Origin of the sequence: Pseudomonas sp. NPDC089547 (genome assembly GCF_050280665.1) — a bacterium.
Taxonomy (GTDB): Bacteria; Pseudomonadota; Gammaproteobacteria; order Pseudomonadales; family Pseudomonadaceae; genus Aquipseudomonas.
Map to the genome: position 1 here is coordinate 57,672 of NZ_JBNNVS010000013.1, position 54,731 is coordinate 112,402.

A 54,731-nucleotide genomic window follows, 5' to 3' on the forward strand; every position below is an offset into this window, starting at 1 on the left:
AGGGTTCAAGTAAGCCGGGGCTGCTACGCAGCCCATCGCGACACAAGGCCGCTCCTACAGGGGTACGCGATCTCCTGTAGGAGCGGCCTTGTGTCGCGATGGGCCGCAAAGCGGCCCCAAATTCTCAAAGCTCAAACCCGAGCATCACCGCACACACCACCAGGAAGACACAGAACATCGCCCGCAACACTTTCTCGGGCAACGCATGGGCCAGCTTCACCCCCCAACTGATGCTAAGCAGCCCACCGACAGCCAGCGGAATCCCCACCCCCCAGTCAACACTGTGGTGCACCCCATACGTCACCAACGTCACCAAGGTACTTGGCGCCGCCAGCGCCAGCGACAACCCCTGCGCTACCACCTGGGTCGTGCCGAACACACTGGTCAGGATCGGTGTGGCCACCACCGCGCCGCCCACCCCGAACAACCCGCCCATGGTGCCGGCAAAGCTGCCCAGCACGCCCAGCCACGGCCAGGCATAACGCAGCTCGGCAGTGGGCGGCGACACCTTCATGAACATCCGCGCCACGTTCCACACCGCCAGGGCCACCAGAAAGCCGACAAAACCCAGGCGCATGGAATGCGCATCAAGCCCCACCGCCCAGATCGAACCCAACCAGGCGAACAGGAAGCTGCACGCCGACAGCGGTAGCGCATGGCGCAACTCGATACGGTTGCGCTGGTGATAACGCCACAAGGCCAGCAGCACATTCGGCACCACCATCACCAGCGCCGTGCCCTGCGCCAGTTGCTGGTCCAGACCAAACAACACACCCAACGCCGGAATCGCAATCAGCCCGCCACCAATACCGAACAAGCCCCCCATGGTGCCCAGGGCGGCACCCAGCACGATATACAACAACCACTCGATCATCAGGGCCTCATCCGCCTATTTGCATAATGCGAGCATGCTAACGATTGCAGGCTGGCAGGGAAACGCACAGCAGCGCACAATGGCTATGCGTTTTTCGCAAAAGCAAGGCAGCCATGAGCCCCGATACCCTTACCGACCAACTGAGCCTGTTCCTCGATGTGCTGGAGACCGGCAGCTTTTCTGCCGCCGCCCGTCGCCACCCACTGACCCCGTCCGCCGTAGCCCGGCGCATCGACAACCTGGAAAACGCCGTCGGCAGCCGCCTGTTCACCCGCAGCACCCACGCGGTGCGCGCCACTCCAGCGGGCAATGCGTTTGCCGAACGGGCCAGGCGCATCATCGAGGAACTGCGCCTGGCCCGGGCCGAGGCAGTATCGCTGAGCAACGCACCGGAAGGGCTGATTCGCATCGACGCCCCGGCCGCGTTCGGCCGTCGCCACCTGGCCCCGGCCATCGCCGACTTCCTGGTGGCCTACCCAGGCCTGGACGTGCAGTTGCGCCTGATCGACAGTTTCGTCGACCTGCATGGCAGCCACCTGGGCGAGGTCGACCTGGTGCTGCGCGCCGGCCCCTTGGCCGACACTCGCCTGGTCGCCACACCGCTGGCCTACATGGTGCGCATCGCCTGTGCCAGCCCCGCCTACCTGGCCAGCCGCGGCATGCCCACCTGCCCCAGCGAACTGCCCGGGCACGACGGCCTGGACTGGGACGGCCTGGCACCGCCGTTCGCCTGGCGCTTCAATGTGGCCGGGCAAACCCGCCTGTACCGCCCCGCGCGCATGCGCATGGCCGCCAACAATGCCGAAACCCTGCTGTTCGGCGCCCTCGCCGGCTTAGGGGTTGCCCACCTGCCCACCTGGCTGATCAGCGAATACCTGTTGCGCGGCGAACTGGTACCGTTGTTTTGCGACGGCGGCCTGCCCGCAGCCGAGTCCAGCGGCATTTACGCGTTACGCCTGGAACATGAAACGAACTCTCGCAGCCGTTTGCTGCTCGAATTCCTCAAGAGCCGCTTCAGCCCGGTGCCACCCTGGGACCTGGCCTTGCGCAGTGAACTGCGCGAGTAATGCGCGCACTAATGATCAGCGAGCCAGAATTATCCATTACTACCTTCAAGGACCTGCATGAACGCCGACACCCAAGCCTCCTGTGACGAGCTGCTGCTGGACAACCAGGTCTGCTTCGCCCTGCACTCCACCTCGTTGCTGATGACCAAGGTCTACAAGCCGCTGCTACAAGCGTTAGGCCTGACCTACCCGCAGTATCTGGCCATGCTCGTGCTGTGGGAGCGCGACGGCCTGACCGTGGGCGAAATCAGCCAGCACCTGCTCACCGACCCCGGCTCGCTGACCCCGCTGCTAAAGCGCCTGGAAAGCGAAGGCCTGCTGCAACGCAACCGCAGCCGCGAAGACGAACGCGTGGTGATGGTACAGCTGACCGACAAAGGCCGCGCCCTGCAGCAGCAAGCCAAAAAGGTGCCACAGTGCATTCTCAAGGCCAGCGGGCGAAGCCTTGAGCAGTTGCAGCAACTGCAGGCCGAGCTGCTGAACCTGCGCGAGAGCCTGCAAAAAAACCTCTGACAGCTATGCTGTGCCATGGCCGTTCGGATGAGCGGCGAAGATTTATCTTGCGCGCAAACTAATTGCGCGCTAATTTAAATCCCACACCAACCCGCGCCGTCCCAAACAGGAAGCGCACAGCACATTAGCGAGGCTCAAGATGCAAAAGGTCACTCCGCTGTACATCGCAGAAGCTACCTCCACCGGTGGGCGCGACGGCAAATCCAAATCCAGCGACGGCAAGCTGGTTGTCAGCCTGAGCACGCCTAAAGAACTGGGCGGCGCTGGCGGTGACGGCACCAACCCTGAGCAGATGTTCGCCGCCGGTTACTCGGCCTGCTTCATCGGCGCACTCAAATTTGTAGCCGGGCAAGAGAAGAAAGCCCTGCCGGCAGATGCCTCGATCACCGCGAAGGTGGGCATCGGCCAGATCCCGGGCGGTTTTGGCCTGGACATCGACTTGCACATCAACCTGCCGGGCCTGGCCCAGGCCGATGCCGAAGGGCTGGTGGAAAAAGCGCACAAGGTGTGCCCGTACTCCAACGCCACCCGCGGCAATGTGGATGTACGCCTGCACGTGACGGTGTAAATCACAGGCACAAAAAAACCCGGCCAAGGCCGGGTTTTCGCGTTTCACAAGAAGGATTACTTCTTGGAGCGGCCTTTGAAGCTGTTGTCGCGAGTGTCGATGTCGATCCACTCGTCGATCTGGATGAAGTCGGCAACCTGGATCTCGGTACCGTTCTTCAGTTTGGCAGGCTTCATGACCTTGCCCGAGGTGTCGCCGCGAGCAGCGTTCTCGGTGTAGACAACCTGACGGCTGATGGTGGTCGGCAGTTCAACCGATACCAGGCGGCCTTCGAAGAACACGGCTTCGCAGATGTCTTCCATGCCTTCTTCGATGTACGGCAGAACGGCGTCGATGTCTTCGGCGTTCAGTTCGTACATGGTGTAGTCGGTGGTGTCCATGAAGGTGTACGAGTCACCGCTGATGAACGACAGGGTCGCTTCTTTGCGATCCAGGATCACGTCGTCCAGCTTGTCGTCCGCACCGTATACGGTTTCGGTCTTGTAGCCGGTCAGCAGGTTCTTCAGCTTGGTCTTCATGATCGCGCTGTTACGGCCCGACTTGGTGAACTCAGCTTTTTGAACCAGCCACGGGTCGTTGTCGATGCGCAGTACGGTACCGGGTTTCAGTTCTTTACCAGTTTTCATTACGAAGTATCCGAATCTGGATGGATTTATAAAAATCGAGGCCGCGTATCATAGCGAATTTCGGCAAAAGTGTACTAGCGCTGTGGCAAGGTCCGGCTGAGCGGCCTGTCGCGCCGCCCAAAGCCGGGCATGCTGCTGCAGTTCTGGCCAATGCCGGCGGGCCGCCTGCCAGGCCTGCCCCATGTCGCGATTCATGTTCCAGGCACGCCACAGCCCGAGCAGGGCGGCATCGGCATCGTCTGACAGGCCGCGTCGATAATGCGCGAGAAACGCTTCGAGCTTTTCCCAGTGGGCGTTCTCGTCCTGCACATAGATGTGCCACAGCATCGGCTGCCCTGCCCACTGCGCACGCACGAACGAGTCTTCGCCACGCACCGCGTTGAAATCGCAACTCCACAGCAACCGGTCGTAGTCGTCCTGGCTGACGAAAGGTAATACCTGCACGGTCAGCGCCCCTCGCTTGCGCACGCTGCCCACTGGCAGCGTTGTCTCGCCCAGCCATTGGCTGAGCCCCGCCACGACGCGCCCCTGCGGCACCAGCAGGTGGCAAGGTTGCTCGCCCGTGGCCAGGGCATCAAGCCAATTGCCCAACTGCGGGTTTTCGTAAGCGAACAGCGAAACCAGCAACGCCCCCGCTTCGGGGTTTACGCCAAGCTGCTGCAAGAAGGCCTGCCGTGCCCCCTGCTGAAATGCGTCACGCCGTGCCAACAGCGAGCCCTCACGCAGCAGGCCACCGGTCTTTTCGGTAAAGCCGGGGAAGAAAAACACCTTGCGCAGGCCACCGGGCTGCGGCGAAGGCAAACCATGGCAGCCCTCCACCCAGTCCTCGGCACTGAGGTATTCGAGGTTCAGCCAGCGCGGCGGCGTGGCGCAGGCACGCATGGCTTCTACGTACGGTGCCGGCAACTGGCAGGCGAATGCGCCAATCACCACTTCGGCCGGCGCTACCGGCAACCAGGTCGCCGGCCACTGGCGCACTTCCACGCCCTGCTGCCACTGCTGCGCCAAGGTGGCATCAGCCTCTGGGCACAGGGGCGTGAATGCATTGAGGTCATCCACCCACAGGCGCACCGCCAGGCCATGCTCGGCCACCAACTGCCGGGCCAGGCGCCAGGTCACGCCGATATCACCGTAGTTATCGACGACACTGCAGAAGATGTCCCAGGTGGCTTTCATGTGCCCCTCCTGTGCGGGTGCAAAAACCGCGAATTCTGCGCACAAATTGTCGCAGACAAAAGCACCTGCGCGGAAAAATGCCCAGGCGCGTGCGACAATGCACCCTGACCGACCCTGCCAGGAGGCTGCCATGCCCCGCCACCGTGAACTGAAGATCACCCTCAAGCCGTTGCCGTTGATCCTGTGCGTAGCCTTTGGCCTGTGGCTGGGCGCGGTGGCCATTGTGGCGAGTGCCTGGCTGGCGCTGTTGTTCTGGCCGCAGCAGGTGCAGCCGCTGGCCCAGGCCCTGCCCCCCGGCGTCTATCAGCCAGCACCGGCGCAGGCAGCAGCCCCGGCCAGGGATGCTCAAGCCGAGATGTTCGACCGCTACAAGGCCATCCTGCACAAGCAAGAACAGCAACAGGCCGCCGAAGCAGCCCAGGGCAACCCGCGCAACCTCAACAGCCCCAAGTGCCAGTTCTGGCTGCAGCAGAACCGCACGGCGCCCACCGATAAAAGCCAGGCCAACGTGCTGGAGTTCTGTTACTGACCATGGACAAGCCCCACTTGCTGGCGCAGATCGTCGCCACCCTTGCGCATGACCTGGACGTGCTGACCCGCGCGGCGCAAACCGCCTACGAGGCCGCTACCGCCGAAGAAAACATTGCCGAGAACAAGTACGACACCCTGGGCCTGGAAGCCTCGTACCTGGCCACCGGCCAGGCCCGTCGTAGTGCAGAGATCCGCCAGGCGTTGCTGATTTACCAGCAACTGCTGCTGCGTGATTATGACCCGGCGCGCGGGGTGCAGATCAGCAATCTGGTTTGCCTGGAAGATCAGGACGGCGGCCAGCGCCGGCTGTTTCTTGGGCCGGAAGCGGCAGGCCTGAAGATTGGCGAGGGCGACGGGTTGGTGACCGTGATTACCCCGCGCTCACCATTGGGGCAGCAACTGATGGGCAAGAAAATTGATGATGAGGTGAGCCTGGGCGCACAGGCGTTGTTCGTTGTTGATGTTGTCTGAACTGGCCTCCTCTGCGCCTGATCAGCTAGCGCGGGCGTTGTAGGAGCGGCCTTGTGTCGCGAAAGGGCTGCGCAGCAGCCCCAGCCATTTATGCACCAGCGCTAAAATCCCGGGGCTGCTGTGCAGCCCTTTCGCGACACAAGGCCGCTCCTACAGCGACCGCATCAAGCCTGGGGACAGTGTTGCTACCTCGAGAGTGCGCAAGGCATCGAACCACCCCGCCAACCCCTGCTCCGCGAACTTTTCCACCACAAAATCGATAAACGCCCGGGTCTTGCCCGGCATCAGCTTGTGCTCGGCGAAGTACAGGCTGATATGCCCATCATCCACATACCAGTCCGGCAGAACCCGCTGCAGCCGCCCGTTTTGCAGGTACGGCACGGCAAACGGCAGGCTCACCAGCGCAATCCCCAAGCCTTGCTCAGCCACCACACAGGCCGCGTCCGAGTCGCTCATGGTCATCGCCTGGCGCAGCTGTAACGGCTGCTGCGCCTGCCCGCGGCTGGTCAAAGGCCACGAACGCACCCGCCCCGTCTGCGGTGAGCGGATCAGGATGCCGTCGTGGCGTTGCAGCACCTCTGGGTCGGCAATCGGCGCGTGCCGCTGTAGATAGGCTGGCGCCGCCACCAGTACCCGGTGCGCCGGGGTCAGCTTGCGCGCCACCACGCCAGGCGGCAGTTCAAAACCACCGCCAATCGCGGCGTCGAAGCCTTGGCCGATCAGGTCCACCTGGCGGTTGTCAAAATGCCAGTCCGGGGTAATGGCTGGGTATCGGCGCAAGAATTCGCCCAGCAACGGCAACACGTACAACCGCCCGAACACCGTGCCCATGCTCACCCGCAACAAACCCGCCGGCTGGCCCTCGGCACTGGCCAGGTTGGCCACCGCGTACTGGATGGTGCGGAAACTGTCGCTGACTTCACCCAGAAAACGCTGCCCCGCCTCGGTCAAGGTCAGCTTGCGGGTACTACGCTGGAACAACCGCACACCCAGGCGCGCCTCCAGCTGGGCAACGTGCTTGCCTACGGCGGCCGGGGTAATGCTCAGGCGCCTGGCGGCCTCGGCAAAGCTGCCGACCTCGGCACTGCGGATGAAGCACTCCAACGCGTTGAACGATTCCATCGCCATGATCAGCAACCAAAGGTTTACTCTGCAGATAGTGATTGCCATCTTATCAGCAGGTAATCAGGCGCCGATACTGCGCCCATCCAAGGCATTTCGGCCTGGCTTCCAGCAGGAGATCAGCATGTCCAAGCAACTTACACTCGAAGGCAAAGTAGCCCTGGTTCAGGGCGGTTCCCGCGGCATCGGTGCAGCCATCGTGCGGCGCCTGGCCCGCGAAGGTGCACAGGTGGCCTTCACCTATGTCAGCTCCGCCGGCCCCGCAGAAGAACTGGCCCGGGAAATTACCGAAAACGGCGGCAAGGCCCTGGCCCTGCGGGCTGACAGTGCCGATGCAGCGGCCGTGCAACTGGCGGTGGACGACGCCGCCAAAGCCTTCGGCAGGCTGGATATCCTGGTCAACAACGCCGGGGTACTGGCGGTGGCACCGGTAACCGAGTTCGACCTGGCCGCCTTTGACCGCATGCTGGCGGTGAACGTGCGCAGCGTGTTCGTTGCCAGCCAGGCCGCAGCGCGCTACATGGGCCAGGGCGGGCGCATCATCAACATTGGCAGCACCAACGCCGAGCGCATGCCGTTTGCCGGTGGCGCGCCCTATGCCATGAGCAAGTCGGCGCTGGTTGGCCTGACCCGCGGCATGGCGCGTGACCTGGGGCCGCAGGGCATTACCGTGAACAACGTGCAGCCGGGGCCGGTGGACACCGACATGAACCCGGCCAGCGGCGAATTTGCCGAAAGCCTGATCCCGATGATGGCGATTGGGCGGTATGGCGAGGCGGATGAGATTGCCAGCTTCGTGGCGTATCTGGCAGGGCCGGAGGCTGGGTACATCACCGGGGCCAGCTTGACTGTGGATGGTGGGTTTGCTGCCTGATTGAAAGGTTGCATGTGCCGGCCTCTTCGCGGGCTTGCCCGCTCCCACAGGGACTGCACTGCGCTCAAGCTGGGTGCGGTCGTTGTGGGAGCGGGTTTACCCGCGAAGAGGCCGGCACAGGCTTACCCATTGTCAGCCCCCAGACGCTGCTCCATCACCTCCAGAAATGCCCGCGCAGCCGGTGTCGGGCTGGAGGACCACACGGCATACAGGTGCCGCACCGGCGCATCCACCAGCCGCGCCACCGCCACACCTCCGATGCCCTGCGCCACCCGCTCTGGCACAAGGCCCACCGCCATGCCCCGTTGCACGAACTTTTCAACCAGCCGCACATGCCCGATTTCAAACTGCACCCGACGCTGCAACCCCACCGCCTGAAACGCCTCATCCGTCTGGCGCCGTGCCCCGGTACCTTCGGGAAAGTCCACCAGCACTTCGTCCGCTAGGTCGGCCAACGCCAACTGCGTCCGGCCGGCAAGCCGATGATCAACCGGCAACAACGCCACCAGTTCCTCCCTGGCCAGCAAGCGATGCTCCACGCCCTGCACCACCTCGCCCTGCCACAGGCCAATGAAGCCAACGTCAAGGCGCCGCTCGACCACATCGGCAATCAGCAATTCGCTCTTGGCCGTGATCCAGCGCACATCCACATCCGGGAAACGACCGTGGAACACTGCCAGCAGGTCGACCAGGTCCAACGCCGTGAGCGAGCTGATTTCACCAATGGCCAGTCGCCCGCGCACCTGCCCGCAAGCCGCCGCCACGTCATCGGCAATACGCCGGGCCGCTTCCACCGCCGGCCGGGCGCTGAGCACAAAAGCCTCGCCGGCAGGGGTCAGGCGAACCCGTCGCGAACTGCGCTCGAACAGGCTGACGCCCAGCTGCGTCTCCAGCCGCGCCACCTGATGGCTAAGCGCCGACTGCACCACATGGCAGCGCTCGGCCGCGCGGGTGAAACTACCGGTATCGGCAACGGCAAGGGCGTATTCGAGCTGCTTCAGGTTCATGCATCTATCTGCTTTCAAGATGGACAAGTTGAAAACTATACATTGGTGTCATGCCAGACACTTCCTGATAATCCTCCCACTTACTACTGCCCGCCACGAGAACCGCATGAACGCCCCCACCCTCAGCCGCGCCCTGATCCTGCTGATGGCTACCGCCACCGGCCTGGCCGTGGCCAGCAACTACTACGCCCAACCGTTGCTGCACAGCATCGCTGAACAGTTCGGCTTGAGCACTGCCAGCGCCGGCAGCATCGTCATCGCTGCGCAACTCAGTTATGGCGCCGGCCTGTTGCTGCTGGCACCGCTGGGGGATCTGTTCGAGCAGCGCCGGCTGATCACCGTGATGACCGCCATTGCCACCCTGGGCCTGGTCATCAGTGCCTGCGCGCCAAGCCTGCCCTGGCTGATCCTCGGCACGGCGCTTACCGGGCTGTTCTCGGTGGTGGCGCAGATCCTCGTGCCCATGGCCGCGTCCCTCAGTGAGCCGCATATGCGTGGCCGTGCGGTTGGCACGCTGATGAGCGGCCTGTTGCTGGGTATCCTGCTGGCACGTACCGCAGCGGGCTTCATGGCCGAGTTGGGCGGCTGGCGCGCCATCTATGTGCTGGCCGCCGTGTTGATGGCGATCACCGCCGTGGCGCTGTCCCGCAGCCTGCCGCAACACCACAGCCATGCCGGGCTGAAGTACCCGGCACTGATCGGCTCGGTGTTCCGCCTGTTCCTTGAAGAGCCGGTGCTGCGCCTGCGTTCGCTGCTCGGCCTGTTGGCATTCAGCCTGTTCGCCCTGTTCTGGACACCCCTGGCCTTCCTGCTGTCCAGCGGCCCGTATCACTATTCCGATGCAGTCATCGGCCTGTTCGGCCTCGCCGGGGCGGCCGGCGCGCTGTCGGCCAACTGGGCCGGGCGCCTGGCCGACCGTGGCAAGGGCTCACTGGGCACTACCGTAGGCCTGGTGGTGGTGTTGCTGTCGTGGGTACCGCTGGGGTTTGCCCAGCAGTCGCTGCTTGCCCTGCTGCTGGGCGTGCTCATGCTCGACCTGGCGGTGCAACTGGTGCACGTGAGCAACCAGAATGCAGTGATTGCCCTGCGGCCCGAGGCCCGCACGCGGCTGAATGCCGGTTACATCACCTGCTATTTCATGGGTGGGGCGCTGGGGTCGTTGCTTGGTACGCAGTTGTTCCAGCACCAGGGCTGGATGGGCATCGTGGTGGCAGGGCTGGTGATTGGCGGGCTGGCGTTACTGGCCTGGGCGCTCGCCAACCGCAAGGTGGCCTGACCGGCGCCAGCGCGACATCGGACCACACTACCCTCCGTCGCATGGTCGTTGACTTGCCTGCCCGGTCAGCGCTCAGTAGGCGCTGGACAATGCCCTTTCCTGACAGGATGACTTTATGACAAGACTCACGGTGCAATCCGGCGATTTCTTGCAAGGTGAAGGCGAGTATCGCAACGGATCGCTCACACTCAAGACCCCGCGCAGCCCCTCCCCGGGCGAGCGCATTTCCCTGGCGCGTATCAGCGACCTCAGGCTGGCCAGCCTGGAATCCAGTCGCAGCCTGGGCACCGCCCTGGGCTGGGGCGTGGCTGGCGCCCTGGTGGCTGGCCCGGTGGGGTTGCTGGCGGGGCTGTGGCTGGGTGGCAAGGAGGAAGAAGCCACCTTCCTCGCCACGTTCAAGGATGGGCGCAAGCTCATGGCCATTACCGACGGCAAGACCTGGTCGAAGATCGATGACAGTTGGCGGCAGCACAAGCGGCCCGCCAACCAGGACTGAATATCGCGGGGCCCGGATCGTTTTATGCTGAAGGCGGCTGTTAAGATGCCGCCTTTTTCATGGCCTGTGCCGGCCTCTTCGCGGGTAAACCCGCTCCCACAGGAACAGCGCTGCCCTTGAGTGTGGCGCGGTCCCTGTGGGAGCGGGCACGCCCGCGAAGAGGCCGGCACAGGTATGTGCATCCAGGAGCCCCACCGCATGCCTCCGTGTCACCCCCGCCTGCCCCTGAGCCTGCTCAGCCTGGGCCTGGCCCTGCATTGCCCGAACCTGCTTGCCGAAGACAGCGTGCTATTGACCCCGTTGCAGGTGTCCGACACCTACACCCACGACGGCTACCAGGCACGCCAGGCCGCAGTGGGCGGTTTCCAGCCTGCGCCCTTGCTCGACACCCCCGCCTCGGTCAGCGTGTTCAGCCAGCAACTGCTGGAAGACCGCCAGGTACGCAAGCTCAGCGAAGTGCTGCAAAGCGACGCTTCGGTCGGCGAAAGCTATGCCCCTATCGGCTACTACGAAAACTTCAATGTACGCGGCTTCGAACTGAATTCCGCCAGCAGCTACCGCATCAACGGCCAGACCATCGCCGGCGAGCAGAACGTGGCCCTGGAGAACAAGCAACAGGTGGAACTGCTCAAGGGCCTGTCCGGCTTGCAGAGCGGCGTGTCGGAGCCGGGCGGCCTGATCAACTACGTGACCAAGCGCGCCGAGGATGTGCGCAGCGTCACGGTGTCGACCAACGAACAAGGCGAACGCTACCTGGCCACCGACCTGGGCGGCTGGTTCGGCAGCGAAAAACAGTTCGGCCTGCGCGCCAACCTGGCCCATGAAGACATCCGCTCTTACGTCGACCACGCCGACGGCAAGCGCGACTTTGCCTCGCTGGCCTTCGACTGGCAGATCAGCCCGGATGCCACCCTGCAACTGGATGCCGAATACCAGCACCGCGAACAGCGCTCGGTACCGGGTTATCAGCTATTGGGCGGTACCGAGGTGCCTCACGGCATCGACCCGGATGACCGCCTGGCCTACCAGCACTGGGCCAAGCCGGTGCAGAACGACTCGCTGAACCTGGGTGGGCGCTTTGAGTACCGCTTCAATGAGGCCTGGACCGGCACCTTGAGCGCGTCGCGCAGCAAGGTGGTGATCGACGACTACAGCGCGTTCGCCTGGGGTTCGAGCGAAGGCGCGTTCTTCGGCAGCAATGGCGACTACGACATCTACGATTTCCGCAGCCCCGACGACACCCGCCGCACCGATGAGGCACAGGCCATGCTCAACGGGCGTTTCGATGCGCTGGGCGTGGGGCATGAGCTGACCGTGGGCACCAGTGCCCAGCGGCGCACGCTGGATCAGCGCCCGTACTACAACGAGTGGCTGGGTACCGGCAACATCTACACCGGCGCCCCTGCCTTCGACCCGTCCGACAAGCCCGTCGGCGCCAGCGAACGCCGGCTGGACAGCCGTCAGTACGGCCTGTTCGTCAACGACCGCATCAGCTTCAACGAGCAATGGCAGACCGTGCTGGGCGCGCGCGCAGTGCGCCTGGATGAAAAGACCTGGGACGAAACCGGTGTTGCCGGGCGCCATACCCGTCAATACGAGTTGCTGCCCAATGCGGCGCTTATCTACAAGCCGCAGCCGGACACCACCGTTTACGCCAGCTACGCCAAGGGCCTGTCTGCCGGCGGCACGGCCCCCTGGTTTGCCAGCAACGCCGCCGAGATCCTTGCGCCTACCACCTCCCACCAGTTGGAGCTGGGCGTCAAGCACGACTGGCAAGGCCTGAGCTTGAGCGCTGCGCTGTTCCAGATCCGCCAGGCCTACCAATACGCCCGCCCGGACGGGGCCGGCAACTTTACCTACGTGCAGCAAGGCCAGCAGAAGAACACCGGCCTTGAGTTGGGTGCCAGCGGCTGGGTGACTTCGAAGCTGCAAGTGCAAGCCAGTGCTGCGGCCATTCGGGCACGGGTGCAGAACAGTGGCACCGATGATTATGAAGGCCACCAGGCGATCAACGTGCCCAGGTTCCGGGCGGCCCTACACGCAGAGTACACGCTTCCGGTGCCGGGCCTGGCACTACTGGGCGGTGCGCGCTACAGCGCCAGCAAGTATGCAAGCCAGGCGGGGAACGTGGAGGTTGGCGGGTATACCGTGTTCGATGTGGGGAGCCGGTACCGTACGCGCATTGGCGGGTATGACACGGTGCTGCGGCTGACCGTGGACAACGTGTTCGACAAGCGCTACTGGCGCGATGTGGGGGATTACCTGGGGGATAACTACCTGTTCCAGGGCGCGCCGCGTACCGCTCGGCTGTCGGCTTCGGTCAGCTTCTAAACTTATTGCGGGCCCCTGTGGGAGCGGGCTTGCCCGCGAAGAAAGCGACGCGGTGTATGGCACCGGCTCTGCCGGCGTTCGCGGGCACGCCCGCTCCCACAAGGATCGCGGCAGCCTTTGGGCATTGCGGCAATGGCCCAAATACAAAAAGCCCCCGGCTTTTCAGCGCGGGGGCCCTTCGCAGAATGTGGCGGTGAAGAAGGGATTTGAACCCTTGATACGATTTCTCGTATACACACTTTCCAGGCGTGCTCCTTCGACCACTCGGACACTTCACCGTTTCTCTTCAAGCCGTGCGGCCCGTCGAGGTGCGCTAATTTAGTGAAAGCGCTTTCCTTTGGCAAGCATTTTTTTCAGTTTTTTCATGTATTTGCATTTGAGCCCCGGTGAACGCTGACCGACCAGTCAGCCTTGCTGCTTTACCTGGCCTCTGGCGCTGGGTAACGTCGTCGCCACGCCAACAAAAGGACTCTGCCATGAGCGAGCTGATTACCTACCACGCCGAAGACGGCATCGTCACCCTGACCCTGAACAACGGCAAGGTGAACGCCATCTCGCCGGACGTCATCACTGCCTTCAACGCCGCGCTCGACCGCGCCACTGAAGAGCGTGCCGTGGTGATCATTACCGGGCAGCCGGGCATTCTGTCTGGCGGTTACGACCTCAAGGTGATGACCAGCGGCCCGAAAGAGGCCATCGGCCTGGTCACGGCCGGCTCCACCCTCGCCCGCCGCCTGCTGTCGCACCCGTTCCCGGTCGTGGTCGCCTGCCCGGGCAATGCCGTGGCCAAGGGTGCGTTCCTGCTGCTGTCGGCCGATTACCGCATTGGCGTTGAAGGGCCGTACAAGGTGTGCCTGAACGAAGTGCAGATCGGCATGACCATGCACCATGCCGGCATCGAACTGGCGCGTGATCGCCTGCGTCGCTCGGCTTTCCACCGTTCGGTGATCAATGCCGAGGTATTTGACCCGGTTGCGGCCGTGGATGCCGGTTTCCTCGACAAGGTGGTGCCGGCAGAGCAGTTGCAGGACGCAGCGCTGGCGGCGGCGCGGGAGTTGAAGAAGCTGAACATGCTGGCGCACAAGAATACCAAGCTGAAGGTGCGTAAAGCATTGCTGGAGGCGCTGGACAAGGCGATCGAGCTGGACCAGCACCATATGGGCTGACCCGCACCGGCCCTTTCGCGGGCTCGCCCGCTCCCACAGGTACAGCGCGATCCCTGTGGGAGCGGGCGAGCCCGCGAAGAGGCCAGCACAGGCTCACAACGAGGTTTGCCCCAACCAGTGCACACCCGTACACTGCCCGGCGACTGTCTGGTGTGAGTCGTACCATGCTTTATTCGTTGCGCATGCTTCTGCTGGCGCTGCACTTTCTTGTCGTTGGCGCCGTGGGCCTGGTCATTGGCCTGTGCCGCCCCTTCAACCCCGACAACAGCCGCCTGTTCGCCCACCTCTACAGCCGGCCGGCCACCTGGCTGATGCGCATCAAGGTCAAGGCCGAGGTCGGGCCGCTGTGGGACCAGCCGCCCGGTTGCGTGATCATTGCCAACCACCAGTCCAACTACGACCTGTTCGTGATCGGCCAGGTGGTGCCGCAGCGTACCGTGGCCATCGGCAAGAAAAGCCTGCGCTGGGTGCCGCTGTTCGGCCAGCTGTTCTGGCTGGGCGGCAACGTGCTGATCGACCGCAACAACGCTTACCAGGCGCGCAAGGCGCTGCACAAGACCACCCAGGTGTTGCAAGACGACACCTCGATCTGGATTTTCCCTGAAGGCACGCGAAACGCTGGCGAACAGTTGCTGGCCTTCAAGAAAGGCGCGTTTCACATGGCCATCGAGGCCGGGGTGCCGATCGTGCCGGTGTGCGTCAGCCGCTATGCCAGGCGCATGAGCCTGAACAGCTGGCGCCAGCGCACGGTTGTCGTACGCTCGCTGCCGCCGATTGCCACCGCCGGCATGACCCAACAGGACATTCCCGTGCTGATCGAACAGTGCCGGGAGCAGATGCAGCAGTGCATCGACCGCATGGAACACGAGCTGGCCTGATGCGGGTTGCTCTTGGGCCGGGTACGGCCCAAGCTGTAACCCGTGTTCAACCGGAATAAGCGGGCAACCATGGGGCGAGTCGTGGCATCGGCGGTGTACAGCGCCGGCAGAAAGGTCACCAACATCAGTATCGACGAAGGCAGCGAGTGGGCGCGCAAGCCGGGGCACTTCGTGTGGATCGGCCTGGAGGAGCCCAACGCCGAGGAACTGGCCAACCTGCAATGCCAGTTCAACCTGCACGAACTGGCCATCGAAGACGCCCTGGAAAAGCACAGCCGGCCAAAGCTGGAAACGTTCGGCGACGCGCTGTTCATCGTCACCTACTCGCCGGTGCGTCACGAGGGCAAGCTGGAGTTCATCGAAACCCATATCTTCGCTGGCAACGGCTACATCATCACCTGCCGCAACGGCCACTCCAAGTCCTACGCCCTGGTGCGCCAGCGCTGCGAGGCGCGGCCTTTGCTGCTGGAGCACGGTGAGGACTTCGTGCTGTACGCCCTGCTCGACTTCGTGACCGAGAACTACCAGCCGGTCAGCGAGGCCATTCATGGCGAGATCGAAGAACTGGAGCAAAGCGTGCTCGGCGGCTCGCTCCAGGAAGACGACATCCGCCGCCTGCACAGCCTGCGCCGCGACATCCTGCGCCTGCGCCGCTATGTGGCACCCATGGTGGAAGTGAGCGAAGAGCTGCAGCGCCTGAGCTTCCCGTTCATCGACAAGAACATGCGCCCGTATTTCAGGGATGTGCAGATCCACGTGACCCGGCAGATGGAGGACCTGGCCAGCATCCGCGACATCGCCAGCCAGACTATCGAGATCGGCATGCTGCTGGAGTCATCACGCCAGAGCATCGTGCAGCGCAAGTTCGCAGCTTGGGCGGCGATCCTGGCGTTCCCCACGGCCATTGCCGGGGTTTACGGGATGAACTTCCAGAATATGCCGGAGCTGAGCTGGCATTACGGGTACTTCGGGGTGCTGGGGGTGATTGCGGCGGGGTGTGCGGGGTTGTATGCCAGCTTCAAGAAGTCGGGCTGGCTTTAAGGGCCTCTTCGCGGGCACGCCCGCTCCCACAGGGTCACCACAATGCCGAAAATTGTGGAGTACCTGTGGGAGCGGGCGTGCCCGCGAATGGCTGCGACTCTTTATGCTGCGCTGTCACTGGCCTTTGATGGCTGCTGGATAAAGCGCAGCATCCATTCCCCCACCAGGTCGCCCTGATGCTCGGTGGCCAAACTGGCCACGGCCTTGTGATACACCTCATCCCCCAGGTACTCCTGGCGCGCATCGAGCAGCGCACGGGAATAGTCGTGCACGAACTCCGGGTGGCCCTGGAAGCACAGCACCTGGTCACGAATGTGGTACGCCGCATTCGGGCAGAAATCGCTGGAAGCAATCACCGTGGCCCCCTCCGGCAATTCGGTCACCTGGTCCTGATGGCTGATCAGCAACGTCAGCTCCGACACTTCCGGGTCCATCCACGGTGCATGGGCCGCCAGCGAGTAGCGATGGATGCCCACGCCCCAGCCCTTGTCGGCACGCTCAGCCTTGCCGCCCAGGGTCAACGCCAGCAACTGATGGCCAAAACACACACCCAGCAGCTTCTCGCCCCGCTCGTACAGTTTCAGCAGGTAGGCCTTGAGTGTCTGGATCCAGGCATCGGTACCAAACGAGTCGGCCTTGCTGCCCGTGACCAGATAGGCATCGAACACTTCATTGTCGGCGGGGTAATCGCCGTGCATCACGTTGTACACACAAAACTCGGCAGCGATCGGCTGACGCGAGAAGAGCTGCTCGAACATCCTGCCGTAGCCCTGGTACTGCGCGGTCAACTCCGGTCGCAGGACATCGGTTTCAAGGATGCAGATGCGTAACGACATAGGGATAGTCCTGAACGACATGGGTGGGAATCTGCTGTAGAGACTGACGCGAAAGGCACGTACAAGCAAGTAGGCTGCACTGACGAACGGTCACATTTCGTCGCCTGCCGCCTGGCACTTGCGCCACTGTCTAGACAGAGCATGCCAGCCGGCTGGCACATGGCCTCATAGCAAAACGAAATCATCTACCCAACCAATTAGAACAAAGGGTTCTGAAACATGGATGACGCACACCCTACTGTTGGTTGTATATCCACTTTCAAGAGGCAGGCAGTTCAGGCACCGCACCGTGCCACTGCGATCGACCCGAAGCGCGACAAGGAAGCCAACGGGTATTCAGGAATAACAACAAGAAGGCGGTCCGCCATGTTCAGACAATCGAAAATTCGCCAAGCTGGGCTCATTCTCTTCGCTACGACTTTACTGCTGATCTTGCCGAACCTGACACGTTTGTTCGGCTGACAGTGGCGGTGGCGCCAACGGGCAGTGCACAGGTAACCTGCCAGCCTTGATGGTTGGAGTTTGCCCATGCGCCACTGCCTGGCCCTGTTAGCGTTGTTCCTCAGCCTGCCGCTGTCGGCGGCGCAACTGCACCTGGAGCTGGGCGCCGGCACGCGCCAGTGGAGCAGCGCCGAACTGCTCGGCCATCCGCAGGCCCGGGATATCAGCATCGACCAGGACGTTTCCTACAAGCGCCCCATGCATTATCGGGCAGTGCCGCTGGCCACGCTGCTGGCCGGTGTGAGTGCCAGCGACCACTTGCAGGCTGTGGCGCTGGATGGCTTTGCCGCCGAAATGCCTGCTGCGCCACTGCTGCAACAAGGGCCGGCACAGGCCTGGCTGGCCGTGGAAGACCCGGACAAGCCGTGGCCGCCGCTGGCCCAGGGCAAGCCAAGTGCGGGGCCGTTCTACCTGGTATGGACTGCACCGCAGGCCAGCGGCATTCGCCCGGAGCAGTGGCCGTTCCAGATTTCCACCCTGCGCAAGCTGGCACCGGTTGAGCAGCGTTTTCCGGCGCTGCTACCCGACCCGAAGTTGCCGGCCGACAGCCCGGTGAGGCAGGGTTTTGTCTTGTTCCAGCAAAACTGCCTGGCGTGCCACCGGCTCAACGGCGCGGGGGATGCGCAAGTGGGGCCGGATTTGAATGTGCCGCATAACCCGACCGAATACTTCCAGCCGGCGTTTCTGCGCAAGCTGATTCGCGACCCGCAGAGCCTGCGGCAGTGGCCACAGGCGAAGATGCCGGGGTTTGCTGAAAGTGTGTTGAGCGAGCAGGAGCTGGATGCGGTGTTGGCCTATCTGGGGCATATGGCCAAGCGTAAGCCTTGAGGGCCTCTTCGCGGGCTCGCCCGCTCCCACATTATGGACTGCACAGGTTTTGAAGCCTGTGCAGTCCTCTGTGGGAGCGGGCGAGCCCGCGAAGAAGAAAACACATGACTTTCAGGCTATAGGTCGCTCGTGCTTGACCCCCCACCCTTCCACCTCGCCACCATACGGTGTCACCAGTTGCTCGAAGGCATCTTCAAAGTCGCCAATGCCCCCATACGTGGCATACATGACCTTGCTCAATTCCAGATGCCAGGCACCGTCGCCTAGCTCCGTCACCTGGGCATTGAGCGATTCACCACGAAACTGCCCGGCCGCACGGCGGGCCCCTGCTTCGTCGGGGAATACGGCATAGAACTCGATGGGGTGGATCTGGGTGAAGTCGAAACCGCCTGCTTTCATCTGGCGCAGGACGCTGCTGCTGATATCGTCGTTCTGGCTGCTCATGAAACGTCCTCCTGAATAAAGCAATGGATAGACTTTCCGTGCACTACGCACCTGCCGGCAGTCATTGGCCGGGCAGTTCGAGCTGATGCAAGACGCGAATTGAAGCGGTGCCAACCCGCAGAATAGGCAGGCACCTTCCACCAGCGTAGTGCCTGCAAAGGCACCATGCAAACGTGTGGGTCAGTGTGCTTCGTGAATGCTGGTGATGGTCACCCCGCTATGCTCCTTGAGCCAGCGGGCAGTAGGGGAAATGGTGCGGTCCTGGAAGTCGTTGAGGTCCAGCTCGTCCATCACCGGGAACAGGTGCGAACGGATGGCCCGCGCGGCGTCCTCTTCGCTGGGGCAGTGCTCGGCCCGCAACGTCATGGTGGACGGTTCGCCTTTCTGATCGGCAAAGATGACTTCCCACTCTTTCATTGAACGAGCCCTCTCAATTCAAGAACACCAGTTGGGTGATGCCTGAATAACTGACCTTGGGGTTGGGAGAATGTTCAGTCCGTGAGGGCCTGCGAGTCACAAACCTTGCCCCGCCCAGTGCCACCCCTCACAATGCAGGCCTTCATGGCTTCAACCCGCAGGAACCTGCATGAAACTCGACAAACCCGCCGCCATCGCCCGGCGCAACGAAGCACTGGCTCGCCCGGTGCTCACCAGCAGCAACACGCTGTTCGCCATCCTGGACAACAAACGCAACCTGTGGTGGTTCGAAGTGCCTGTGGCGCTGCTGGGCAAGGGCCAGGCCGACTGGGTCAACCTGCTGCTGCACACGCCAGAGAGCGATGAGTTGCAGCACCTGAAGGTGCCCACCAACTTCCTCAAGGCTCACCTAGAGCAGATGGAAGTGCGCAAGCCCGGCAAGCGCCGTTCCACCATCAGCCTGGCCCTCAGTGCCGACCGCGACTCGCTGCTGCGCGACACCCGTCCGGGTGGCGAGCAGCTGGATTTCCGCAACTTCGTGCAGGCCTGATCAGGCCTTTTCGATCCGGTCGTCATGGATGACGATCAGGCCCTGCTTGAACAACCCGCCAATGGCCTTCTTGAAGTTGCCCTTGCTGACGTTGAACAGCTTGCTGATCAGCGCCGGGTCGCTCTTGTCGCACACACCCAGCACTCCACCTTCAGCTTCCAGACGCGCCATGATCTGCTCTTGCAGGCTGTCGGCCAGCGCCGCCCCCACCGGTTGCAGGCTCAGGGCGATCTTGCCGTCGTGGCGCACTTCCTTGATAAAGCCCTTTTCGTGCATGCCCGAACGCAGGAACTTGAACACCTCGTTCTTGTGAATCAGGCCCCAGTGGCGGTTGTTGATGATGGCCTTGAAGCCCATCGGCGTTTCGCCGGCCACCAGCAACTCCACCGGTTGCCCGGCTTTGTAGTCGGCCGGGGTAACGTCGAGGTAGCGGTCCAGGCGTGAGGTGGCGGTGATGCGGCGGGTGCGCTTGTCCAGGTAGACGTGCACCACGCAGTAATCGCCGATCTTCAGCTGCCGCGCTTCTTCCGAGTACGGCATCATCAGGTCCTTGGACAGGCCCCAGTCGAGGAAGATGCCCGCCCCGTTGATGTCCTTGACCTTGAGGCTGGCAAACTCGCCCACCTGCACCTTGGGCTTCTCGGTGGTGGCGATCAGTTGGTCTTCGCTGTCCAGGTAGATGAACACGTTCAGCCAGTCATCCACCTCGGTCTCGGCGTTTTTCGGGATGTAGCGCCCGGGCAGCAAGATCTCGCCGTCGGCACCGCCGTCGAGGTACAGGCCGAAGTCCACGTGCTTCACGATTTGCAAACTGTTGTAACGCCCAAGCAGAGCCATTTCTGATGTTCCTCAAGACAAGGGGGCTATTTTCCAGACAGACACGGGGTGGTGTCAAAGCTTCCGGACGGTTGCCCCTTTGTGATTGAGCTTGTGGGGCGCTGGATCAGAAATCGTAGCGCAGGTTCAGTGTCGCGTTTCTCGGCGCACCATAGTGGCCGTAGTTGCCGGCCAGGCCTGCGTAGTATTTCTTGTCGAAGATATTGTCCACGTTCAGTGTGGCAGCCAGGTTTTCGCTGATCTTGTAGCGGGCCATCAAGCTGGTCACAGCGTAGTCTTCCTGGGTGATACGGGTCTTGTAACTGGTGACCATGGATTGCTTGGAGTTCCAGTTCACACCACCGCCTACGGTCAGGCGGTCCCACTCACCAGGCATGCGGTAGGTGGTCCACAGGCGGAAGGTGTCCAGAGGCAGTTGAGGGGTCTGACGAGTGCCGCTGGAATCCTCTGTGCGCGAATGGCTGTAGCCAGTATGCACCTCAAGCCCTGGTGCCACTTCACCGGACAGTTCAAGGTCGATCCCTTTGGTCTCGGCACCACTCACCGCCTTGTAGGCCGACCAGGTTTCTCCTTCCGGTGCTACGAAATCAGTGTCGAGCACGGCAAGGTTGTCACGCTTGATCAAGTAGATCGCCGCGTTGGCATTCAGGCGACCATTGTAGAATTCGCCTTTCCAGCCCATTTCATAGTTCTGGCCAATTACCGGGTCGAGGGTCTTGCGGTTGCGGTCGACGTTGGTCTGCGGCTTGAAGATATCGGTGTAACTGACGTAGACCGATTGCTCATCGTTCAGGTCGTAGATCAGGCCAGCATAGGGCGTTACCTCACCGCGTTCCTGCAGGTTCGATACATAAGGCGTGTTGGTGGTAAGTACGACTTGCTCGGAGTCGGAGCGGTAGCTTGTGGTACGAGCTCCCAAGATCAGGTGCAGATCGTCGGTGAAATTGAGACGGGTGGCAATGAAGTAGCCTGTCTGGCGGATGTTCAGGTCGTAGTCCAGCAGGGGTGAGTAGCTACCAGGTTGTGGAACACGGTTGCCCCAGGTGTAAAAGTTGAAGTCGGTGGCGCCGGCCGTTCCGGTGAAGTGGTTGTTCCTGTAGTCCATGTAGTCGAAGCCGGTAACCAGTTCGTGGGTTTGACCGAACAGTTGGAAAGGACCTTGCAGTGTAATATTCGCGCCGCGCTGAACCTGATGGGCATCGACTTGCAGCAAGTCGAGCTTGGCATTGCCGGTAGCCTGATCGAGGGTGGATAGCCCGGCACCGGTGCGGTAGAACGCTGACAGTGAGTCGCGATCCACATCCATGTAGTTGCCGGCCACTTTCAACTGCCAGCCATTGCCCAGTTCCTGGTCCAGGCCGAAGGAATAGTTCTTGGTGGTGTAGTCTTCATACATCCAGCGTGGGCCGGAACTGGTCGAGCGGGAGAAATTGGTGGGCTGGCCGTTGCTGAAGAACAGCGGCACACCTGGCGCCCCATTGGCGTCGTAGGTCTGGTAGTCCATGCCGAAGCGCACGGTGGTGGTATCGGTCAGGTCCGCTTCGAGCACGCCGTACACAAGATCACGGTCCTGGCTGTACCAGTCCATGTAGCTCTGGTTGCTCTGTTTGGCGGCCACCAGGCGGCCACGCAACTTGCCGCTTTCGATCAGCGGGCCAGAAACGTCGGCCTCGGCGCGGTAGTAGTCCCATGAGCCGACACCGGCCTGTATGTAGGACTGGAACTCACGAGTGGGGCGCTTGCGTACCATGTTGACTACGCCGTTGGGTTCGCCGGCACCGGTCATCAGGCCCGTGGCACCGCGTACGAGTTCGATGCGGTCGAACATGGCCATGTCCATCAAGGTGTTGGGCATGTTGCGTGTCAGGTAATCCTGAGTGGTGTTCACACCATCAAGCTGGTAGGTACTGATTTCCGAACCGCGCGAGTAGATGTGAAACCGCTCGCCGCCGTCCTGGGACATGGTGATGCCCGGGTTCTGTTTCAGCACGTCGGTGATGCTTGCCAAGTGCTGATCGTCCATCTGTTGGCGGGTAATGACGCTGATGCTTTGCGGCGTTTCCCTGATCGACAGATTCATCTTGGTCGCCGTACTGGTCGACCCGGTCGTATAAGACCCAGTGCCTTCCGTGGTAGCCCCCAAACCCGATGCATTGATGCTGGTCGCGCCCAGTTCAAGCGCTCCATCCTTCGAGCGAGGCAGCAGCACGTAGTTGCCATTGCTCGCGGCCATCACCTGCAGATCACTCCCCGCCAGCAACCGTGCGAAACCTTGCTCGACACTGTACGTCCCCTGCAACCCCGGGCTGCGCTTGCCTTGGGTCAATTCGGCCTCGAACGACAACACCACCCCGGCATCGCTGGCAAAGCGGCTGAGCACTGCACCCAGTGGCCCTGCGGCGATGGTGTAGCTGCGTGTGGCCTCTGCTGCGCTGGCCTGCCCGACAGCACTCAGGGGGACAATCACACCGGCTTGCACCAGCAAGGCAGCACTGAACATGGCAACAACGAGGGGTTTAATGGGATAGCTGTGGGGGGTAACGCGGCGATGCATGGTGGGCTCCTTCAAAGGCCTGTGTTGGCGGTTTGCAGGAGGGGTCGTGTGAAACTGGAAAACCGACAATGCAAACGAGAAATATTTTTAGAAACTTCATGTCTGGGCACGGTCCCGCTTTGTGTAGGAGCGGCCTTGTGTCGCGAAAGGGCTGCGCAGCGGCCCCAGACTTCCAGCTTCGCCGCAGATATTGCCGGGGCCGCTTTGCGGCCCTTTCGCGACACAAGGCCGCTCCTACAAGGGACCGCGATCCCCTGTAGGAGCGGCCTTGTGTCGCGACAGGGCCGCAAAGCGGCCCCCAATTACATCAAAGCATCGGTGAAACGCTAGGCTCCTGCCGCGGCCAGGCATCCAGCACGGCCTTGATCAAGGTCGCCAGCGGGATGGCAAAGAAGATCCCCCAGAACCCCCACAGCCCGCCAAACAGCAGCACCGCACAGATTATCGCCACAGGGTGCAGGCTAACCGCCTCGGAGAACAGCAGCGGCACCAGCACGTTGCCGTCCAGCGCCTGAATGATCGCGTACACCGTCATCAGGTAGATGAACTGGTCGCCCCAACCCCACTGGAACAGCGCAATCAGCGTCACCGGCACCGTCACCACCACCGCGCCCACATACGGCACCACCACCGACAGCCCCACCAGTAGCGCCAGCAGCGCGGCGTAGTTGAGCCCCAGGCTGATGAAGGCGATGTAGGTGGCAATGCCGCAGATCAGGATTTCGATGCCCTTGCCGCGAATGTAGTTGGCGATCTGCCGGTTCATCTCGCTGCCCACCCGGTTCAGCAAGGCACGCTGGCTGGGCAGGTAACCACTGACCCAGCGGCCGATCAGCTCGCGGTCCTTGAGGAAGAAGAACACCAGAATCGGCACCAGCACCAGGTAGATCATGGCGTTGACCAGCAACGGCAGGCTCGACAGCGAAAAGGTCAGCGCCCACTGGCCAAACTTGCCGATCTCCCCGCGCACCGACTCGATGGCATGCAGCACCTGCTCGTCCGAGACCAGGTGCGGGTAGCGCTCGGGCAACAGCAGCAGCAACGACTGCCACTTGCCCAGCATGCCCGGCAGCTCGTTGAAGAGGGTAATGAGCTGGTGCCACAGCAGCGGCACCAACACCAGCATGAACACTGCCAGCGCGCCCATGAACAGGGCGAACACCAGCATCACCGCCAGCCGGGTCGGTACCCGCACCCGCTCCAGGGCGTTGACCAGGCCCTGCATCAGGAACGCCAGTACCATGCCCGCCAGCACTGGCGCCAGCATGCCGCCCAGGGTCAGTACCGCGGTAAAAGCCAGAAACAACAGGACCGCCAGCACCACCGCTTCTTCATCGGAGAAGTAGCGCTGCATCCAGTCGCGAAGCACTTTGAACATTGACGATCCTTGGGAAAGACTCAGGCCTTGCGCAGCCAGTAAGTGTAGGTGCCGGCCTCGGCCGTTTCCTGCAGCAGGGTATGACCGGCCAACCGGGCGAAAGTGCGGAAGTCACGCTGCGACCCGGCATCCGTGGCGATTACCTTGAGCACCGCGCCGCTGGCCAGGCGGTTGAGTTCCATCTTGGCCTTGAGCAGCGGCAAAGGGCAATTCAGCCCGCTGGCGTCCAGTTCGGCGTCGCAGGTCAGGGTGTCACTCATTGCAGGGTCTCCAAAGGCGTTGTCAGACTGCTGGCTGGCAGGGTCGGCTAGGATAGCGCCACTGGTCGCCAACGTGTGAGCCCGCTACAGTAGGTATCTTTGACCGACGCGAGCTTCATGCATGAATCTACTGCGCCCTACCCTGCTGACGCTGGCCTGCCTGTTGGCCCTACCCGGCCACGCTGACGACCTGCCATCGCTGGGTGACGCCAGTTCTGCGATCGTTTCACCGCAGCAGGAACACCAACTGGGCCGTGCCTGGCTGAGCCTGCTGCGCGGCCAGGTCAACCAGCTGAACGATCCGCAGCTCAAGGACTACGTCGAAAGCAGCGTGTACAAGCTGGCCGAGACCAGCCAACTGCAGGACCGGCGCCTGGAGTTCATCCTCATCGACAGCCGTGAGCTGAACGCCTTCGCCGCACCAGGTGGCATTGTCGGGGTCAACGGCGGCTTGTTCCTCAACGCCCAAACCGAAGGCGAGTACGCCTCGGTACTGGCACACGAACTGGCGCACTTGTCACAACGCCACTTCGCCCGCGGCGTAGAGGCCCAGCAGCGCATGCAACTGCCAATGATGGCGGCGTTGCTGGCCGGTATCGTGCTGGCAGCGGGTGGTGCCGGCGATGCCGGTATCGGCATGATTGCCGGTACCCAGGCAGCGGCCATTCAAGAACAACGGCGTTTCTCGCGGCAGAACGAACAGGAAGCCGACCGAATCGGTATTCAAAACCTGGAAAAGGCCGGTTACGACCCTCGCAACATGCCGAGCATGTTTGAACGCCTGGCGCAGCAGTACCGCTACGGCGCCAAGCCGCCGGAATTTCTACTGACTCACCCGGTGACAGAATCACGTATCGCCGACACCCGCAACCGTGCCGAACAGGCGCCCAAAGGCGGCATTGAGGACAGCCAGCGCTACCAGCTGATTCGCGCTCGCGTGGCCCTGATCTACGAAGAAACCCCAGGCCTTGCGGCCAAGCGTTTCCGCACCCAGCTCGATGACGACCCGAAACTGGACGCCGCCCGCTATGGTCTGGCCCTGGCGCAGGTCAAGGGAGGCCAGCTGAACGAAGCGCGTGAAAACCTGAAGCCGCTGCTGGCCAAGGCGCCCAACGACATCACCTATAACCTGGCGCAAATTGACCTGGACATCACCAACAACCGCCTGGCCGACGCGCAACAGCGCGCTGAGCGGATGCAGGGGCTGTACCCGGGCAACTACCCGCTGAAACAGGTGCGGGCCGATTTGCTGGTGAAACAGAACAAGCCTGCCGAGGCGGAGAAGGTGTTGAACGAGCTGGTCAAGAGCCGGCCGGACGACCCGGACGTGTGGTACGACATGGCTGAAGTGCGGGGCTTGTCGGGCAATACCATTGGCTTGCACCGGGCGCGGGCCGAATACTTCACTTTGGTGGGGGATTTTGATCAGGCGATCCAGCAGTTGGACTACGCCAAGCGCCGGGCGGGGGGGAATTTCCCGCTGGCATCGCAGATCGACCAACGCCAGCGCGAGATCATGGAGCAGCAGCGGATGGTTCGGGAAATGATGGGGCGCTGAGGGCCCTTTCGCGGGCATGCCCGCTCCCACAGGGACCACACGCTCGCAAGCGTTGCGCTGTACCTGTGGGAGCGGGCATGCCCGCGAAGAAGGCGACGCGGTCTGGCGTCAGGCGTTACCGGACAGCTTCAACCGCGCCGCCTGAGTAAAGTCCAGCATCCGGTTCAGCGGTTTGATCGCCTTGGGCACCAGCGCCGGGTCAACAAAGATTTCGTCGCCGCCATTGCGCAGGCAATGCAGTACCCGCTCCAGGGTATTCATCGCCATCCACGGGCAATGCGCGCAGCTACGGCACGCCGCGCCATTACCGGCAGTCGGCGCCTCGACGAACTCCTTGTCCGGGCACAACTGCTGCATCTTGTAGAAGATGCCGCGGTCGGTCGCAACGATGAAGGTCTTGTTCGGCAGGGTTTGCGCCGCCTTGATCAACTGACTGGTGGAGCCCACCGCGTCCGCCAGCTCGATCACTGCTTCCGGCGACTCGGGGTGCACCAGGATCGCTGCGTCCGGGTACAGCGCCTTCATGTCGGCCAGCTGGCGCGACTTGAACTCTTCGTGAACGATGCAGGCGCCGTCCCACAACAGCATATCGGCACCGGTTTGCTTCTGGATGTAACGACCCAGGTGCTGGTCCGGCCCCCAGATGATCGTCTCGCCGTTATCCATCAGGCTTTCGACGATTTCCAGCGCGCAGCTGGACGTTACCACCCAGTCGGCACGGGCTTTTACCGCAGCGGACGTGTTGGCGTACACCACCACGGTGCGCTCAGGGTGCTTGTCGCAGAAGGCCGAGAAGTCCTCCACCGGGCAGCCCAGGTCGAGCGAGCACGTGGCCTCCAGCGTGGGCATCAGCACGCGCTTTTCCGGCGTGAGGATTTTCGCCGTTTCGCCCATGAAACGCACACCGGCCACGATCACCGTTTCGGCCGGGTGGTTCTTGCCAAAGCGGGCCATTTCCAGCGAGTCGGACACACAGCCGCCGGTTTCTTCAGCCAGCGCCTGGATGACCGGGTCGCAGTAGTAGTGGGCGACCAGCACGGCATTCTGGGCCTTGAGTTCGGCAGCGATGGCCGCACGGTATTCGGCCTCCTGCTCGGCTGTCAGCGGGTTGGGCTGCTTGGCATCGAGGTGAGCCTGAACCAACAGGCGTTCGGAAATCTGGGTCATGATCGCTGGACCTGCAGGCGCGTGTGCGCATCAAATCGAGTGTATCACCCGGCCCTGGCAGATCGGCTAAGGGTGCCGGACGGCACGCAGGCCGCCACGGCCCTCTGCGGGCGCGGATTATTATCGGAGGCCGAAGGCTACAGAGAATCCAGCGAATTCTAAAGTGGTTTTTGTGTTGGCTGCACTGGCCTCTTCGCGGGCATGCCCGCTCCCACAGGTACGGCGCTGCCCTCAGGAGCAATGAGTAACCTGTGGGAGCGGGCGTGCCCGCGAAGAGGCCGGTACAGGTTCAATCAATCAACCCTGCGGCGACAATGCTGCCAGGTGTGCGGCCATGAGCATGGCGAACTCTTCCACGGTCATTTTCCTGCCGTTGAAGTCGACCATGCCATCGGCATAGCGCAGGCTGCTCACCACATCGTTGCCTTCGACCGTAGCCAGGCCACTCTGCAGCGCCATCATGCCGACCATTTCCCCGGCCTGGCTCGACTGCATGGCAATCGCCTGGGCGTCGGTCTGGCCATCCAGCAGCGCCTGCAACGTCGCAAGGTCACCCATCATCGGCTTGGACAACGACAGCTTGCTCTTCACTTCGGTGATCAGCTGCTTGCTCAACTGGTCCGGCGGCAGGTCGAAGCTGGCCGGGGCAGCGAAATCCATCGACAGGTTGAAGCGGCTCTCGCCATTGGCGGTCTTGAACGACAGGTTTTCTATTGCCACCTTGGGCTTGGCGGCCAGCAGCTTCTGCAAGTCACCCTGGAACACTGCCTTCTCTGCGTCGCTCATCTGGATCTGCGGCACCGGCTGGCCGGCTGCAGCTGCGGCCTCGAACTCCGGCAAATGCGCCTGGTACCACTTCGACAACGCCTGCAACGCCGGTGCGTTGACCGAAGCAATACTTATCGCCATCTGCGCCTTGCCCACCGCGCGGCCATCCCAGGTGATGTCGCCGACCTTGTAGTCCACGCGACCGCCTACGGTATCCGGGCCATCAAGGGTTTGCAGCGCATTCTGCTCAAGGCCCTTGATCAGCAACACCTGCTGCTTCGGCCCCAGGGTGACCTTGGTTTCGGCCAGATACAGGTCGACGTTACCCACATAGATGGCGTCGTGTGCAGTGGCCGCCAGCTTGCCACCCACCTTCAGGCCGGTCAGCTCGAACGTTGCTGGCGGCTGGTCGTCACGCACAAGCTTCATCACGAAACGGTCGGCCTGGCCGTGGAATTTCGAAGCCTTGCCTTCCTTGTCGCCACTGACCTCCAGCTGCATGCCCGAGAAATCGAGGCTGTTGCCCTCCGCCTCGTCAAGCTTGACCGGCGCCAACCGGACCTGGCTGACCACGTTGCCGTCGTAACCCAGGCTGGTCTGTGCGCTGACCGGCGCCTGCTCGCCTGCGGCGGCAAACCATGCCTCAGTGGCATCGTCCTTTTGCAGGGTGCTGTTGCTGACTGCCATGACCGGCAGCAGCTTCAACGCCTTGACCCGTGACCAGGGGAACGGGCCGTGCTCGATCTGGTCAGTCACGCCCACGTCGAAACTCACCACCTCACCTTCACCCACGTTGATGTCGCGGGCCTTGAGCCGGTACTGGGCAGTACTGCTGAAGAAATGCTGCTCCAGCGACACCCGCTCGATGCTCATGCTGCCGCCGGTGGTCACCAGGGCCTTCTTGAGCTCCGCGTTGCTGCGCTCGAGGGCATGGTCCAGCTCGGCAGGCAGCTGCTTGCCGGTGTACCAGGCGCCAGCGGTGGTTACGACGGCAATGGCGATAGCCAGGCCGGAAAGGATGCCTACTGATTTCTTCATGAATAGAACCGTTAGTCCGTAAGGGCTTCCTGGGCAGCAAAAGGCTACGCAGAAAGCGAAGAGTACCACCGCGACAGTAGACGAAGGTCAGCCCGAAACGCGAAAAAACACTTTTTCGGAAGCGTCTGACACCCTGTAGACGAGTGACTATTTGTTAATTTTTACGAACATTTAAATTGATCATAACCGCAAAAAAACGCGCAAAAACCGAACATATCTCCGTTTAAATCGATAAATATTTCAATTCAGCAACATCTTGTCATGTTTAACTTGACACCAACCTACCCATCGCTTTTTATTTTCACCACTTTGCGCGTCCCCCCACGCGCCTTCCGCCGCTCCTACAAAAAAGGTGAACAACATGGAGCCCACCCGCTCGCCCTTGCCGCATGCGCAATACACCGTGCCCGACGTTTACGCCCAGCCGCAGGAGCCATGCCAGCATGCAGCCTGACCACAGCGCAACCGGCAACGGCCAACTCCGTAAAACCCTGCGCCTCTGGCATGTGATCATCATCGGCCTGGCTTACCTGACCCCGATGACCGTGTTCGATACCTTCGGCATCGTCAGCGGGATCACTGCCGGCCATGTGCCCAGCGCCTACATCCTGGCGCTGGTCGGTATCCTGTTCACCGCCGTGAGCTACGGCACCCTGGTAAAACGCTTCCCGCAGTCGGGCTCGGCGTACACCTATACCCAACGTGCGATCAACCCGCACGTTGGCTTCCTGGTTGGCTGGTCATCGTTGCTGGACTACCTGCTGCTGCCAATGGTCAACGCGTTGCTGGCCAAGCTGTACCTCTCGGCCATGTTCCCCGAAGTACCGGAGTGGATCTGGGTGGTCGGTTTCGTCACACTGATCAGCCTGATCAACATGCGCAGCGTAAACCTGGTGGCGCATTTCAACTTGCTGTTCGTGGGCGTGCAGGTGGCGATCATCGCTGTGTTCATCTATCTGTGCGTACGCGGCCTGGGCCAGGGTGAAGGGCTGCGCACTACCTGGAGCCTGCTGCCGTTCGCCGATAGCCAGACCCAGTTCAGCGCGCTGGCCGCCGGGGCAACCATCCTGTGCTTCTCGTTCCTGGGCTTTGACGCGGTTACCTGCCTGTCCGAAGAAACCCGCGACCCGGCCAAGACCATCCCCAAGGCGATCTTCCTGACCGCGCTGATCGGTGGCGTGGTGTTCATCACCGTGTCGTACTTCATCCAGGCCTACTTCCCGACCATGGCGCGCTTCCATGACCAAGAAGCGGCCCTGCCGGAAATTGCCCTGTACGTAGGCGGCAAGCTGTTCCAGTCAATCTTCATCGCCTGCACCGTGATCAATACCATCGCCTCGGGCCTGGCCTCGCAAACCAGCGTGTCGCGCCTGCTGTACGTGATGGGCCGCGACAACGTGATCCCGGCCGGCGTCTTCGCCCGCCTGCATTCGCGCTACAAGACACCGGTACTGAACATTGCGGTAGTTGGGCTGATCTCGCTGTCGGCGATCTTCTTCGACCTGGTGACCGCCACTTCAATCATCAACTTCGGCGCCCTGGTCGCCTTCAGCTTCGTCAACCTGTCGGTGATCAACCACTGCTACCTGCGCGAAGGCAACCGCAAAGGCCTGGCCAACAAGCTGAAGTACCTGGTGCTGCCTACCATCGGCTTCTGCATCATTGTCTCGCTGTGGCTTGACCTGAACGCGCACTCGCTGATGTTTGGCGGCATCTGGGCTGCGCTCGGGTTGGTCTACCTTGGCTGGCTGACCAAAGCCTTCCGGGCAGCACCACCCAACTACGTCGCCGAATGACCCTCGCCGCCGACAACGCCCGCGCCTGACCGCGGGCGTTGTACTTGTTCGAAAAGGAATGCCCCCATGCCGCTGCGTCGCCTCTCCATCCAGTGGAAGATTACCCTGCTCGCCGGCCTGTGCCTGCTGGCCATCGTCGCCTTGCTGGTGGCCACATCGTTGACCCAGGCGCAGCGCAGCGCTGCCCTGGTCAACCAGGCCAACACCGCCATGCTCGACACCAGCGCACGCCATCGCCTGCAGGCCCACGCCGAAACCCAGGCCCTGCGAATCCAGCGTTACTTCATGGACGCCTACCAGTACGGCAATGGCTTTGCCCGCCTGGTGCAAGTGCTCAAGGCCCGTGGCGGCAGCGACCTGCGCGCCGAACTGACCCGCCAGGCCCGTGCCAGCCTGGCCGGCAACCCGGACGTGATCGGCTTGTACCTGGTGTTCCAGCCCAACGCACTGGACCAGCAGGACAGCCAGTTCATCGGCCAGGATGCTGCTGGCAGCAACGAAAGCGGGCGCTTCTCGCTGTATTGGTCGCAGCCTGGCCCCGGCACACTGGAGCTTGAGGCCATGCCGGAATCGATGCTTGGTGACGCCAGCATCGGCAGCAACGGCGCGGCGAAAAACCGCTGGCTGACCTGCCCGCAGGACACGGCCAGGGTGTGCATGCTCGAACCGTACCTGGACGAGGTCAACGGTCGCCAGGTGCTGATGACCAGCATTGCCCTGCCGCTGCTCGAGCACGGCAAGGTAGTGGGCGTTGTTGGCCTGGACATCGGCCTGGCCAACCTGCAGCAACTGAGCATGGACGGCCGCCGTGAGCTGTTTGATGGCCAGGACCAGGTGAGTATTGCCAGCGCCGCCGGCCTGCTGGCTGGCAACAGCCGCGACGCGGGCACCCTCGGCAAACCGATGGACAAGGCGGTAGCCGACGGCCTGTTGCGAGTGTCCCACCCTTTTGCACCAATCCCGGACGCGGCGCCCTGGCAGGTGTTACTGGAGTTGCCTGAAAGCGTGCTGCAGGCACCGGCCGTCACCCTCAACCAGCGCCTGGACGCGCACAACCAACAAGCCAATCTCACCAGTTTGCTGATCGGCCTGGGCGCCGCAGTGGTGGGTTTGTTGCTCGTGTGGCTGACCGCACGTGGTGTTACCCGCCCCATCCTGGCCGTGGCCGCACGCCTTGAAGACATCGCCAGCGGTGAAGGCGACCTTACCCGCCGCCTGGACTACGCCCGCGAGGACGAACTGGGCCAGCTCACGGGGTGGTTCAACCGCTTCCTCGACAAGCTGCAGCCGATCATTGCCCAAGTCAAAGGCTCGCTGCAGGAAGCCCGCAGCACTGCCGACCAGTCAGCCGCCATCGCCAGCCAGACCAGCAGTGGCATGCAGCAGCAGCACCGCGAAATCGAGCAAGTAGCCACGGCGGCCAACGAAATGAGCGCCACCGCGCTGGATGTTGCCCACAACGCCTCGCAGGCCGCCCAGGCCGCGCGTGCCGCTGACCAGGCCAGCCGCGAGGGCCTGCAACTGATCGACAGCACCCGCCAGGGCATCGACCGCCTGGCAGCCGGCATGAACACCGCCATGGACGAGGCGCGTGCGCTGGAAGGACGCAGCGGGCAGATCGGCTCGGTGCTGGAAGTGATTCGTACCATCGCCGAGCAGACCAACCTGCTGGCGCTGAATGCCGCCATCGAAGCCGCCCGCGCTGGCGAGGCCGGGCGCGGTTTTGCCGTGGTCGCCGATGAAGTACGTGGGCTGGCGCAGCGCACGCAGGTGTCGGTGGAGGAAATCCGCCAGGTCATCGAAGGCCTGCAGCAAGGTACCCAGGATGTGGTGGGCGCGATGCACGAAGGCCAGCGCCAGGCTCAGGACAGCGCGTCACGTATGGAACAGGCGCTGCCAGCCCTGCAGCGGATTGGCGAAGCGGTGACCGTGATCAGCGACATGAACCTGCAGATTGCCTCGGCGGCGGAAGAACAGAGCGCGGTGGCCGAGGAAGTGAATCGCAATGTGGCAGGAATTCGTGATGTCACCGAGTCGCTGGCGGGCCAGGCGGATGAGTCGGCACGCATCAGCCTGGCCTTGAACCGGCTGGCCAACCAGCAGCAGGCGCTGATGGAGCAGTTTCGCGTGTAGGAGCGGCCTTGTGTCGCGATCGGGCTGCGAAGCAGCCCCGGCAATTTGGGCGACACTGCTAAAACCTGGGGCTGCTTCGCAGCCCGATCGCGACACAAGGCCGCTCCTACAATAATTGCGCAGACCTGAAGATAGTTACTTCGTTACGACTGAGCTCATTTCATGGATCCCCAAAACAAACAATCGTTCTTCGACATCACCAGCGAACAAGGCCTCTTACGCACCTCGATCGCCGTCACCCTGTTCATCGCCACCATCGGCATCGCCTTTGGCATCGCCTCTGGCTCGTTTTCCATCATGTTCGACGGCGTGTACTCCCTGGTCGACGCCAGCATGAGCGGGCTGTCGCTGGTGGTGGTCAAGCTGATTACCTCGCACACCACCAGCGTGCATATGTCACGCAAACTACGTGAGCGTTTCACCATGGGTTTCTGGCACCTGGAGCCCATGGTACTGGCACTCAATGGCATCCTGCTCAGCGGCGTGGCCCTCTATGCGCTGATCAACGCGGTCAGCAGCCTGCTGCAAGGCGGCCGTCACCTGGAGTTCGGTATTGCCATGGTCTATGCCGTACTCACCGTGATCGCCTGCGTCACCATCGCCATCGTCGAAGCCCGCGCCAACCGCAAGCTGGGCTCGGATTTCGTGCGCATGGACGTCAAGGGCTGGGTGATGTCGGCCAGCATCACCGCTGCACTGCTGATCGCGTTCTGCTTTGGTTACGCGGTGCAGGGCACATCACTGGAGTGGATATCTCCGTACATCGACCCTGCGGTGCTGGCACTGGTGTGCCTGGTGATCGTGCCATTGCCGATGTCGGTGGTGCGCCAGGCGCTGTCTGAGATCTTCCTGGTCACCCCTGGCGACCTTAAGGAGCACGTAGATGACGTGGCAAAGGCATTCGTCAGCAAGCACGGTTTGCAGTCGTATCGGGCGTACGTGGCTAAGGTAGGACGCTCACGGGAGATCGAATTGTATTTCATCGTGCCACCAGAAATGGGGGCGAAAACAATCGACGAGTGGGACGCGCTGCGCAACGAAGTGGGCGATGCCGTTGGGGGTGAAGGGCCGGACCGCTGGATTACAGTGGTGTTTACCGGGGATACTGAGTGGGCTGAATAAGCCTAGGGGCGCAAAGCGGACCCAGGACCCTGAAAGCGAAAAAGCCCGCGACCATTGCTGGTAGCGAGCTTTGACGTACTGCATATGGTGGGTCGTGTAGGATTCGAACCTACGACCAATTGGTTAAAAGCCAACTGCTCTACCAACTGAGCTAACGACCCATTTGATGGCGCGTATAATACTGATTTCTAAAGAAAAATCAATAGCCCATCAATAATTTTCAATAATACCGTGTCGGGTCGTCTACACCGGCCGCCTTGAAGCCGTCGGCGCGCAGGCGGCAGCTGTCGCACTTGCCACAGGCACGGCCGTCATCGTCGGCCTGGTAGCAGGAAACCGTGAGGCTGTAATCCACGCCACGGGCCATGCCGGCCTGCACGATCTGCGCCTTGCTCATGTTCTGCAGGGGTGCCTGGATGCGGAAACCCTGCCCTTCAACACCCGCCTTGGTCGCCAGGTTGGCCATGCGCTCGAAGGATTCGACGAACTCGGGGCGGCAATCCGGGTAGCCTGAGTAGTCCACGGCGTTCACACCAATGAAGATGTCCCGCGCCTCCAGCACTTCTGCCCAACCCAGGGCCAAGGACAAGAATACGGTATTACGCGCCGGCACGTAGGTGACCGGTATGCCTTCACTTGGGGCTTCCGGCACGTCAATGCTGCTGTCGGTCAATGCCGAGCCGCCAATGCCGTCGAGGTTCAGGCCGATCACCTTGTGCTCGACTACGCCCAGGTCACGGGCAACGCGGGCGGCAGCATTCAGTTCGGCACGATGGCGCTGGCCATAGTCGAAGCTCATGGTGTAGCAGCTGTAGCCTTGGGCCTTGGCCATGGCAACCACGGTGGCCGAGTCCAGGCCACCGGACAACAGGATTACTGCGCGTTTTTCTGTCATGTGTGCTTGCTCCTCAATCAGCGTCCGGGTTCGTCGTTCCACAACAGCTTGTGCAGCTGCAGCTGGAAACGCACAGGCAGGTTGTCGGCAATGATCCAGTCCGCCAGGTCACTGGCATTTACCTGATGGTGGCTAGGCGAGAACAACACCTCGCCGGCACGCTCGGCCAGGTTGTACTGGATCAGCTTGGATACGGCCCAGTCGTAGTCCTCACGGGAACAGATGACAAACTTGACCTGGTCGTTGCGGGTCAGGTGCTCGATGTTCTCGTAACGGTTACGGTGCGACTCTTCGGAACCCGGAGTCTTCAGGTCGACCACGCGGCTGACGCGGGTGTCGGTGCCAGAGATATCGAGTGCGCCACTGGTCTCCAGCGATACCTCGTAACCGGCGTTACACAGGCGCTGTAGCAACGGCAAGGCGTTGGGCTGGGCCAGTGGCTCGCCACCGGTGACGCAGACGTACCGGGGCTTGAAGCCGGCAACCTGCTCAAGGATCGAATCAAGGGTACGAATGGTACCGCCAGTGAAGGCATAGGCACTGTCGCAGTACTGGCAGCGCAGGGGGCAACCGGTGAGGCGCACGAAAACCGTGGGCAGCCCAGCCGTTCGTGTTTCACCCTGCAAAGAGTAAAAGACTTCGGTGATGCGTAGTGTGTCTTGCATGCTCGCCACGGGCGTGACAGCTAAACAGGCTGCCCGCCTCCGTCAGGCACTGTCGCGGACTCGACATAGCGTTATCCGCAGCAGCGTGTTTACGAAAAAAGGGCAGTGATTCTAACGAAAAAACCCGCGGCTGGCGCGGGTTTCTTTCGAACGGTGCTGCTACAAGGCTTAGAGCTTCTGCAGGTCACGCTGTGCCAGTTGCGCGGCGGAGGTGCCGGGGTACTGGGTAATGACCTGCTGCAGGATGCCCTTGACCTTGTCGGTGTGGCCCATGCGGCGCTCGACGTCGGCCAGCTTGTACAGCGAATCAGGCACCTTGCTGTGCTTCGGATACTTCTGGCTGACCTGGGCAAAGGCCTGGCTGGCGCCTGGCAGGTCACCCTTGGCCAGGTTTACTTCACCCAACCAGTACTGGGCATTGCCGGCATACTGGCTGTTGGGGTACTTGCGCAGGAAGGCGTTGAACGCCTGGCTGGCCTTGTCGAAGTCTTTCTGCTTGATCAGGTCGAAAGCAGCATCGTAGTAGAGCTTTTCTTTCGCCGGATCACCGGGCTCGCTACTGGCGGCCGGTTGTTGCGCAGCAGCACCTGCTGCTGCATCGGGGGCGGCATTGGATGCACCACCACCGGAGGAATTGTCAGGGGTTGCGGCAGGCGCAGCGCCACTGTTGATGCGACGGTCCAGGTCCTGGTATCGCTCCAGGTTTTCCTGCTTCATGCGCGACACATCGTTCTGCAGCTCTTCGATGATGCCTTGCTGGCGGGAAAGCTGGTCCTGCATCTGTTGCAGCTGCATGAACAGCTGGCCCTGTGCAGAGGCAGGGGCCGAAGCCCCTGACCCGGCATAGGCGCCGCTCGTGCCATAACCCGCAGGCGGATAACTGCCTGCGTTGTCATCTACTACAGGGACCTCAGCCCAGGCCGCGAGCGGCAGGCTGAGTGCGAGGACGGTTACTACACGGCGGCACATGCGCATAAGAACTTACTTACGCAGTTCTACGCGACGGTTCTGAGCCCAGGACTGCTCGTCGTTGCCGGTGGCAACTGGACGCTCTTCGCCGTAGGAAACCAGTTCCAGCTGAGCAGGGGAAACGCCCTGCAGAACCAGGTAGCGCTGAACGGCCTTGGCACGACGCTCACCCAGAGCCATGTTGTACTCGCGGGTGCCGCGCTCGTCGGTGTTGCCTTCCAGAACAACGCGGTTGCCGTTGGCTTTCAGGTCCTTGGCGTGAACGTCCAGAGCGCGCATGGCTTCTGGCTTCAGGTCCGAGCTGTCGTATTCGAAGTAGAAGGTGGTGATTGCGCGCAGGGCAGCTTCTTCGCTCAGGGAGCCGTCAACTGCGCCAGTGTTGGCACCGTAGCCAGCGTTAGGGTCTACAGCAGCGCCTTCGCCTGCGTTGTCACCGCCCTTCGAGGAGCAACCTACAGCTACGGCCATGGCCAGAGCCAGCGCAGCAAATTTACCAAACTTCAGCATTTCCATCGTGAAACTCCTAATGAAACCCCAGTGTGTTAAGCAAAACGTATTACGCCGCAATCAGTTCAGGTAAGGGGACCAGGACGGTTCTCTGACTTCGCCTTGAGCGGTAGGAAGTGGGAGCCTCACGCGGCCATTAAGCGACACGAGCATCAAGACTCCCCGGCCCTGCTGGCGGGTGGCGTAGATTAGCATGGTGCCGTTTGGCGCAACAGTGGGAGACTCATCAAGACTTGTTTCAGAGAGAATCTTTACACTTCCGCGTTGCAAGTCCTGTGCCGCCACTTTGAAGTTGGTAAAGCCCTGTTGGCGATGGATCATCACCAGGGTCTTTTCGTCCGCCGAAAGTTTCGGGTTGGCGTTGTAGTTACCCACGAAGGTTACGCGCTCTGCACCACCGCCACCGACCGACTGTTTGTAGATCTGCGGCTTGCCGCCACGGTCGGAGGTGAAGTAAAGGGTGTTGCCATCTTTACCCCAGAACGGCTCGGTATTGATACCCGGGCCTGCGGTAACACGGCTGATCTGGCGCGATGCCACGTTCATCACATAGATGTCCGGGTTGCCGTCTTTCGACAATACGAATGCCAGGCGCGAACCGTCCGGCGACCAGGCTGGCGCGCCGTTCAGGCCTTCGAAGTTGGTCACCTGCTCGCGGCGGCCGGTATCGATGTTCTGGATGAAGATGCGCGGACGCTTCTGCTCGAACGAAACATAGGCAATACGCTTGCCATCTGGCGCAAAGCGCGGCGACAGGATCGGCTCACGCGATTGCAGCAAGGTGACCGCACGCGCACCGTCGTAGTCCGAACGCTGCAGGGTGTAGCGGGTGTTGTTGGTGGAGAAGCGCTCGGCCGTCACGTACAGCATACGGGTGGAGAACGCACCCTTGATGCCGGTGAGCTTCTCGAACGACTGGTCGGCAATGTAGTGCGCCATGTCGCGCAGCTGGTCGGTGCTGCCCGCCACGCTGCCGGTCAGCACTTGCTGCTCGGTAGCGACGTTGAACAGCGCGTACTGCACCTGCAGGCGACCGCCCGACGGCACGATGCTGCCCACCATCACGTATTGGGCACCCAGCGCTTTCCAGTCACGGAAGATGACTTCGCTGGCCTGCGACGGCTGGCTGATCATGTTCTGCCGCGGAATCGGCGAGTAGTAGCCGGAGTTGCGCAGATCGTTGCCGATGATGTCGGCAATGTCTTCTGGCAACACGCTGCCGCCCTGCAGACCGAACGGCACTACTGCGATGGGGGTTGCCCGGTCGCTGCCGCTGGTGACCAGGATGTTCTTTTCCTCTGCTACGGCCATGCCTGCCACGCAGCACAGCATGACCAGCAGTCCTCTCAGACGTTTAATCACAACGCTAGATCCTCAGGTGTAAATGTCATCTTGAACGAACGATATTGGTTGAAATCGCTCGGCTTCATACCCTGCATCTCGGTCAAACGACCAATGTTCTTCACCGCAGCCACCGCCGAACTGTCGTACGGGCCGTCACCACTGGAACGGGCCACGCTGACACTGGTGATGGTACCGTCCGGCAACATGTTGATCTGCAGGACCACCGTCATGCCCTTGCGCGCGGAAGGCGGACGTGCCCAGCCCTCGGCCGCGCGCATGCGGATCAGGTCGTCGAAGTCGCCGGCCACCTGGTCACCCTGCTCGTCGGCCAGCGCCTGCTGCCGCTCGGTGGTATCGGACAACAGCTCGGCCAGGGCCTGGGCTTTCTTGTCTTCTGCCGCCTTGCGGGCCGCTTCCTGTGCCTTTTTCTTCTGGGCGTCTGCAGCGGCCTTTTTCTTGGCCTCTTCAGCTGCCTTCTTCTTCGCGTCCTCGGCCGCCGCTTTCTTCTTGGCGTCCTCGGCTGCTTTCTTCTTGGCCTCTTCGGCTGCCTTTTTCTTGGCGTCCTCGGCGGCTTGTTTCTTCGCCTCTTCAGCGGCCTCTTTCTTGGCCTCTTCTTCGGCTTTTTTCTTGGCTTCTTCCTCAGCCTTCTTCTTGGCGATGTCGGCCTGCTGTTTCTCGGCGGCCTTCTTCGCCTCGTCGGCCTTCTTGGCTTCAGCGGCTTTCTTGGCCTCGGCAGCCTTGGCGGCGTCTGCGGCCTTGGCAGCGTCTTCGGCTTTTTTCGCTTCGGCAGCTTCGCGGGCCTCTTCGGCCTTTTGAGCAGCGTCGGCTTTCTTTTGTTCCGCGGCCTTCACAGCCTCCTGCTCGACCTTTTTCTGCTCCAGCTGCTCGACTTCGGTCTGGCGCGACGCGGTTTTCTTCGCTTCCCCGGCAATCTTCTGGTTGGTCTGGGTGGTCGCCTGGCTCTTGGACTTGAGCTGATACAGGGTAGCCTGAACGATCGGCTTGGAAGGCGGCAGCTCAGGCGTCATCGCAAAACTGACGAACAGCAGGGCGAACACCAGCACATGCAGGCCGATGGCCCAGACACTGGGCCAGAAGTAGCTTTCCGAGGCGGATGGCTCTCGCTGTTGCATCAGGGCGCCTCGGTAATCAGGCCAACGTTACCGACACCGGCCTTCTGCAACCCGCCCATGGCACCCATGACCGCGCCATAGTCGACAGCCTTGTCGCCACGGATGAACACCTGGGTCTGCTTGCCCTGGTCACGGCCTGCAGCAATGATCTTGGTCACTGCACTGGTCATGTCAGGCAAGGTCATGGCCTTGTCCATCTGTTTGTCGGTATCGACTTCGCTGCCAAGGTTCCAGTAGTAGGTCTTGTCGGCCTTGATGGAGATGGTGAGGATCTGGACGTTGTTGTCCTGCGGCAAGGCTTCGCTGGAAACCTTGGGCAGGTCGACCTTCACGCCCTGATTGAGCATGGGCGCCGTCACCATGAAGATGACCAGCAGCACCAGCATCACATCGATGTAGGGCACCACGTTCATCTCGGCGACGGGCTTGCGTTTGTGGCGAACTCGGGCCATGGGCTTCTACCTGATTACTCTTCGCTGGTGTGCACTTTGCGGTGCAGGATCGCCTGGAACTCGTCGGCGAAGGTGTAGTAACGACCGATCAGCACTTCGCTGCGCGCGGCAAACCGGTTGTAGGCGATTACTGCCGGGATTGCGGCGAACAGGCCGATGGCGGTGGCGATCAGTGCTTCGGCGATACCCGGGGCAACGGTGGCCAAGGTGGCCTGCTGGGCGCTGGCCAGGCCGCGGAACGAGTTCATGATGCCCCACACGGTACCGAACAGGCCGATGTACGGGCTGGTGGAACCGACGGTGGCCAGGAACGGCAGGCTTTGCTCGAGTTTTTCTTCCTCGCGCGAAATGGCCACGCGCATGGCACGGCCAACGCCTTCCATGACGGCGTCCGGGTCAACGCCTGGCTGCTGGCGCAGGCGCGAGAACTCCTTGAAGCCGGCACGGAAAACCTGCTCGACACCTGAGTCCGGGTCTGGGTTGCTGCCTGCCTGGCGGTACAGCTTGGACAGGTCGATACCCGACCAGAAGCGCTCCTCGAAGGCATCCAGCGCACGACGACCGGCACGCAGCATGGTGCTGCGCTGGAAGATCATGATCCATGAAGTGACCGAGGCGGCCACCAGGGTCAGCATTACCAGCTGTACCACCACGCTGGCATTGCTGACCAGACTCCACATGGAGGTATGGTCGACGACGTTAGCTTCCACGCTTATTCTCCTGCATTCGATTGATTACCCGAGCCGTCCGCCGCAAAGGCGTCGCGTAGCTGGGGGGGTATGGCTCGGGGTTTGAAAGTGTCGGCGCGCACGGCAGCCACCAGGAACTGCCCTTCGCAGAGCAGCGTTTCATCCTTTTCTCGCCAGACCTGCTGTACGAAACGCAGGCTGGCGCGATTGAGTTCAAGTACGTGCGCGGTGACCCGCAGCTCGTCGTCCAGCCGCGCCGGCGCGTGATAACGCGCTTCGCTGGAGTGGACCACGAACAACAGGTTGTCTTGCGCCAGTTGCGACTGGGAAAAGCCCAGGTGCCGCAGGCGTTCGGTGCGCGCGCGCTCCATGAATTTCAGGTAATTGACGTAATACACCACGCCACCGGCATCGGTGTCTTCGTAATAGACGCGACAACGGTGTGCGAACGGTTCCAGGCCATTTTGCGCGCGCATACTCTAGTGCTTACTCCTCAGCTTGCCAATCCGCTGTGGCAACTGTTTTTTCTTCATTAATGTCTTATTGCCAGCGCACCTTCGGCATGCCAGCGGTAGGACCACGAAAAGCCGGTTTTGATCTGTCATTCATCGCCTGCTTCGGAAAAATCTCCACCCTCCCCCAGGCGCCCGGGTACGTTCAGGCCAAAGTGCAGGTAGGCATGCCGGGTAACCACGCGGCCACGCGGGGTGCGCATGATATAGCCTTGCTGGATCAGGTACGGCTCAAGCACGTCCTCGATGGTATGGCGCTCTTCGCTGATGGCTGCAGCCAGGTTGTCCACCCCTACCGGGCCACCATCGAACTTCTCGATCATGGTGAGCAGCAGGCGGCGGTCGGAATGGTCGAACCCGCACTCGTCGACATCCAGCAGGTTCAGCGCCATGTCGGCCACGGCCTTGGTGATCTGGCCCTTGCCGCGCACCTCGGCGTAGTCGCGCACGCGGCGCAACAGGCGGTTGGCGATACGTGGCGTGCCACGGGCACGCCGGGCAATCTCGTAGGCGCCCTGGTCTTCGATCACCAGGCCCAGGATGTTGGCCGAGCGGCTGACGATGGTGGCCAGGTCCTTGTCGCTGTAGAACTCCAGGCGCTGGACGATACCGAAGCGGTCACGCAACGGGTTGGTGAGCATGCCGGCACGGGTGGTGGCACCGACCAGGGTAAACGGCGGCAGGTCGAGCTTGATCGAGCGGGCTGCAGGCCCTTCGCCGATCATGATGTCGAGCTGGAAGTCTTCCATGGCCGGGTACAGCACCTCTTCGACGACCGGCGACAGGCGGTGGATTTCGTCGATGAACAGCACGTCGTGCGGCTCGAGGTTGGTCAGCATGGCCGCCAGGTCGCCGGGGCGCTCAAGAATCGGCCCCGAAGTGCTCTTCACCGACACGCCCATTTCATGGGCGATGATATTGGCCAGGGTGGTCTTGCCCAGACCCGGTGGGCCGAAGATCAAAGTGTGGTCGAGCGACTCGCTACGGCCACGGGCAGCCTGGATGAACAGCGACATCTGTTCACGCACCACCGGCTGCCCGATGTACTCGTCCAGGCTCAGCGGGCGGATTGCCCGGTCCTGAACCTCTTCACGGTCGCGGCCACTGGCGGCGATCAGGCGGTCGGCTTCGATCACTTGGTAATCATCCCTTTCAGGCTGCGGCGGATCAGCTCCTCACTGCTCAGGCCGGCCTTGTCCTTGATCGCGGCGATTGCCTTGCTCGCTTCCTGCGGTTTGTAGCCCAGCGAGACCAGCGCGCTGACGGCGTCAGCCTCTGCGGTGGATTCGCTGGCGACCGGCAACGGGCCATCGGAGACCAGGGTGAACATGGCTGGGGAGGTTTCCCAGGCCTTGAAGCGGTCCTTGAGCTCGACCAGCAGGCGCTCGGCAGTTTTCTTGCCGACACCGGGCACGCGCACCAGGGCCGATGTGTCCTGGGCCTGTACGCAGCGCACCAGTTCGTCGACCTCCAGGCCGGACATCAGCGCCAATGCCAGCTTCGGCCCCACGCCATTGAGGCGGATGAGCTCGCGGAACAGCTCGCGCTCGCGCTTTTCGGCAAAGCCGTAAAGCAGGTGGGCGTCTTCGCGCACCACCAGGTGGGTGTGCACGGTGACGGTTTCGCCCACTTTGGGCAGACGGTACAGCGTGGTCATGGGAACTTCCAGTTCGTAACCCACGCCGTTGACGTCGATAATCAGGTGCGGCGGCTGTTTTTCCGCCAGGGTGCCGCGCAAACGTCCAATCACGTTCCGATCCTTCCTCTCGGGGAGCGGGTCAAAGACCGCTCAACCCTATCAGCAAATGCAGCGGGTGAACGCTTCACCCGGACAAAATGTGTATCAGCGCATGAAGCGCCTACAGACGCAAGCGCCCGCCGCGTCGCCGCGCCGTGGCCAGGCCATGTGGCACCAGGCTGGAACGGGTATGGGCGTGACACAGGGCGATGGCCAGTGCATCGGAGGCATCGATCTGCGGCTTTTGCGTGAGTTTCAGCAGGTGCATGACCATCATCATCACCTGCTCCTTGTTGGCCCCACCTGTGCCGGCGACGGCCTGCTTGACCTGGGTGGCACTGTACTCGGCGATTTCCAGGCCTGCTTCGGCGGCGGCAACGATGGCTGCGCCACGGGCCTGGCCGAGCTTGAGCGCCGAGTCGGCATTGCGGGCCATGAACACCCGCTCGATACCCATGGTCACGGGGCCGTGCTGGGTGATGATTTCACTGACACCACGAAAAACAATCTGCAAGCGCTCGTGCAGCTCGCCGCTGCCGGTGCGGATACAACCCGACGCCACGTACTCGCAACCACGGGCGGTCTGGTGGACCACGCCATAGCCGGTGATGCGCGAGCCGGGGTCGATACCTAGAATCAGAGTCATAGTGCCTGTTTGTTCAGAATGTACCGGCCTATTCGCGGGCAAGCCCGCTCCCACAGGGACCGCACCAAACCTGAACCTGGTGCAATACCTGTGGGAGCGGGCTTGCCCGCGAATAGGCCCTCAAGGCCAACGAAACAACCTTAGCCGAGGTTTTCCATGATCTCATCGGAAATCTGGGCATTGGAGTAGACGTTCTGCACGTCATCCAGGTCTTCGAGCATGTCGATCAGCTTGAGCACCTTTTCGGCACCTTCCTGGTCGAGTTCGGCGCTTGTGGTCGGCTGCATGACGATTTCCGCGTCAGCGGCCTTGAAGCCCGCCTCTTCCAGGGCATTACGCACGGCGTAGAAGCTGTTGAACGAAGTGAATACATCGAACGAACCGTCATCGTTGGCCACCACGTCGTCGGCATCGGCCTCCATCGCCGCTTCCATCAACGCGTCTTCTTCAACGCCGGGCGCAAAGCTGATCTGCCCCTTGCGTTCGAACAGGTAAGCCACCGAACCGTCGGTACCCAGGTTGCCGCCACACTTGGTGAAGGCATGACGCACAGCGGCAGCAGTGCGGTTGCGGTTGTCGGTCATGGCTTCGACCATGATCGCCACGCCGCCCGGACCGTAACCTTCGTAGCTGAGCTCTTCGACGTTGTCGCTTTCGTTGGTGCCAGCACCGCGGGCCACGGCGCGATCGATGATGTCGCGGCTCATGTTGGCACCCAAGGCCTTGTCCAGTGCCAGGCGCAAGCGCGGGTTGGATGCCGGGTCAGCACCACCTTGCTTGGCAGCGACCGTCAGCTCACGGATCCACTTGGTGAAGATCTTGCCTCTCTTGGCATCCTGGCGCTCTTTGCGGTGCTTGATGTTCGCCCACTTGGAATGACCAGCCATAACGACTCCGAATCCTTTGTTTCACAAACAGCCCCGCCCCTGTACGGGGCGGGACGGGAAAATACCTGCGCCGAAACGCAAAGGCGCATCCATGTGGATGCGCCCGGGGACTGCTTACTCGACCTTGGTCTGTTCGCGCAGTCGGATGTGCAGCTCGCGCAGGGCCTTGGCATCGACCAGGCCTGGGGCCTGGGTCATGACGCATGCGGCGCTCTGGGTTTTCGGGAAGGCGATCACTTCACGGATCGACTGGGCACCGGTCATCAGCATGACCAGGCGGTCCAGGCCGAAGGCCAGGCCACCGTGTGGCGGTGCGCCGAACTTCAGGGCGTCGAGCAGGAAGCCGAACTTCTCTTCCTGTTCTTCTGCCTCGATACCCAGCAGGCGGAAGACCGCCTGTTGCATCTCTTTGCGGTGGATACGGATCGAACCGCCACCCAGCTCGGTACCGTTCAGGACCATGTCGTAGGCACGGGACAGGGCTGTGGCCGGGTTGGCCTCCAGCTCTTGCGGGGTGCACTTCGGCGCGGTGAACGGGTGGTGCAGTGCAGTGAAGCTGCCGTCTTCGTTCTCTTCGAACATCGGGAAGTCGACAACCCACATCGGTGCCCACTCGCAGGTGTGCAGGTTGAAGTCGTTGCCGACCTTGATGCGCAGAGCACCCAGGGCCTCGCTGACGACCTTGAACTTGTCGGCACCGAAGAAGACGATGTCGCCATCTACCGCGCCAACGCGATCGAGGATCACGTTGAGGTTGGCTTCAGGGATGTTCTTGACGATCGGCGACTGCAGGCCTTCGACGCCCTTGGCGCGCTCGTTGACCTTGATGTACGCCAGGCCCTTGGCACCATAGATACCAACAAACTTGGTGTACTCGTCGATCTTGCTGCGCGGCATGCTGGCAGCGCCTGGCACGCGCAGGGCAGTAACGCGGCACTTCGGATCGTTGGCGGGGCCTGCGAATACCTTGAAGTCGACATCCTTCAGCTGATCGGCAACGTCGACCAGTTCCAGCGGGTTACGCAGGTCCGGCTTGTCGGAACCGTAGCGGCGCATGGCTTCTTCGAAGGTCATGTGCGGGAATTCGCCGAATTCCAGGTCCAGCACTTCCTTGAACAGCTTGCGGATCATGCTTTCGGTCAAGCCCATGATCTCGCTTTCATCGAGGAAGCTGGTCTCGATGTCGATCTGGGTGAATTCCGGCTGGCGATCGGCACGCAGGTCTTCGTCACGGAAGCACTTGGCGATCTGGTAGTAGCGGTCGAAACCGGCAACCATCAGCAGCTGCTTGAACAGCTGCGGCGACTGCGGCAGTGCGAAGAAGCTGCCAGCGTGGGTACGGCTTGGCACCAGATAGTCACGCGCGCCTTCCGGAGTGGCACGGGTGAGGATCGGGGTTTCGACGTCGAGGAAGCCGTTGTCGTCCATGAAGCGACGAATGCTGCTGGTGATGCGCGAACGCAGGCGCAGCTTTTCGGCCATTTCTGGGCGACGCAGGTCGATGAAGCGGTAGCGCAGGCGGGTTTCCTCGCCAACGTCGGAGTACTCGTTCAGCGGGAACGGCGGGGTTTCTGCTTCATTGAGCACGGTCAGCTGGTAGCCGAGGATCTCAATGGCGCCGGAGGCCATGTTGGCATTCACCGCACCGTCCGGGCGCTTGCGCACCTTGCCGGTGACCTGCACGACGTATTCGCTACGCACGCGGTCGGCGGCGGCGAAGGTTTCGGCGCGATCCGGGTCGAACACGACCTGGGCCATGCCTTCGCGGTCACGGATGTCGAGGAAGATCACCCCGCCGTGGTCGCGGCGACGATGGACCCAGCCGCAAAGGGTGACTTCCTGGCCGTCCAGGCTCTCGTTCAGTTGGCCGCAATAATGGCTGCGCATCATGATGGTGGTTTCGCTTCTCGTGATTCGTGTATTCGGTGGAGGCCTTGGCCGCCCGGAGGGCTAATACTGCAAGACCCGGTCACAGCATTCAACTCAGTCGGCCTTGTCGCCGCCTGCCAGATTCTTTTTCGCCCCGGTCTTGAAGTCGGTTTCGTACCAACCATTACCGCTCAGGCGAAAGCCCGGCACCGACAGCAGCTTCTTCAGCGCGGGCGCCTGGCAGGCCGGGCAATCGGTCAGCGGCGCGGCGCTGATCTTTTGCAGCACTTCCATGCGGTGCTCGCAGGACGCACATTGATAGTCATAAAGGGGCATGGGTGTCTCTCGTCAACCATAAAGCTGGCTGCCGGGGCAGCAAAAAGCGGGATTATATATGGTTAACAAGCACTGCGCAGCCCGCCCGGCGATCAGCGCGCACTTGGCGGGTTTTGCAGCCAGGCCACACAAATGACCCGGATCAGCCCACTGAAGTTGCGAACCCCACCCTGACGCAGGTGCACCTCGCGGTCCACGTAGGACAATACGGCACTGACCGAACAGCGGTTGGCGGCGGCAATCCGCTCCAGGATACCCCAGTAGACGGCCTCCAGGCGCAGACAGGTGGAAAACCCGTTGAGCCGCACCGAACGCGACACCGGCTGGATCTGCAACATGTCGAAATCCGCCTTGAACGGATCAATACACTGTTTTCCTGGCCAACTGCCCTGGCCAGCCACACGCTTGCTCGCTTGCATGATGCGCCCTACTCCCTCGTCACCGGTAACAGGTGAGCTATGAAGCGCTGACGGGCGAGGTTAAAGCAGCGGCAAAATCTTCCTGCACAACAATCCAAAAGGCACACACAAGACCTGTAGGAGCGGCCTTGTGTCGCGATGGGCTGCGCAGCAGCCCCGGCAATCTGTGCCAAGGCTGCAATTTTGGGGCTGCTGCGCAGCCCATCGCGACGCAAGGCCGCTCCTACAGGGATCTGCGCAGGCCAGACGGGTCCGTGAACTTACTTGCCGTCGAGCAGCACCCGCAACATCCACGCAGTTTTTTCGTGCACCTGCATGCGCTGGGTCAGCAGGTCGGCGGTCGGTTCGTCACTGACCTTGTCCACTACCGGGAAGATGCTGCGCGCGGTACGCACCACAGCCTCCTGGCCCTGGACCAGTTGGCGGATCATCTCGTCCGCCGGGGGCACGCCTTCCTCCTCCTTGATCGAGGAATGCCGCGCATAGAATGCATACGACCCCGGCGCCGGGAAGCCCAGGGCACGGATGCGCTCGGCAATCGAATCGACCGCCAGCGCCAACTCGTTGTACTGCTCCTCGAACATCAGGTGCAGGGTGCGGAACGACGGACCGGTGACGTTCCAGTGGAAGTTATGGGTTTTCAGATACAACACGTAGGTATCCGATAACAGGCGGGACAACCCATCGACGATGGATTTGCGATCTTCTTCAGTGATACCGATATCGATTGCCATGAAGTTCCCCTTTCCATAAGGCTTGAGACTCAAGCGGACGCCGACCACTGTAGCAACACTTGACCTGCATCGCCTGTGACATGGCGCAACACATCGCCCGGCGGGCAGCCTGCAGTTTGAGTAGCCTGCGGCTTTACTGTTAAATAGGCACCGTGCCACCCGTGCGGACTGTCATTGCCGGGTGCATAGGCTGGCCTGCCACGTGTTCGCGCTCTACACCTCATGCGCACCGTGCTGCCAGCTCTTCCTGTGATCGGCCTTATCAACTGTGAGCCAACCCCATGTTCAAGATCGTCCATCTGGTGACGGGCGTGGCAGCCTTGCTGCTATCGCTCATACCCAGCCTGAAAACCGATGCGACACCCTTCCTGCAACAACCTGACGCGGTTTACCTGGCCCTGCTCGGCCTGCTCAACCTGGTCCTGGCCCCCGTTGTGCCGCTGTACTACCGCGGCGCACGGCAGCAACTGCAGCACCTTGCCTGCGCCTTGCTGGTAGTGGCAGTGGTACTGCAAACCCTGACGCTGCTGGCCCGCCCGGAAATGGGCAACCTTGCTGCGCTGGTCTGCGCAGCACTGGCCGTGGCCCTGCACCTGGCCGTGGGCTTTGCCCGCACCCCGCGCAAGGCTCGCAACAGCCAGCACACGACGCAAGATGGCATCAACCGTGATACCGGCACCGTCAAGTGGTTCAACACCTCGAAAGGCTTTGGTTTTATCTCTCGCGATTCGGGCGATGACATCTTTGTGCACTTTCGCGCCATCCGCGGCGAAGGCCATCGCATTCTGGTCGAAGGCCAGCGCGTGGAGTTTTCGGTGATGCACCGCGACAAGGGCCTGCAAGCTGAAGACGTAGTTGCGGTAGCCCGCCGCTGATTGCCGCACCACCCAAAGGCATATTCACCGGCATGCCGGTGAATATGCCCTTGCAACCCGTCAATAATGAGGCGGTGGCGCCTCTTCCCCTTCGCTGCCGTACTGGCCAACCATCTCTTCATAACGTTTGATCAGCTCGGCCATCTGCGATTGCAGCCGCTCGATCACCCGCGCCTGCTCGAACACCACGTCATTCAACGCCTGAAGGGTGTCATCCTGGAACGCCTGGCGGGTTTCCAGTTCGACAATACGCAATTCCAGCGACATGTCAGGCCTCCTGATAGCCAGCAAGTTGCAGCCCACGCAAGCGCTGACGAATGGCTTGCAACTGATCGTCGCTGTAGGCCACGGCCGGGCACTTGCCCCACACCGGTGCCGGCCAGGCAGCGTCGTCACGCTGGCGTACGATCACATGCATGTGCAACTGGCTGACCACATTGCCCAAGGTGGCCACGTTCATCTTGTCGGCGCTGTAGCTGGCTTTCAGCGCTTCAGCCAACAGGGTGGTTTCCTGCCACAACTGCTGCTGCTCTTGCGCATCAAGCTCGAACAGTTCGCTGATACCGGCGCGCTTGGGCACCAGGATGAACCATGGGTAGTTGGCATCCTTGCTCAGCAACAACTGGCACAGCGCAAACTCCCCCAGCACCAGGGAGTCCTGCTGCAAACGCGAATCGAGGACGAACACGGTATATCTCCTTCAGGCAAAACCAACCCGCATCGAGCGGAAAACAGGCCTGCAAGGATACCTTGCACATTCCCGGTAACACAGCGCTACTTTTCGCACCAAAATGAGGCCACCTACCCACCCGCTCCACACGTATCACCCCACAAATGACTCTGGATGAACATGTTGCGGTAACACATTGACTTTGTTGGCAGCTTTTTAAATTTTAATGATTCTCGACTCCAACATGGGCTAATGCTGCCCTCGCCCCGTGTTTACGGCGCTTTCCGACCCTCGGTAGCCGCTTTTGTGAAAATTTCATGAAGTGTTGCGAATTTTGAGCACGCTTGTTGCATTCCCTTCACGCCAAGTCGGCACGACATCTGCAATGGCAGGTGAACGCGACAAATAACAACAGCGGCATTGGTTACCAGGGAGTTTCCTTAACCGGAATCGGTAGTTACAGATTCGTTACGGTGACAGGAACAGCGCTGGCGTTGTACGGCCCATAAACCGGGGCGTGATTTGCGACATGGAAATACCTAAAAGCGACATGGAAAAAAAGTTCCGTAAAGAGTGCTTATAGCCATATCGCCAACAACAGTCAGCGTGCTATACATTTTCGCCGACATAACAAGAAAGAGCTGCACCCTATAACTAAAAGACTTGGACGCAGCGGTACTCTTCCTAAAAACCAAAGGAGCAAATCACGATGCGCGTGATGAAGTGGAGCATGATCGCCCTGGCCGTTACGGCGGGGACCTCGCAGTTGGCAATGGCCTCGGCACAAGACGAGTCCAAAGGCTTCCTTGAAGACAGCAAGCTGAACGTAAAAACCCGCATGCTGTACTTCAGCCGTGACTTCCGCAACAACGACAGCGGCAAGAGCCGCGTGGAAGAAACCGGCCTGGGCTTCCTGGGTACCTTCGAATCGGGCTTCACCCAAGGCACCGTGGGCTTCGGCGTTGACGCCATCGGCATGCTGGGCCTGAAACTGGACAGCGGCAAAGGCCGCGCCGGCACCGGCCTGTTCCCGACCGCCTCCGACGGCCGTTCGCAAGATGATTACTCCGAAGGCGGCGGTGCAGTAAAACTGCGCGTTTCCAACACCGTGCTGAAGTTCGGTGACCAGTTCACCGCCCTGCCAGTACTGGCCACCGACGACAGCCGCCTGCTGCCAGAAGTTGCTGAAGGTGGCCTGATCACCAGCAACGAAATCGATGGCCTGACCCTGCACGCCGGTCACTTCACCGCCCTGAACGCACAGGCCCAGACTTACCACGACAGCCTGCGCCTGACCGAGGCCAACGTCTTCGGTGGCACTTACGCCATCAACGAAAACCTCAGCACCAGTGTCTACTACTCGCGCATCGAAGATCACTTCCGCAAGTGGTACGGCAACATCAACTGGGCACTGCCGATCAGCGACAAGCAAGGCCTGGTGTTCGACTTCAACATCTATGACACCAAGTCCATTGGCGACAACCTGACCGGCGCATTCGTCAGCAAAGCCGACGGCAGCAACGAACTGGACAACATCGCAGCCAGCCTCTCGGCCGCCTACAACATTGGCGCCCACACCTTCACCCTGGCTTACCAGAAAGTCAGCGGCGACGGTGACTACGCCTACGGCGTGGACGGTGGCGGCACCATCTTCCTGGCCAACTCCGTTGCCCGTTCCGACTTCAACGCCGAAGACGAGAAGTCCTGGCAGGCTCGCTACGACCTGAACTTCGCCGAATACGGCGTACCAGGCCTGACCTTCATGACCCGCTACGTCCGCGGTTCGGGTGCCACCACCCAGTCCACCGACAGCGGCAAGGAATGGGAACGCGACGTAGACGTCAAATACGTGCTGCAGAGCGGCCCGGCCAAAGACCTGAGCTTGCGCGTACGTCAGGCCACCTACCGCTCCAGCGACGGCGTTTACTACGGTTCGAGCTCGATCGACGAACTGCGCCTGATCGTGGAGTACCCGCTGAGCATCCTGTAAGCCTGGCTTGCAGTGCCCCGCACCTGAAAAGCCCGGCGATCACGCCGGGCTTTTTCTTGGCTGACAAGTGTCACGCCCTGGGGCATCCTGTACGCCTTCGTTTCACCCCCGTACAATGCGGGGCTATTTCAACGTCTTAGGCAATCGACACGGCTAACCATGCGCACCAGTCAATATTTGCTCGCCACCCAGAAAGAAACCCCTGCCGACGCAGTGGTCATCAGCCATCAGCTCATGCTGCGTGCCGGCATGATCCGCAAACTGGCCTCTGGCCTGTACACCTGGCTGCCGATGGGCTTGCGGGTAATGCGCAAGGTCGAGGCCGTGGTGCGTGAGGAAATGAACGCCGCCGGCGCCCTGGAAGTGCTGATGCCAAGCATCCAGCCTGCCGAGCTGTGGCAGGAGTCCGGCCGCTGGGAGCAGTACGGCCCTGAGCTGCTGCGCCTGAAAGACCGCCACCAGCGTGATTTCTGCGTTGGCCCGACCCACGAAGAAGTCATCACCGACCTGGCCCGTAACGAGCTGTCCAGCTATAAACAGCTGCCGCTCAACATGTACCAGATCCAGACCAAGTTCCGTGACGAGATCCGCCCGCGCTTCGGCTTGATGCGTGGCCGCGAGTTCATCATGAAGGACGCCACTCGTTCCATGCCGACCAGGCTTCCCTGCAGGAAACCTACGACCGCATGCACCAGGCGTACAGCAACGTGTTCACCCGCCTGGGCCTGGACTTCCGCCCAGTGCAGGCCGACACCGGCTCCATCGGTGGCAGCTACTCGCATGAGTTCCACGTATTGGCTGAGTCCGGCGAAGACGACGTGATCTTCAGCGACAGCTCCGACTACGCCGCCAACATCGAGAAGGCCGAGGCCATCCCGCGCGAAACCGTGCGCCCAGCTCCTACCGAGGAGCTGCGCCTGGTCGACACCCCGAACGCCAAGACCATTGCGCAACTGGTCGAAAACCATGGCCTGGCGATCGAAAAGACCGTCAAGACCCTGATCGTGCGCGGCGCCGAAGAAGGCAAGCTGATCGCCCTGATCGTTCGCGGCGACCACGAACTGAACGAAATCAAGGCCACCAAGCTGGAACAGGTTGCCGACCCGCTGGTCATGGCCACCGAAGCCGAACTGCGCGACGCCATTGGCGCCGGCGCCGGCTCGCTCGGCCCGCTGAACCTGCCGCTGGAAATCATCATCGACCGTTCGGTCGCCCTGATGAGCGACTTCGGCATCGGCGCCAACATCGACGACAAGCACTACTTTGGCGTCAACTGGGAGCGCGACCTGCCGGTTCCACAGGTTGCCGACCTGCGCAACGTGGTCGAAGGCGACCCAAGCCCGGACGGCCAGGGCACCCTGGTGATCAAGCGCGGTATCGAAGTGGGCCATATCTTCCAGCTGGGCACCAAGTACAGCGAGGCACTGAAGTGCCAGGTACTGGGCGAGAACGGCAAGCCGGTAACCCTGGCCATGGGCTGCTACGGCATCGGCGTGTCCCGCGTGGTCGCTGCTGCCATCGAGCAGAGCTATGACGACAAGGGCATCATCTGGAACGACGCCCTGGCCCCGTTCCAGATCGCCCTGGTACCGCTGCGCTACGAAACCGACGTGGTTCGCGAGGCGACCGACAAGCTGTACGCCGAACTGACCGCCGCCGGCTTCGAAGTACTGCTGGATGACCGCGACAAGAAAACCAGCCCAGGTATCAAGTTTGCCGACATGGAGCTGATCGGCATCCCGCACCGCATCGTCGTCAGCGATCGCGGCCTGGCCGACGGCAACCTGGAATACAAGCACCGCACCGAGCAGGACGCTCAGCCATTGCCCGTCAATGAAGTGCTGACCTTCCTGCAGGCCCGCGTTCGCCGCTGATAACCAATGCACGAGTGATCATGTTCAAGCGAAGTACCTTTACCCTGGGGGGCGCCGCACTGTGCGGCGCCCTGCTCGTCAGCGGCTGCGCCAACCAGATGTCCCAGCGCAGCGACCATGAGGAGCGCGTCGAGCGCAAACTGCTCGAGCACACCCTGCAGATCGATGTCGGCGAGCCGAAGGTGATGGAGCTTCCGCAGCGACGTGTGCGCGTGCATGAGCAGAAGCGCTTCGAAGTCACCGAGTTCGAAGTCACCCGGCGCTATGACCGCTACACGCCATACCAGCCCTGGCGGGAGATCTACGAGATCCCGCTGGGTGCCGTGGCCGTGGTGGCGGGCGTTGGTGCCAACGTGATCAACGTCTTCGCCTTGGGCAACCTGCCGCAAAGCATTACCCATGACTGGCTCAGCTACGGCGTGGACGGGCTCAACCCGTTCATGAACGTGCCGTCCAACGGCCGCGCCCAGCAAAACCTGGCGGGGATCAGCGAAGTACAGAAAGGCAAGCGCGAAGAATCCACCAGCGTGCCCTGGAGCGAACGCCTGGTCGAGGTCAAGGCTGGCAAGATGACCCACGAGCTGACTACCGACCGCAATGGCGTGCTGCGCTTGAACCTGCTCGACAGCCCGTTCTCCGAGCAGAACCTCAACCACGTCGGCACCCTGCACTTGCAGGTACTTGACGAGGACAATGCGGTACGCGGCGATGCCAGCCTGCTGGTCAGCGCCACCTTGCGCAACAAGCTGCTTGAAGCCCACGAACTGATCTTCGATGACCTCGAAGATGACGATGTCGGCCAGTGGGTACACCGGGTCAAGCGCCTGTCGGAGCTGGGCCTGGAAGAAGAAGCCAGTGAAATGGAACAAAGCCTGATCGAGCTGACCCGCAACGATCCGGAACTGCAGCAGGAGTTTCTGCAGTCGCTGACCAAGGCCACTGGCCGGTTGGTGGCTGACCCCGGGCTGTAGGAGCGAGCTTGCTCGCGATGGGCCGCATATGCGGCCCTTTTTATTCAGGTACAAACAATTCCAGCTGCTCATGCGCCCCGCGCAAATCGCGCAACCTCACCCCTACCCCCAGCAAGCGCACCGGCTTGCTACCACGGGCGAATGCCTGCCCCAGCAACTGTTTATAACTCTCCAGGTCCCTGCCGGCCCCGGCTTGCTCCATGGTGGTCTGGCTAAAGTCGTGGAACTTCACCTTTACAAAGGGCTTGTCGGGCCGGTAACTGCTGTCCATGCGGGCGATGCGCTCGTTCAGGCTCTCCAGCAGCTCAGGCAACCGCGCCAGGCAACTGGCCAGATCAGGCAGGTCGGTGTC

56 protein-coding genes, 2 tRNA genes and 2 pseudogenes (2 of these 60 cut by a window edge) are annotated in these 54,731 nt (G+C 61.8%); 24 read left to right on the plus strand and 36 right to left on the minus strand.

The genetic code is table 11. The features are described 5' to 3' along the window. Positions 1–13: the end of a LysR substrate-binding domain-containing protein gene (locus tag ACQKPZ_RS11740; protein ID WP_427538001.1), read on the plus strand. 839 nt of this gene lie to the left of the window's left edge; only the last 13 of its 852 coding nucleotides appear in the window; its start codon lies beyond the left edge, outside the window; its stop codon occupies positions 11–13. Positions 14–124: 111 nt separating this feature from the next. On the opposite strand, the gene ACQKPZ_RS11745 is transcribed toward ACQKPZ_RS11740, so the two are convergent. Then, on the minus strand, positions 125–874 hold the full coding sequence (locus tag ACQKPZ_RS11745) for a sulfite exporter TauE/SafE family protein (RefSeq protein WP_427538004.1): 750 nt from the start codon (positions 872–874) through the stop codon (positions 125–127). Positions 875–987: 113 nt separating this feature from the next. Here ACQKPZ_RS11745 and ACQKPZ_RS11750 point away from each other — a divergent pair, with 113 nt between their 5' ends. The 3 genes from ACQKPZ_RS11750 (at position 988) to ACQKPZ_RS11760 (ending at position 3,022) form a co-directional block, all read left to right on the plus strand. Continuing rightward, entirely contained in the window at positions 988–1,941 is a 954-nt protein-coding gene (locus ACQKPZ_RS11750; protein WP_391126692.1) for a LysR family transcriptional regulator, read from the plus strand. 57 nt (positions 1,942–1,998) lie between these two features. Continuing rightward, a complete protein-coding gene (locus ACQKPZ_RS11755; protein WP_427538007.1) occupies positions 1,999–2,454 on the plus strand; it encodes a MarR family winged helix-turn-helix transcriptional regulator in 456 nt (151 codons plus the stop codon). A 139-nt stretch (positions 2,455–2,593) separates the two neighbouring features. Next, positions 2,594–3,022 carry an organic hydroperoxide resistance protein gene (locus ACQKPZ_RS11760; RefSeq protein WP_012271110.1) on the plus strand — a complete coding sequence of 143 codons (429 nt, stop codon included), beginning with the start codon at positions 2,594–2,596 and terminating at the stop codon, positions 3,020–3,022. A 56-nt stretch (positions 3,023–3,078) separates the two neighbouring features. Here the strand turns inward: ACQKPZ_RS11760 and efp are convergent, their stop codons facing one another. Together efp and earP are read right to left on the minus strand one after the other, a co-directional pair. Continuing rightward, positions 3,079–3,648, minus strand: a complete 570-nt coding sequence (efp, locus tag ACQKPZ_RS11765) for an elongation factor P (RefSeq protein WP_012271109.1) — start codon at positions 3,646–3,648, stop codon at positions 3,079–3,081. 48 nt (positions 3,649–3,696) lie between these two features. Continuing rightward, entirely contained in the window at positions 3,697–4,824 is a 1,128-nt protein-coding gene (gene earP, locus ACQKPZ_RS11770) for an elongation factor P maturation arginine rhamnosyltransferase EarP (protein WP_427538010.1), read from the minus strand. Between the two features lie 130 nt (positions 4,825–4,954). On the opposite strand from earP, the gene ACQKPZ_RS11775 reads away from it, so the two are divergent. Both ACQKPZ_RS11775 and ACQKPZ_RS11780 read left to right on the plus strand, forming a co-directional pair. Further along, complete coding sequence (locus ACQKPZ_RS11775) at positions 4,955–5,353, plus strand: hypothetical protein (protein WP_427538013.1); 399 nt, start codon at positions 4,955–4,957, stop codon at positions 5,351–5,353. 2 nt (positions 5,354–5,355) lie between these two features. Next, positions 5,356–5,826: a GreA/GreB family elongation factor gene (locus tag ACQKPZ_RS11780; RefSeq protein ID WP_427538016.1), complete on the plus strand. Its 471-nt coding sequence runs from the start codon at positions 5,356–5,358 to the stop codon at positions 5,824–5,826. A 150-nt stretch (positions 5,827–5,976) separates the two neighbouring features. On the opposite strand, the gene ACQKPZ_RS11785 is transcribed toward ACQKPZ_RS11780, so the two are convergent. After that, positions 5,977–6,954 carry a LysR family transcriptional regulator gene (locus tag ACQKPZ_RS11785; protein ID WP_427538019.1) on the minus strand — a complete coding sequence of 326 codons (978 nt, stop codon included), beginning with the start codon at positions 6,952–6,954 and terminating at the stop codon, positions 5,977–5,979. A gap of 118 nt (positions 6,955–7,072) precedes the next feature. Here ACQKPZ_RS11785 and ACQKPZ_RS11790 point away from each other — a divergent pair, with 118 nt between their 5' ends. Next, positions 7,073–7,822, plus strand: coding sequence for a 3-oxoacyl-ACP reductase family protein (locus ACQKPZ_RS11790; protein WP_427538022.1), 750 nt, complete (start codon positions 7,073–7,075; stop codon positions 7,820–7,822). A gap of 122 nt (positions 7,823–7,944) precedes the next feature. Here the strand turns inward: ACQKPZ_RS11790 and ACQKPZ_RS11795 are convergent, their stop codons facing one another. Beyond that, positions 7,945–8,829 carry a LysR family transcriptional regulator gene (locus ACQKPZ_RS11795; protein ID WP_427538025.1) on the minus strand — a complete coding sequence of 295 codons (885 nt, stop codon included), beginning with the start codon at positions 8,827–8,829 and terminating at the stop codon, positions 7,945–7,947. 106 nt (positions 8,830–8,935) lie between these two features. Here ACQKPZ_RS11795 and ACQKPZ_RS11800 point away from each other — a divergent pair, with 106 nt between their 5' ends. The 3 genes from ACQKPZ_RS11800 to ACQKPZ_RS11810 all read left to right on the plus strand — a co-directional run bounded on the left by ACQKPZ_RS11800 (position 8,936) and on the right by ACQKPZ_RS11810 (position 12,932). After that, entirely contained in the window at positions 8,936–10,105 is a 1,170-nt protein-coding gene (locus tag ACQKPZ_RS11800; RefSeq protein WP_427538028.1) for an MFS transporter, read from the plus strand. A gap of 115 nt (positions 10,106–10,220) precedes the next feature. After that, positions 10,221–10,601 (plus strand): hypothetical protein, encoded by a 381-nt coding sequence (locus tag ACQKPZ_RS11805; protein WP_391126722.1) that lies wholly within the window; start codon positions 10,221–10,223, stop codon positions 10,599–10,601. A 198-nt stretch (positions 10,602–10,799) separates the two neighbouring features. Further along, positions 10,800–12,932: a TonB-dependent siderophore receptor gene (locus ACQKPZ_RS11810; protein ID WP_427538031.1), complete on the plus strand. Its 2,133-nt coding sequence runs from the start codon at positions 10,800–10,802 to the stop codon at positions 12,930–12,932. 188 nt (positions 12,933–13,120) lie between these two features. Here the strand turns inward: ACQKPZ_RS11810 and ACQKPZ_RS11815 are convergent. Continuing rightward, positions 13,121–13,210 (minus strand) — tRNA-Ser (locus tag ACQKPZ_RS11815). Positions 13,211–13,408: 198 nt separating this feature from the next. On the opposite strand from ACQKPZ_RS11815, the gene ACQKPZ_RS11820 reads away from it, so the two are divergent. From ACQKPZ_RS11820 to ACQKPZ_RS11830, 3 genes are all read left to right on the plus strand, one after another. Further along, positions 13,409–14,098: a crotonase/enoyl-CoA hydratase family protein gene (locus tag ACQKPZ_RS11820; protein WP_427538034.1), complete on the plus strand. Its 690-nt coding sequence runs from the start codon at positions 13,409–13,411 to the stop codon at positions 14,096–14,098. 164 nt (positions 14,099–14,262) lie between these two features. Continuing rightward, the gene (locus ACQKPZ_RS11825; protein ID WP_427538037.1) at positions 14,263–14,976 is read left to right on the plus strand and encodes a lysophospholipid acyltransferase family protein; all 714 of its coding nucleotides are present in this window, start codon (positions 14,263–14,265) and stop codon (positions 14,974–14,976) included. Between the two features lie 69 nt (positions 14,977–15,045). Next, complete coding sequence (locus tag ACQKPZ_RS11830; RefSeq protein WP_427538040.1) at positions 15,046–16,017, plus strand: magnesium and cobalt transport protein CorA; 972 nt, start codon at positions 15,046–15,048, stop codon at positions 16,015–16,017. Between the two features lie 101 nt (positions 16,018–16,118). On the opposite strand, the gene ACQKPZ_RS11835 is transcribed toward ACQKPZ_RS11830, so the two are convergent. Then, on the minus strand, positions 16,119–16,853 hold the full coding sequence (locus ACQKPZ_RS11835) for an amidotransferase (RefSeq protein ID WP_427538043.1): 735 nt from the start codon (positions 16,851–16,853) through the stop codon (positions 16,119–16,121). Between the two features lie 528 nt (positions 16,854–17,381). Between ACQKPZ_RS11835 and ACQKPZ_RS11840 the strand changes: the two genes are divergently transcribed. After that, positions 17,382–18,182 carry a c-type cytochrome gene (locus ACQKPZ_RS11840; protein WP_427538046.1) on the plus strand — a complete coding sequence of 267 codons (801 nt, stop codon included), beginning with the start codon at positions 17,382–17,384 and terminating at the stop codon, positions 18,180–18,182. 111 nt (positions 18,183–18,293) lie between these two features. Here the strand turns inward: ACQKPZ_RS11840 and ACQKPZ_RS11845 are convergent, their stop codons facing one another. Both ACQKPZ_RS11845 and ACQKPZ_RS11850 read right to left on the minus strand, forming a co-directional pair. Continuing rightward, a complete protein-coding gene (locus ACQKPZ_RS11845; RefSeq protein WP_391126742.1) occupies positions 18,294–18,626 on the minus strand; it encodes a ribonuclease E inhibitor RraB in 333 nt (110 codons plus the stop codon). A 180-nt stretch (positions 18,627–18,806) separates the two neighbouring features. Then, on the minus strand, positions 18,807–19,043 hold the full coding sequence (locus tag ACQKPZ_RS11850) for a hypothetical protein (protein WP_391126745.1): 237 nt from the start codon (positions 19,041–19,043) through the stop codon (positions 18,807–18,809). Positions 19,044–19,212: 169 nt separating this feature from the next. Between ACQKPZ_RS11850 and ACQKPZ_RS11855 the strand changes: the two genes are divergently transcribed. Further along, on the plus strand, positions 19,213–19,593 hold the full coding sequence (locus tag ACQKPZ_RS11855) for a hypothetical protein (RefSeq protein ID WP_003254641.1): 381 nt from the start codon (positions 19,213–19,215) through the stop codon (positions 19,591–19,593). Here ACQKPZ_RS11855 and ACQKPZ_RS11860 read toward each other — a convergent pair whose 3' ends face one another. From ACQKPZ_RS11860 to ACQKPZ_RS11875, 4 genes are all read right to left on the minus strand, one after another. Beyond that, on the minus strand, positions 19,594–20,430 hold the full coding sequence (locus ACQKPZ_RS11860) for a CvfB family protein (RefSeq protein WP_391126748.1): 837 nt from the start codon (positions 20,428–20,430) through the stop codon (positions 19,594–19,596). Positions 20,431–20,536: 106 nt separating this feature from the next. Next, the gene (locus ACQKPZ_RS11865) at positions 20,537–22,984 is read right to left on the minus strand and encodes a TonB-dependent siderophore receptor (protein WP_427538049.1); all 2,448 of its coding nucleotides are present in this window, start codon (positions 22,982–22,984) and stop codon (positions 20,537–20,539) included. A gap of 307 nt (positions 22,985–23,291) precedes the next feature. After that, positions 23,292–24,362: an AI-2E family transporter gene (locus ACQKPZ_RS11870; RefSeq protein WP_391127017.1), complete on the minus strand. Its 1,071-nt coding sequence runs from the start codon at positions 24,360–24,362 to the stop codon at positions 23,292–23,294. Between the two features lie 20 nt (positions 24,363–24,382). Continuing rightward, the gene (locus ACQKPZ_RS11875; protein WP_225778857.1) at positions 24,383–24,622 is read right to left on the minus strand and encodes a sulfurtransferase TusA family protein; all 240 of its coding nucleotides are present in this window, start codon (positions 24,620–24,622) and stop codon (positions 24,383–24,385) included. Positions 24,623–24,743: 121 nt separating this feature from the next. Between ACQKPZ_RS11875 and ACQKPZ_RS11880 the strand changes: the two genes are divergently transcribed. Continuing rightward, positions 24,744–26,180 (plus strand): M48 family metalloprotease, encoded by a 1,437-nt coding sequence (locus ACQKPZ_RS11880; protein ID WP_427538052.1) that lies wholly within the window; start codon positions 24,744–24,746, stop codon positions 26,178–26,180. A gap of 108 nt (positions 26,181–26,288) precedes the next feature. On the opposite strand, the gene nadA is transcribed toward ACQKPZ_RS11880, so the two are convergent. Next, positions 26,289–27,347 carry a quinolinate synthase NadA gene (nadA, locus tag ACQKPZ_RS11885; RefSeq protein WP_391127023.1) on the minus strand — a complete coding sequence of 353 codons (1,059 nt, stop codon included), beginning with the start codon at positions 27,345–27,347 and terminating at the stop codon, positions 26,289–26,291. A gap of 297 nt (positions 27,348–27,644) precedes the next feature. Beyond that, on the minus strand, positions 27,645–29,153 hold the full coding sequence (locus ACQKPZ_RS11890; RefSeq protein ID WP_427538055.1) for a YdgA family protein: 1,509 nt from the start codon (positions 29,151–29,153) through the stop codon (positions 27,645–27,647). A gap of 443 nt (positions 29,154–29,596) precedes the next feature. Between ACQKPZ_RS11890 and ACQKPZ_RS11895 the strand changes: the two genes are divergently transcribed. The 4 genes and pseudogenes from ACQKPZ_RS11895 to ACQKPZ_RS11910 all read left to right on the plus strand — a co-directional run bounded on the left by ACQKPZ_RS11895 (position 29,597) and on the right by ACQKPZ_RS11910 (position 34,204). Next, entirely contained in the window at positions 29,597–30,949 is a 1,353-nt protein-coding gene (locus ACQKPZ_RS11895; RefSeq protein ID WP_427538058.1) for an APC family permease, read from the plus strand. Positions 30,950–31,234: 285 nt separating this feature from the next. After that, a pseudogene (locus tag ACQKPZ_RS11900) lies at positions 31,235–32,224 on the plus strand (HAMP domain-containing protein); the annotation flags it as partial. Positions 32,225–32,326: 102 nt separating this feature from the next. Beyond that, on the plus strand, positions 32,327–33,082 hold the full coding sequence (locus ACQKPZ_RS11905; RefSeq protein WP_427538149.1) for a methyl-accepting chemotaxis protein: 756 nt from the start codon (positions 32,327–32,329) through the stop codon (positions 33,080–33,082). 162 nt (positions 33,083–33,244) lie between these two features. Then, positions 33,245–34,204, plus strand: a complete 960-nt coding sequence (locus tag ACQKPZ_RS11910; protein WP_427538061.1) for a cation diffusion facilitator family transporter — start codon at positions 33,245–33,247, stop codon at positions 34,202–34,204. 85 nt (positions 34,205–34,289) lie between these two features. Here ACQKPZ_RS11910 and ACQKPZ_RS11915 read toward each other — a convergent pair. From ACQKPZ_RS11915 to ACQKPZ_RS12000, 18 genes are all read right to left on the minus strand, one after another. Beyond that, positions 34,290–34,365, minus strand: a tRNA-Lys gene (locus ACQKPZ_RS11915). Positions 34,366–34,424: 59 nt separating this feature from the next. Further along, the gene (gene queC / locus ACQKPZ_RS11920; protein ID WP_427538064.1) at positions 34,425–35,099 is read right to left on the minus strand and encodes a 7-cyano-7-deazaguanine synthase QueC; all 675 of its coding nucleotides are present in this window, start codon (positions 35,097–35,099) and stop codon (positions 34,425–34,427) included. Positions 35,100–35,116: 17 nt separating this feature from the next. Next, entirely contained in the window at positions 35,117–35,764 is a 648-nt protein-coding gene (gene queE, locus ACQKPZ_RS11925; RefSeq protein ID WP_427538067.1) for a 7-carboxy-7-deazaguanine synthase QueE, read from the minus strand. Between the two features lie 168 nt (positions 35,765–35,932). Next, the gene (ybgF, locus tag ACQKPZ_RS11930) at positions 35,933–36,739 is read right to left on the minus strand and encodes a tol-pal system protein YbgF (RefSeq protein ID WP_110743807.1); all 807 of its coding nucleotides are present in this window, start codon (positions 36,737–36,739) and stop codon (positions 35,933–35,935) included. Positions 36,740–36,745: 6 nt separating this feature from the next. Then, positions 36,746–37,246: a peptidoglycan-associated lipoprotein Pal gene (gene pal / locus ACQKPZ_RS11935; protein WP_003254755.1), complete on the minus strand. Its 501-nt coding sequence runs from the start codon at positions 37,244–37,246 to the stop codon at positions 36,746–36,748. 54 nt (positions 37,247–37,300) lie between these two features. Further along, entirely contained in the window at positions 37,301–38,572 is a 1,272-nt protein-coding gene (gene tolB / locus ACQKPZ_RS11940) for a Tol-Pal system beta propeller repeat protein TolB (RefSeq protein ID WP_391127218.1), read from the minus strand. 26 nt (positions 38,573–38,598) lie between these two features. Next, positions 38,599–39,717 carry a cell envelope integrity protein TolA gene (gene tolA, locus ACQKPZ_RS11945; RefSeq protein WP_427538070.1) on the minus strand — a complete coding sequence of 373 codons (1,119 nt, stop codon included), beginning with the start codon at positions 39,715–39,717 and terminating at the stop codon, positions 38,599–38,601. Beyond that, on the minus strand, positions 39,717–40,169 hold the full coding sequence (tolR, locus tag ACQKPZ_RS11950) for a protein TolR (protein ID WP_008090221.1): 453 nt from the start codon (positions 40,167–40,169) through the stop codon (positions 39,717–39,719). Before tolR ends, tolA begins: the two co-directional genes overlap by 1 nt. Before the next feature lie 14 nt (positions 40,170–40,183). Continuing rightward, positions 40,184–40,879: a protein TolQ gene (gene tolQ, locus ACQKPZ_RS11955; RefSeq protein WP_010952367.1), complete on the minus strand. Its 696-nt coding sequence runs from the start codon at positions 40,877–40,879 to the stop codon at positions 40,184–40,186. A 2-nt stretch (positions 40,880–40,881) separates the two neighbouring features. After that, positions 40,882–41,334 (minus strand): tol-pal system-associated acyl-CoA thioesterase, encoded by a 453-nt coding sequence (gene ybgC, locus ACQKPZ_RS11960; protein ID WP_403199436.1) that lies wholly within the window; start codon positions 41,332–41,334, stop codon positions 40,882–40,884. Positions 41,335–41,459: 125 nt separating this feature from the next. Continuing rightward, on the minus strand, positions 41,460–42,506 hold the full coding sequence (gene ruvB, locus ACQKPZ_RS11965; protein WP_427538073.1) for a Holliday junction branch migration DNA helicase RuvB: 1,047 nt from the start codon (positions 42,504–42,506) through the stop codon (positions 41,460–41,462). Continuing rightward, positions 42,503–43,120 carry a Holliday junction branch migration protein RuvA gene (gene ruvA, locus ACQKPZ_RS11970; protein ID WP_391127058.1) on the minus strand — a complete coding sequence of 206 codons (618 nt, stop codon included), beginning with the start codon at positions 43,118–43,120 and terminating at the stop codon, positions 42,503–42,505. Before ruvA ends, ruvB begins: the two co-directional genes overlap by 4 nt. Before the next feature lie 109 nt (positions 43,121–43,229). Then, a complete protein-coding gene (gene ruvC, locus ACQKPZ_RS11975) occupies positions 43,230–43,754 on the minus strand; it encodes a crossover junction endodeoxyribonuclease RuvC (RefSeq protein ID WP_427538076.1) in 525 nt (174 codons plus the stop codon). Between the two features lie 140 nt (positions 43,755–43,894). After that, complete coding sequence (locus ACQKPZ_RS11980) at positions 43,895–44,641, minus strand: YebC/PmpR family DNA-binding transcriptional regulator (RefSeq protein ID WP_046616204.1); 747 nt, start codon at positions 44,639–44,641, stop codon at positions 43,895–43,897. Between the two features lie 114 nt (positions 44,642–44,755). Further along, positions 44,756–46,531 carry an aspartate--tRNA ligase gene (gene aspS, locus ACQKPZ_RS11985; protein ID WP_391127064.1) on the minus strand — a complete coding sequence of 592 codons (1,776 nt, stop codon included), beginning with the start codon at positions 46,529–46,531 and terminating at the stop codon, positions 44,756–44,758. Positions 46,532–46,624: 93 nt separating this feature from the next. Next, a complete protein-coding gene (locus ACQKPZ_RS11990; RefSeq protein ID WP_003254776.1) occupies positions 46,625–46,846 on the minus strand; it encodes an FmdB family zinc ribbon protein in 222 nt (73 codons plus the stop codon). Between the two features lie 92 nt (positions 46,847–46,938). Next, complete coding sequence (locus ACQKPZ_RS11995) at positions 46,939–47,268, minus strand: ribbon-helix-helix domain-containing protein (protein WP_403199557.1); 330 nt, start codon at positions 47,266–47,268, stop codon at positions 46,939–46,941. A gap of 257 nt (positions 47,269–47,525) precedes the next feature. Beyond that, the gene (locus ACQKPZ_RS12000) at positions 47,526–47,999 is read right to left on the minus strand and encodes a Dps family protein (RefSeq protein WP_427538079.1); all 474 of its coding nucleotides are present in this window, start codon (positions 47,997–47,999) and stop codon (positions 47,526–47,528) included. Between the two features lie 281 nt (positions 48,000–48,280). Between ACQKPZ_RS12000 and ACQKPZ_RS12005 the strand changes: the two genes are divergently transcribed. Then, positions 48,281–48,874: a cold shock domain-containing protein membrane protein gene (locus tag ACQKPZ_RS12005; protein ID WP_427538082.1), complete on the plus strand. Its 594-nt coding sequence runs from the start codon at positions 48,281–48,283 to the stop codon at positions 48,872–48,874. A 60-nt stretch (positions 48,875–48,934) separates the two neighbouring features. Here the strand turns inward: ACQKPZ_RS12005 and ACQKPZ_RS12010 are convergent, their stop codons facing one another. Next, on the minus strand, positions 48,935–49,141 hold the full coding sequence (locus tag ACQKPZ_RS12010) for a SlyX family protein (RefSeq protein ID WP_391127074.1): 207 nt from the start codon (positions 49,139–49,141) through the stop codon (positions 48,935–48,937). A gap of 1 nt (position 49,142) precedes the next feature. After that, positions 49,143–49,562 (minus strand): HIT family protein, encoded by a 420-nt coding sequence (locus ACQKPZ_RS12015; protein ID WP_427538085.1) that lies wholly within the window; start codon positions 49,560–49,562, stop codon positions 49,143–49,145. 691 nt (positions 49,563–50,253) lie between these two features. Between ACQKPZ_RS12015 and ACQKPZ_RS12020 the strand changes: the two genes are divergently transcribed. From ACQKPZ_RS12020 to ACQKPZ_RS12030, 3 genes and pseudogenes are all read left to right on the plus strand, one after another. Continuing rightward, entirely contained in the window at positions 50,254–51,534 is a 1,281-nt protein-coding gene (locus ACQKPZ_RS12020; protein WP_427538088.1) for an OprD family porin, read from the plus strand. 369 nt (positions 51,535–51,903) lie between these two features. Next, positions 51,904–53,408, plus strand: a pseudogene (locus ACQKPZ_RS12025) (proline--tRNA ligase). Positions 53,409–53,428: 20 nt separating this feature from the next. Beyond that, complete coding sequence (locus tag ACQKPZ_RS12030) at positions 53,429–54,379, plus strand: hypothetical protein (RefSeq protein WP_427538091.1); 951 nt, start codon at positions 53,429–53,431, stop codon at positions 54,377–54,379. A 40-nt stretch (positions 54,380–54,419) separates the two neighbouring features. Here ACQKPZ_RS12030 and dinB read toward each other — a convergent pair whose 3' ends face one another. After that, positions 54,420–54,731: the end of a DNA polymerase IV gene (dinB, locus tag ACQKPZ_RS12035; protein WP_427538152.1), read on the minus strand. 747 nt of this gene lie beyond the right edge of the window; 312 of the gene's 1,059 nt are visible here — the last part of the coding sequence; the start codon falls outside the window, past its right edge; it ends in the stop codon at positions 54,420–54,422.

Excerpts from the sequence above, each read along its gene's own strand:
- ACQKPZ_RS11745 (WP_427538004.1), bottom strand. The coding sequence starts at position 874 with ATGATCGAGTGGTTGTTGTATATCGTGCTGGGTGCCGCCCTGGGCACC.
- ACQKPZ_RS11750 (WP_391126692.1), top strand. The coding sequence starts at position 988 with ATGAGCCCCGATACCCTTACCGACCAACTGAGCCTGTTCCTCGATGTG.
- ACQKPZ_RS11755 (WP_427538007.1), top strand. The coding sequence starts at position 1,999 with ATGAACGCCGACACCCAAGCCTCCTGTGACGAGCTGCTGCTGGACAAC.
- ACQKPZ_RS11760 (WP_012271110.1), top strand. The coding sequence starts at position 2,594 with ATGCAAAAGGTCACTCCGCTGTACATCGCAGAAGCTACCTCCACCGGT.
- efp (WP_012271109.1), bottom strand. The coding sequence starts at position 3,648 with ATGAAAACTGGTAAAGAACTGAAACCCGGTACCGTACTGCGCATCGAC.
- earP (WP_427538010.1), bottom strand. The coding sequence starts at position 4,824 with ATGAAAGCCACCTGGGACATCTTCTGCAGTGTCGTCGATAACTACGGT.
- ACQKPZ_RS11775 (WP_427538013.1), top strand. The coding sequence starts at position 4,955 with ATGCCCCGCCACCGTGAACTGAAGATCACCCTCAAGCCGTTGCCGTTG.
- ACQKPZ_RS11780 (WP_427538016.1), top strand. The coding sequence starts at position 5,356 with ATGGACAAGCCCCACTTGCTGGCGCAGATCGTCGCCACCCTTGCGCAT.
- ACQKPZ_RS11785 (WP_427538019.1), bottom strand. The coding sequence starts at position 6,954 with ATGGCGATGGAATCGTTCAACGCGTTGGAGTGCTTCATCCGCAGTGCC.
- ACQKPZ_RS11790 (WP_427538022.1), top strand. The coding sequence starts at position 7,073 with ATGTCCAAGCAACTTACACTCGAAGGCAAAGTAGCCCTGGTTCAGGGC.
- ACQKPZ_RS11795 (WP_427538025.1), bottom strand. The coding sequence starts at position 8,829 with ATGAACCTGAAGCAGCTCGAATACGCCCTTGCCGTTGCCGATACCGGT.
- ACQKPZ_RS11800 (WP_427538028.1), top strand. The coding sequence starts at position 8,936 with ATGAACGCCCCCACCCTCAGCCGCGCCCTGATCCTGCTGATGGCTACC.
- ACQKPZ_RS11805 (WP_391126722.1), top strand. The coding sequence starts at position 10,221 with ATGACAAGACTCACGGTGCAATCCGGCGATTTCTTGCAAGGTGAAGGC.
- ACQKPZ_RS11810 (WP_427538031.1), top strand. The coding sequence starts at position 10,800 with ATGCCTCCGTGTCACCCCCGCCTGCCCCTGAGCCTGCTCAGCCTGGGC.
- ACQKPZ_RS11820 (WP_427538034.1), top strand. The coding sequence starts at position 13,409 with ATGAGCGAGCTGATTACCTACCACGCCGAAGACGGCATCGTCACCCTG.
- ACQKPZ_RS11825 (WP_427538037.1), top strand. The coding sequence starts at position 14,263 with ATGCTTTATTCGTTGCGCATGCTTCTGCTGGCGCTGCACTTTCTTGTC.
- ACQKPZ_RS11830 (WP_427538040.1), top strand. The coding sequence starts at position 15,046 with ATGGGGCGAGTCGTGGCATCGGCGGTGTACAGCGCCGGCAGAAAGGTC.
- ACQKPZ_RS11835 (WP_427538043.1), bottom strand. The coding sequence starts at position 16,853 with ATGTCGTTACGCATCTGCATCCTTGAAACCGATGTCCTGCGACCGGAG.
- ACQKPZ_RS11840 (WP_427538046.1), top strand. The coding sequence starts at position 17,382 with ATGCGCCACTGCCTGGCCCTGTTAGCGTTGTTCCTCAGCCTGCCGCTG.
- ACQKPZ_RS11845 (WP_391126742.1), bottom strand. The coding sequence starts at position 18,626 with ATGAGCAGCCAGAACGACGATATCAGCAGCAGCGTCCTGCGCCAGATG.
- ACQKPZ_RS11850 (WP_391126745.1), bottom strand. The coding sequence starts at position 19,043 with ATGAAAGAGTGGGAAGTCATCTTTGCCGATCAGAAAGGCGAACCGTCC.
- ACQKPZ_RS11855 (WP_003254641.1), top strand. The coding sequence starts at position 19,213 with ATGAAACTCGACAAACCCGCCGCCATCGCCCGGCGCAACGAAGCACTG.
- ACQKPZ_RS11860 (WP_391126748.1), bottom strand. The coding sequence starts at position 20,430 with ATGGCTCTGCTTGGGCGTTACAACAGTTTGCAAATCGTGAAGCACGTG.
- ACQKPZ_RS11865 (WP_427538049.1), bottom strand. The coding sequence starts at position 22,984 with ATGCATCGCCGCGTTACCCCCCACAGCTATCCCATTAAACCCCTCGTT.
- ACQKPZ_RS11870 (WP_391127017.1), bottom strand. The coding sequence starts at position 24,362 with ATGTTCAAAGTGCTTCGCGACTGGATGCAGCGCTACTTCTCCGATGAA.
- ACQKPZ_RS11875 (WP_225778857.1), bottom strand. The coding sequence starts at position 24,622 with ATGAGTGACACCCTGACCTGCGACGCCGAACTGGACGCCAGCGGGCTG.
- ACQKPZ_RS11880 (WP_427538052.1), top strand. The coding sequence starts at position 24,744 with ATGAATCTACTGCGCCCTACCCTGCTGACGCTGGCCTGCCTGTTGGCC.
- nadA (WP_391127023.1), bottom strand. The coding sequence starts at position 27,347 with ATGACCCAGATTTCCGAACGCCTGTTGGTTCAGGCTCACCTCGATGCC.
- ACQKPZ_RS11890 (WP_427538055.1), bottom strand. The coding sequence starts at position 29,153 with ATGAAGAAATCAGTAGGCATCCTTTCCGGCCTGGCTATCGCCATTGCC.
- ACQKPZ_RS11895 (WP_427538058.1), top strand. The coding sequence starts at position 29,597 with ATGCAGCCTGACCACAGCGCAACCGGCAACGGCCAACTCCGTAAAACC.
- ACQKPZ_RS11905 (WP_427538149.1), top strand. The coding sequence starts at position 32,327 with ATGCAGCAGCAGCACCGCGAAATCGAGCAAGTAGCCACGGCGGCCAAC.
- ACQKPZ_RS11910 (WP_427538061.1), top strand. The coding sequence starts at position 33,245 with ATGGATCCCCAAAACAAACAATCGTTCTTCGACATCACCAGCGAACAA.
- queC (WP_427538064.1), bottom strand. The coding sequence starts at position 35,099 with ATGACAGAAAAACGCGCAGTAATCCTGTTGTCCGGTGGCCTGGACTCG.
- queE (WP_427538067.1), bottom strand. The coding sequence starts at position 35,764 with ATGCAAGACACACTACGCATCACCGAAGTCTTTTACTCTTTGCAGGGT.
- ybgF (WP_110743807.1), bottom strand. The coding sequence starts at position 36,739 with ATGCGCATGTGCCGCCGTGTAGTAACCGTCCTCGCACTCAGCCTGCCG.
- pal (WP_003254755.1), bottom strand. The coding sequence starts at position 37,246 with ATGGAAATGCTGAAGTTTGGTAAATTTGCTGCGCTGGCTCTGGCCATG.
- tolB (WP_391127218.1), bottom strand. The coding sequence starts at position 38,572 with ATGCTGTGCTGCGTGGCAGGCATGGCCGTAGCAGAGGAAAAGAACATC.
- tolA (WP_427538070.1), bottom strand. The coding sequence starts at position 39,717 with ATGCAACAGCGAGAGCCATCCGCCTCGGAAAGCTACTTCTGGCCCAGT.
- tolR (WP_008090221.1), bottom strand. The coding sequence starts at position 40,169 with ATGGCCCGAGTTCGCCACAAACGCAAGCCCGTCGCCGAGATGAACGTG.
- ybgC (WP_403199436.1), bottom strand. The coding sequence starts at position 41,334 with ATGCGCGCGCAAAATGGCCTGGAACCGTTCGCACACCGTTGTCGCGTC.
- ruvC (WP_427538076.1), bottom strand. The coding sequence starts at position 43,754 with ATGACTCTGATTCTAGGTATCGACCCCGGCTCGCGCATCACCGGCTAT.
- ACQKPZ_RS11980 (WP_046616204.1), bottom strand. The coding sequence starts at position 44,641 with ATGGCTGGTCATTCCAAGTGGGCGAACATCAAGCACCGCAAAGAGCGC.
- aspS (WP_391127064.1), bottom strand. The coding sequence starts at position 46,531 with ATGATGCGCAGCCATTATTGCGGCCAACTGAACGAGAGCCTGGACGGC.
- ACQKPZ_RS11990 (WP_003254776.1), bottom strand. The coding sequence starts at position 46,846 with ATGCCCCTTTATGACTATCAATGTGCGTCCTGCGAGCACCGCATGGAA.
- ACQKPZ_RS12000 (WP_427538079.1), bottom strand. The coding sequence starts at position 47,999 with ATGGCAATCGATATCGGTATCACTGAAGAAGATCGCAAATCCATCGTC.
- ACQKPZ_RS12005 (WP_427538082.1), top strand. The coding sequence starts at position 48,281 with ATGTTCAAGATCGTCCATCTGGTGACGGGCGTGGCAGCCTTGCTGCTA.
- ACQKPZ_RS12010 (WP_391127074.1), bottom strand. The coding sequence starts at position 49,141 with ATGTCGCTGGAATTGCGTATTGTCGAACTGGAAACCCGCCAGGCGTTC.
- ACQKPZ_RS12020 (WP_427538088.1), top strand. The coding sequence starts at position 50,254 with ATGCGCGTGATGAAGTGGAGCATGATCGCCCTGGCCGTTACGGCGGGG.
- ACQKPZ_RS12030 (WP_427538091.1), top strand. The coding sequence starts at position 53,429 with ATGTTCAAGCGAAGTACCTTTACCCTGGGGGGCGCCGCACTGTGCGGC.